General features: G+C 70.5%; 48 protein-coding genes and 1 pseudogene (2 of these 49 only partly in view). 33 read left to right on the top strand and 16 right to left on the bottom strand.

Annotation, left to right across the window (positions count from 1 at the left end; genetic code table 11):
* Positions 1-865, bottom strand: partial view of an MFS transporter gene (locus ABH935_RS08330; RefSeq protein WP_370377206.1) — the 5' portion only. 500 nt of this gene lie to the left of the window's left edge; the window shows 865 of its 1365 coding nt (coding positions 1-865); it begins with the start codon at positions 863-865; its stop codon lies off the left edge, out of view.
* A gap of 114 nt (positions 866-979) precedes the next feature.
* On the opposite strand from ABH935_RS08330, the gene ABH935_RS08325 reads away from it, so the two are divergent.
* Together ABH935_RS08325 and ABH935_RS08320 are read left to right on the top strand one after the other, a co-directional pair.
* Positions 980-1408, top strand: a complete 429-nt coding sequence (locus tag ABH935_RS08325; protein WP_370377205.1) for a MerR family transcriptional regulator — start codon at positions 980-982, stop codon at positions 1406-1408.
* 57 nt (positions 1409-1465) lie between these two features.
* The gene (locus ABH935_RS08320) at positions 1466-2365 is read left to right on the top strand and encodes an alpha/beta fold hydrolase (protein ID WP_370377204.1); all 900 of its coding nucleotides are present in this window, start codon (positions 1466-1468) and stop codon (positions 2363-2365) included.
* 19 nt (positions 2366-2384) lie between these two features.
* Here ABH935_RS08320 and ABH935_RS08315 read toward each other — a convergent pair whose 3' ends face one another.
* A complete protein-coding gene (locus ABH935_RS08315) occupies positions 2385-3146 on the bottom strand; it encodes a methyltransferase domain-containing protein (RefSeq protein ID WP_370377203.1) in 762 nt (253 codons plus the stop codon).
* A 181-nt stretch (positions 3147-3327) separates the two neighbouring features.
* Between ABH935_RS08315 and ABH935_RS08310 the strand changes: the two genes are divergently transcribed.
* The gene (locus ABH935_RS08310) at positions 3328-4002 is read left to right on the top strand and encodes a dihydrofolate reductase family protein (protein WP_370377202.1); all 675 of its coding nucleotides are present in this window, start codon (positions 3328-3330) and stop codon (positions 4000-4002) included.
* A gap of 135 nt (positions 4003-4137) precedes the next feature.
* Positions 4138-6459 carry an MMPL family transporter gene (locus tag ABH935_RS08305; RefSeq protein WP_370377201.1) on the top strand — a complete coding sequence of 774 codons (2322 nt, stop codon included), beginning with the start codon at positions 4138-4140 and terminating at the stop codon, positions 6457-6459.
* A gap of 88 nt (positions 6460-6547) precedes the next feature.
* Here the strand turns inward: ABH935_RS08305 and ABH935_RS08300 are convergent, their stop codons facing one another.
* Positions 6548-7225 (bottom strand): TNT domain-containing protein, encoded by a 678-nt coding sequence (locus ABH935_RS08300; RefSeq protein ID WP_370377200.1) that lies wholly within the window; start codon positions 7223-7225, stop codon positions 6548-6550.
* Between the two features lie 188 nt (positions 7226-7413).
* Here ABH935_RS08300 and ABH935_RS08295 point away from each other — a divergent pair, with 188 nt between their 5' ends.
* Positions 7414-7776, top strand: coding sequence for a hypothetical protein (locus ABH935_RS08295; RefSeq protein WP_370377199.1), 363 nt, complete (start codon positions 7414-7416; stop codon positions 7774-7776).
* Between the two features lie 903 nt (positions 7777-8679).
* On the opposite strand, the gene ABH935_RS08290 is transcribed toward ABH935_RS08295, so the two are convergent.
* Positions 8680-12618 carry a kelch repeat-containing protein gene (locus ABH935_RS08290; RefSeq protein ID WP_370377198.1) on the bottom strand — a complete coding sequence of 1313 codons (3939 nt, stop codon included), beginning with the start codon at positions 12616-12618 and terminating at the stop codon, positions 8680-8682.
* 230 nt (positions 12619-12848) lie between these two features.
* Here ABH935_RS08290 and ABH935_RS08285 point away from each other — a divergent pair, with 230 nt between their 5' ends.
* On the top strand, positions 12849-14600 hold the full coding sequence (locus ABH935_RS08285; RefSeq protein WP_370377197.1) for a hypothetical protein: 1752 nt from the start codon (positions 12849-12851) through the stop codon (positions 14598-14600).
* Here ABH935_RS08285 and ABH935_RS08280 read toward each other — a convergent pair.
* The gene (locus ABH935_RS08280; protein ID WP_370377196.1) at positions 14533-16755 is read right to left on the bottom strand and encodes a hypothetical protein; all 2223 of its coding nucleotides are present in this window, start codon (positions 16753-16755) and stop codon (positions 14533-14535) included. The genes ABH935_RS08285 and ABH935_RS08280 overlap by 68 nt on opposite strands.
* Before the next feature lie 227 nt (positions 16756-16982).
* Here ABH935_RS08280 and ABH935_RS08275 point away from each other — a divergent pair, with 227 nt between their 5' ends.
* Positions 16983-17330, top strand: coding sequence for a hypothetical protein (locus ABH935_RS08275; RefSeq protein ID WP_370377195.1), 348 nt, complete (start codon positions 16983-16985; stop codon positions 17328-17330).
* A gap of 75 nt (positions 17331-17405) precedes the next feature.
* On the opposite strand, the gene ABH935_RS08270 is transcribed toward ABH935_RS08275, so the two are convergent.
* Entirely contained in the window at positions 17406-18179 is a 774-nt protein-coding gene (locus ABH935_RS08270) for an aminotransferase class IV (RefSeq protein ID WP_370377194.1), read from the bottom strand.
* Positions 18180-18378: 199 nt separating this feature from the next.
* Here ABH935_RS08270 and ABH935_RS08265 point away from each other — a divergent pair, with 199 nt between their 5' ends.
* Positions 18379-19329, top strand: a complete 951-nt coding sequence (locus ABH935_RS08265; RefSeq protein ID WP_370377193.1) for an ABC transporter ATP-binding protein — start codon at positions 18379-18381, stop codon at positions 19327-19329.
* Between the two features lie 3 nt (positions 19330-19332).
* Complete coding sequence (locus tag ABH935_RS08260) at positions 19333-20226, top strand: hypothetical protein (RefSeq protein ID WP_370377192.1); 894 nt, start codon at positions 19333-19335, stop codon at positions 20224-20226.
* Here the strand turns inward: ABH935_RS08260 and ABH935_RS08255 are convergent.
* Both ABH935_RS08255 and ABH935_RS08250 read right to left on the bottom strand, forming a co-directional pair.
* On the bottom strand, positions 20186-21298 hold the full coding sequence (locus ABH935_RS08255; protein WP_370377191.1) for a bile acid:sodium symporter family protein: 1113 nt from the start codon (positions 21296-21298) through the stop codon (positions 20186-20188). The genes ABH935_RS08260 and ABH935_RS08255 overlap by 41 nt on opposite strands.
* Complete coding sequence (locus ABH935_RS08250) at positions 21295-23754, bottom strand: CoA transferase (protein ID WP_370377190.1); 2460 nt, start codon at positions 23752-23754, stop codon at positions 21295-21297. Before ABH935_RS08250 ends, ABH935_RS08255 begins: the two co-directional genes overlap by 4 nt.
* Before the next feature lie 153 nt (positions 23755-23907).
* Between ABH935_RS08250 and ABH935_RS08245 the strand changes: the two genes are divergently transcribed.
* The gene (locus ABH935_RS08245; protein WP_370377280.1) at positions 23908-24660 is read left to right on the top strand and encodes a response regulator transcription factor; all 753 of its coding nucleotides are present in this window, start codon (positions 23908-23910) and stop codon (positions 24658-24660) included.
* Here ABH935_RS08245 and ABH935_RS08240 read toward each other — a convergent pair.
* Entirely contained in the window at positions 24591-26135 is a 1545-nt protein-coding gene (locus tag ABH935_RS08240) for a sensor histidine kinase (RefSeq protein ID WP_370377189.1), read from the bottom strand. The two genes, ABH935_RS08245 and ABH935_RS08240, sit on opposite strands and share 70 nt — an antisense overlap.
* A 178-nt stretch (positions 26136-26313) precedes the next feature.
* Here ABH935_RS08240 and ABH935_RS08235 point away from each other — a divergent pair, with 178 nt between their 5' ends.
* Together ABH935_RS08235 and ABH935_RS08230 are read left to right on the top strand one after the other, a co-directional pair.
* Positions 26314-27564, top strand: a complete 1251-nt coding sequence (locus ABH935_RS08235; protein WP_370377188.1) for a serine hydrolase domain-containing protein — start codon at positions 26314-26316, stop codon at positions 27562-27564.
* 34 nt (positions 27565-27598) lie between these two features.
* The gene (locus ABH935_RS08230) at positions 27599-28897 is read left to right on the top strand and encodes an SIS domain-containing protein (RefSeq protein ID WP_370377187.1); all 1299 of its coding nucleotides are present in this window, start codon (positions 27599-27601) and stop codon (positions 28895-28897) included.
* Positions 28898-28904: 7 nt separating this feature from the next.
* Here the strand turns inward: ABH935_RS08230 and hypF are convergent, their stop codons facing one another.
* Entirely contained in the window at positions 28905-31232 is a 2328-nt protein-coding gene (gene hypF, locus ABH935_RS08225; RefSeq protein ID WP_370377186.1) for a carbamoyltransferase HypF, read from the bottom strand.
* Positions 31233-31331: 99 nt separating this feature from the next.
* Here hypF and ABH935_RS08220 point away from each other — a divergent pair, with 99 nt between their 5' ends.
* The 12 genes from ABH935_RS08220 to hypE all read left to right on the top strand — a co-directional run bounded on the left by ABH935_RS08220 (position 31332) and on the right by hypE (position 41325).
* Positions 31332-32387: a hydrogenase expression protein HypE gene (locus tag ABH935_RS08220; protein ID WP_370352636.1), complete on the top strand. Its 1056-nt coding sequence runs from the start codon at positions 31332-31334 to the stop codon at positions 32385-32387.
* 106 nt (positions 32388-32493) lie between these two features.
* Positions 32494-34278, top strand: coding sequence for a nickel-dependent hydrogenase large subunit (locus ABH935_RS08215; protein WP_370377185.1), 1785 nt, complete (start codon positions 32494-32496; stop codon positions 34276-34278).
* Positions 34275-34838 (top strand): NifU family protein, encoded by a 564-nt coding sequence (locus ABH935_RS08210; protein ID WP_370377184.1) that lies wholly within the window; start codon positions 34275-34277, stop codon positions 34836-34838. The genes ABH935_RS08215 and ABH935_RS08210 overlap by 4 nt, the downstream gene beginning before the upstream one ends.
* The gene (locus tag ABH935_RS08205; RefSeq protein WP_370377183.1) at positions 34835-35479 is read left to right on the top strand and encodes a DUF5947 family protein; all 645 of its coding nucleotides are present in this window, start codon (positions 34835-34837) and stop codon (positions 35477-35479) included. Before ABH935_RS08210 ends, ABH935_RS08205 begins: the two co-directional genes overlap by 4 nt.
* Positions 35480-35481: 2 nt before the next feature.
* The gene (locus ABH935_RS08200) at positions 35482-36126 is read left to right on the top strand and encodes a DUF6084 family protein (protein WP_370377182.1); all 645 of its coding nucleotides are present in this window, start codon (positions 35482-35484) and stop codon (positions 36124-36126) included.
* Entirely contained in the window at positions 36123-37526 is a 1404-nt protein-coding gene (locus tag ABH935_RS08195) for a hypothetical protein (RefSeq protein WP_370377181.1), read from the top strand. The genes ABH935_RS08200 and ABH935_RS08195 overlap by 4 nt, the downstream gene beginning before the upstream one ends.
* Positions 37523-38017 carry a hydrogenase maturation protease gene (locus ABH935_RS08190; RefSeq protein WP_370377180.1) on the top strand — a complete coding sequence of 165 codons (495 nt, stop codon included), beginning with the start codon at positions 37523-37525 and terminating at the stop codon, positions 38015-38017. The genes ABH935_RS08195 and ABH935_RS08190 overlap by 4 nt, the downstream gene beginning before the upstream one ends.
* Positions 38018-38139: 122 nt before the next feature.
* Entirely contained in the window at positions 38140-38481 is a 342-nt protein-coding gene (locus ABH935_RS08185) for a hydrogenase maturation nickel metallochaperone HypA (RefSeq protein WP_370377179.1), read from the top strand.
* 3 nt (positions 38482-38484) lie between these two features.
* Positions 38485-38760 carry a HypC/HybG/HupF family hydrogenase formation chaperone gene (locus ABH935_RS08180; RefSeq protein ID WP_370377178.1) on the top strand — a complete coding sequence of 92 codons (276 nt, stop codon included), beginning with the start codon at positions 38485-38487 and terminating at the stop codon, positions 38758-38760.
* On the top strand, positions 38757-39056 hold the full coding sequence (locus ABH935_RS08175; protein WP_370377177.1) for a HypC/HybG/HupF family hydrogenase formation chaperone: 300 nt from the start codon (positions 38757-38759) through the stop codon (positions 39054-39056). The genes ABH935_RS08180 and ABH935_RS08175 overlap by 4 nt, the downstream gene beginning before the upstream one ends.
* 18 nt (positions 39057-39074) lie before the next feature.
* Complete coding sequence (hypD, locus tag ABH935_RS08170) at positions 39075-40199, top strand: hydrogenase formation protein HypD (RefSeq protein WP_370377176.1); 1125 nt, start codon at positions 39075-39077, stop codon at positions 40197-40199.
* A 43-nt stretch (positions 40200-40242) separates the two neighbouring features.
* Positions 40243-41325, top strand: coding sequence for a hydrogenase expression/formation protein HypE (hypE, locus tag ABH935_RS08165; RefSeq protein WP_370377175.1), 1083 nt, complete (start codon positions 40243-40245; stop codon positions 41323-41325).
* A 175-nt stretch (positions 41326-41500) separates the two neighbouring features.
* Here hypE and ABH935_RS08160 read toward each other — a convergent pair whose 3' ends face one another.
* The 3 genes from ABH935_RS08160 to ABH935_RS08150 all read right to left on the bottom strand — a co-directional run bounded on the left by ABH935_RS08160 (position 41501) and on the right by ABH935_RS08150 (position 43403).
* Complete coding sequence (locus tag ABH935_RS08160; RefSeq protein WP_370377174.1) at positions 41501-41797, bottom strand: CsbD family protein; 297 nt, start codon at positions 41795-41797, stop codon at positions 41501-41503.
* 93 nt (positions 41798-41890) lie between these two features.
* The gene (locus tag ABH935_RS08155; RefSeq protein ID WP_370377173.1) at positions 41891-42163 is read right to left on the bottom strand and encodes a hypothetical protein; all 273 of its coding nucleotides are present in this window, start codon (positions 42161-42163) and stop codon (positions 41891-41893) included.
* On the bottom strand, positions 42147-43403 hold the full coding sequence (locus tag ABH935_RS08150; RefSeq protein ID WP_370377172.1) for a protein kinase: 1257 nt from the start codon (positions 43401-43403) through the stop codon (positions 42147-42149). The genes ABH935_RS08155 and ABH935_RS08150 overlap by 17 nt, the downstream gene beginning before the upstream one ends.
* Positions 43404-43542: 139 nt before the next feature.
* Here ABH935_RS08150 and ABH935_RS08145 point away from each other — a divergent pair, with 139 nt between their 5' ends.
* Positions 43543-45702: an FUSC family protein gene (locus ABH935_RS08145; protein WP_370377171.1), complete on the top strand. Its 2160-nt coding sequence runs from the start codon at positions 43543-43545 to the stop codon at positions 45700-45702.
* A gap of 24 nt (positions 45703-45726) precedes the next feature.
* On the opposite strand, the gene ABH935_RS08140 is transcribed toward ABH935_RS08145, so the two are convergent.
* Positions 45727-46416 (bottom strand): TetR family transcriptional regulator, encoded by a 690-nt coding sequence (locus tag ABH935_RS08140; protein WP_370377170.1) that lies wholly within the window; start codon positions 46414-46416, stop codon positions 45727-45729.
* 107 nt (positions 46417-46523) lie between these two features.
* Here ABH935_RS08140 and ABH935_RS08135 point away from each other — a divergent pair, with 107 nt between their 5' ends.
* Together ABH935_RS08135 and ABH935_RS08130 are read left to right on the top strand one after the other, a co-directional pair.
* Entirely contained in the window at positions 46524-47396 is an 873-nt protein-coding gene (locus ABH935_RS08135) for an SDR family NAD(P)-dependent oxidoreductase (RefSeq protein WP_370377169.1), read from the top strand.
* A gap of 35 nt (positions 47397-47431) precedes the next feature.
* Positions 47432-48181 (top strand): SDR family NAD(P)-dependent oxidoreductase, encoded by a 750-nt coding sequence (locus ABH935_RS08130; RefSeq protein ID WP_370377168.1) that lies wholly within the window; start codon positions 47432-47434, stop codon positions 48179-48181.
* 1 nt (position 48182) lies between these two features.
* Here ABH935_RS08130 and ABH935_RS08125 read toward each other — a convergent pair whose 3' ends face one another.
* Positions 48183-48872: a TetR/AcrR family transcriptional regulator gene (locus tag ABH935_RS08125; protein WP_370377167.1), complete on the bottom strand. Its 690-nt coding sequence runs from the start codon at positions 48870-48872 to the stop codon at positions 48183-48185.
* Positions 48873-49033: 161 nt separating this feature from the next.
* On the opposite strand from ABH935_RS08125, the gene ABH935_RS08120 reads away from it, so the two are divergent.
* Entirely contained in the window at positions 49034-50029 is a 996-nt protein-coding gene (locus ABH935_RS08120; protein ID WP_370377279.1) for an NAD(P)-dependent alcohol dehydrogenase, read from the top strand.
* A gap of 244 nt (positions 50030-50273) precedes the next feature.
* Entirely contained in the window at positions 50274-51062 is a 789-nt protein-coding gene (locus ABH935_RS08115; protein WP_370377166.1) for a sirohydrochlorin chelatase, read from the top strand.
* A 505-nt stretch (positions 51063-51567) separates the two neighbouring features.
* Here the strand turns inward: ABH935_RS08115 and ABH935_RS08110 are convergent.
* Entirely contained in the window at positions 51568-52800 is a 1233-nt protein-coding gene (locus ABH935_RS08110; RefSeq protein WP_370377278.1) for an aromatic acid exporter family protein, read from the bottom strand.
* A 186-nt stretch (positions 52801-52986) separates the two neighbouring features.
* On the opposite strand from ABH935_RS08110, the gene ABH935_RS08105 reads away from it, so the two are divergent.
* The 4 genes and pseudogenes from ABH935_RS08105 to otsB form a co-directional block, all read left to right on the top strand.
* The gene (locus tag ABH935_RS08105; RefSeq protein WP_370377165.1) at positions 52987-53751 is read left to right on the top strand and encodes an HAD family hydrolase; all 765 of its coding nucleotides are present in this window, start codon (positions 52987-52989) and stop codon (positions 53749-53751) included.
* Entirely contained in the window at positions 53748-56102 is a 2355-nt protein-coding gene (locus tag ABH935_RS08100) for a glycoside hydrolase family 65 protein (RefSeq protein ID WP_370377164.1), read from the top strand. Before ABH935_RS08105 ends, ABH935_RS08100 begins: the two co-directional genes overlap by 4 nt.
* Positions 56103-56200: 98 nt before the next feature.
* The gene (locus ABH935_RS08095; protein WP_370377163.1) at positions 56201-57664 is read left to right on the top strand and encodes a trehalose-6-phosphate synthase; all 1464 of its coding nucleotides are present in this window, start codon (positions 56201-56203) and stop codon (positions 57662-57664) included.
* A pseudogene (gene otsB / locus ABH935_RS08090) lies at positions 57661-57671 on the top strand (trehalose-phosphatase); its annotated part runs 751 nt beyond the window's last position; the annotation flags it as partial. The gene ABH935_RS08095 and the pseudogene otsB, both read left to right, overlap by 4 nt.

Genomic DNA, 57671 nt, shown 5'->3' with positions numbered 1-57671 from the left:
GGGCCGTCGCGGCGACCATGAGGCGGGCCGGTCCTCCGACGGCTTTGGCGAGGCGCGGCGCGACCAGCGGGGCCAGGACGGTCGGGACCGTCATCGGCAGCATGATGACCCCCGCCTGGTCGGCGGCGATGTCTTTGACGGCGGACAGCGCCACCGGAAGGTAGGTCAGCAGGGCGACGTAGCCGAACGCCCCGGCGACCGGGATCAGGGCGAAGCCGAGGAACCGGCGGTTGCGCAGGACGACCAGGAATCCGTCTCGCTCGGCGCCGGCGGAGGTCACCTCGTCGGGGGTCTTCAGGAGCATGCTCGCGATCCCCGACGCGGCCGTCACCACCGCGATGGTGACGAACACCGCCCGCCACCCGCCGATCGTCACGAGCAGGCCGCAGACGGCCGGCCCGAACGCCAGACCGCAGCCGAGGACGACGCCGAGCGCTGTGAACGCCCGGGCACGGTCGGCGCCGCTGAGGCTCGCGGACAGCAGGGACGTCGTGCCGACGAAGACCGCGGCGCAGCCCGCCCCGGCCACGAGGCGCGCGAGATCGAGCGTGAGGAGCGATACGGCCGAGGCCGCGCCGAGGCTCCCGATGACGACGAGAAGTATCCCACCGAGGAGGACGCGGCGCCGTCCGAGGCGGTCGGCCAGCGGGCCGCAGGCGAGGGTGGCCGTCGCGAATGCGAAGTTGAACGCGTCGACGACTCCTTGCAGGCCGGCCGGGTCGGTTCCCAGCGTGGCCCCGATTCGTGGCAGCGTGATCGCCGCGCCCGCGATCGACACCGGCGTCGCCAGCAGGGCGACCAGGGCCGCGACGATCCAGCCCCACTCGCGCCGGGCCGCCGGCTTGCCGAATTTCTGTCCTGTCACGCTCTCACCTCACGTTCGCTTGGTTACGTGAAGGACCCTAGAAACTAGAGCTTGCTCTAGGTCAATATCGGGCTGGGGCACCAACGCTCTGGATCGCTATCGAGAGGGCTCGTCATGACACCGCCCGCAGCCGGACTCACCATCGGGCAGGTCGCCTCGGCGACCGGCCTGAGCGTGCACACCCTGCGCTTCTACGAACGCGAAGGCCTGTTCCTGCACGCACCCACCCGCACCGCCGGCGGCCACCGCGTCTACAGCCCCGACGACCTCCAGTGGCTCCAGCTGTGCAACCGCCTGCGCGACACCGGCATGCCGCTGGCCCAGATCAAGGAGTTCGCCGACCTCATCCGCACGCGCCCCGACGACTACAGCGGCCGGCTCCAGATGCTGCGGGAGCACGAGGCGGCGGTGATCGCCAAGCAGCTGGCGCTCGCGGAGAACCTCGAAGCCATCCGCCACAAGATCGCCATCTACGAGGAGCACCAGCGGACCGGCGCCACCGCGGGGATCTACACCGACGGTCGACAAGGTGGGGTAGCTTGAGTCCCGGTAACGCAGGACTCTGATAAAGATCCCTTCACCCACCGAGGAGACAGAACCGTGACGCTGAACCCCGCTGCCGTCGGCGACGACGCCGAGCTGGCCGGTTCCCTGGGGGCCGGGTTCACCAGCGAATACGTCACCGTCGACGGCCTACGCCTGCACTACGTGGCCGGCGGGGAGGGGGCGCCGCTGATCCTGCTGCCGGGCTGGCCGGAAACGTGGTGGGAGTATCACAAGGTGATGCCGGCGCTGGCCGCGGCCGGGCGCCGGGTGATAGCCCTGGATCTGCGGGGCATGGGTGGTTCGGACAAGCCGACTGGGGGCTACGACAAGAAGACGATGGCCGGCGACGTGCACGGCTTCATCAGGGCCCTGGGCTACGAGCAGGCGGACGTCGCGGGCCACGACATCGGCTCGATGGTGGCCTTCGCCTTCGCCGTCAACCACCCGGAGGCCGCGCGGCGGGTGGCGATGCTCGACGTCGTGCACCCGAACCCGGGCTACTACCAGATCCCGATGCTGCCGCAGGCCGGCGCGCCGTTCCATCCCTGGTGGTTCGCGTTCAACCAGGTGGCCGGGCTGCCCGAGGAACTGGTGGCGGGCCGTGCGCGGTACATCGTGGACTGGATGTTCGACAACCTGCTACTGAATCAGGACGCGGTCACGCCCCTGGACCGCGCCATCTACGCGCACGCCTACAACGCCCCGGACGGCATCCGCGGCGGCAACGGCTGGTACCAGACCTTCGAGCAGGACATCGCCGACCTGGCCGGCTACGGCAAGGTGACGGTGCCGCTGCTGGGGATGGTCAACCCCGCCTTCGCCCCGCAGATGCAGGCGACGCTGCCGACGCAGGGGACTGATGTGGAGGTCGTGGTGGTGCCGGACACCGGTCACTACTTCGTCGAGGAGCAGCCGCAGGCGGTCATCGACCAGTTCACCGAGTTCTTCGTGTGATCGATGGCGTGAACCTGGCTCACTCCCCCACGCTCGCGGTCGCGAGCACCCGGCGGGTCAGGTCGAAAGTGGGCAGCACGCGGACCGCTTCGTCGTGGAGCGACCGCAGCGCGGGGTCGTCGCCCGGGTCGAGGCTCTCAGCCTCCTCCCACAGCGCCCGCTCGGTCGAACACCACTCCGGACGGTCGCGGACCTCGACGTCGACGAACCCGGCCTGCTTCAGTGCCGACTCGGTGTCGACCACGCGGATCAGCTTCATGACACGCTCATCGGTGCGGTCGAGAGCCTCCCACGTCGTGAGCGCGACGCGGCCGCCCGGGGCGAGCACCCGGTGGATCTCCTGGAACGAGGCGACGTCCGGCTTGAACTGGATGGAGTCGACGCACGCGACGGCCTCGACCGAAGCGGCCGGCAGGCCGGTGTCCGCGAGATCGCCGACCCGGAACTCGGCGTCGATGCCGCGCTGCCGCGCGAGCCCCTCGGCCTGGGTGATCGCCTCACGGGAGAAGTCGACACCGGTCAGCGTCGCGCCGGTCCGCGCGGCGATCTCCAGGCCGTATCCGCCGCGTCCGCACGCGAGGTCCAGCAGCCGATCCCCGGGCCGCAGACGCAACGCCTCGACCACCTCGGCCAGGCCGTCCCACGCCAGCAGGCTCGACGACAGGACGTGCGCGGGCAGCCCCAGGAACCGCCGCTTGACCTCGTCCCCCGACGACGTGACGGCCATGTTCGCGTACCACTGATCGAAGTCCTCAGCCGAAGGTGGCCGTCGCTCACTCATCTCAACGTACCTCCATACCTCAGGCCGGCTACGCGAGCAGCCTACGAGGCGGGTGCCGACTGGGCGACCTCGGAACCGCCGCAGGCGATTTCCGACCGGCGCGGCGCGCCAAACCCCTTTTTGACCCGGGTCTCACTAGAGTCGGCGAGGTTGCACCCCAGCACAGCAAGGAGCCACCGCGATGCCCCTGGTCCGCGTCCACAACTTCTCGATCTCCCTGGACGGCTTCGGAACCGGTGAGGACCTGACCTTCGAGGCCCCGTTCGGCACCGCCGGCCAGCGGCTGACCAAGTGGTTCCTCGCCACCAGCACCTTCCGTGCCATGTTCGGTCCGGCCGGGGGCGGCGTCGGCGTCGACAACGCCTTCGCCGCCAGGTGGAACGAAGGAGTCGGCGCCGAGATCATGGGCCGCGCCAAGTTCGGACCGCAGACCGGCCCGTGGAAGGACGACGACGACTGGAAGGGCTGGTGGGGCGCCGAGCCGCCGTTCCACACCCCGTGCTTCGTCCTGTCCCACCACCCGCACCCCCCGCTCACGATGGAGGGCGGCACCACCTTCCACTTCCTCGACGCGACGCCCGAGGAGGCGCTGCGGGTGGCGCAGGAGGCGGCCGGCGATCTGGACGTCCGCATCGGCGGGGGGCCGACCACCGTGCGGGAGTTCCTGGCCGCCGACCTGATCGACGTGATGCACCTGGTGGTCGTGCCGATCGTGCTGGGGCGCGGCGTCCGGCTCTGGGACGGGCTCGAAGGGGTCGAGGAGCGATTCGACATCGAGACGGTGGCGAGCCCGAGCGGAGTCGTGCACCTGACGTTCCAGCGACGCCCCAGGGACCGGGACGCGCACGGGGCCTAACAGGCCTCTTAGAGGTGTACCTAGTTACACCGTCAAGACACCACCTAGCCCTATGTCTCGCTGACCTGGTCTTTTCTACCTTTGAGGACGTACCGGTGACCCGCACCGGTGGTCCCGGAGGGGGTAGGAGAGACGATGGCTCGCGAACGCAGCGTCGCCGCCGCGCTAGGCGGCTGGAGCGCAAGGCATCGGAAGACGGCCGTGTTCGGCTGGCTCCTGTTCGTGGTTCTGGCGACGGTGGTCGGTGGGGCCGTCGGGCAGCAGGGGCTGACCGACGCGCAGAACGGCGTCGGCTCCTCGGCCCAGGCGCTGCAGATCCTGCAGAACGCAGGACTGTCGGACCCGGCCTCGGAGATGGTGCTGGTACACAGTGCCTCGCAGACCGCTGACACGCCGTCCTTCCGGACGGCCGTGAACGCGGTGGTCTCCGGGGTGCAGAGCACCGGGCAGAGCGCGCCGATTCAGAGCCCTTACAACGCCGGCCTGATCTCCAAGGACGGGCACTACGCGCTGGTCGTCTTCGACGTCGTCGGGGCCCCCGACAAGGCGTCCGACCACGCGCAGCCGATCCTGGACGCGGTCGCGAAGGTCCGGGCACAGAACCCTGACATGAAGTTCGACGAGTTCGGCGACGCCTCGGGCCAGAAGTGGCTGAACGACTCGCTGGGCAAGGACTTCAAGCGCGCCGAGTGGACCGCGGTGCCGCTGGCCTTCGGCATCCTGCTGGTCGCCTTCGGTGCGCTGATCGCCGCCGTGCTCCCGGTACTGCTGGCGGTGACCGCGTTCGTCGCCGCGCTCGGGCTCCTCGACCTCGTCTCGCACGCGATCCCGGTGGCCTCGACCTCGACCTCGGTGATGCTGCTGATGGGCCTGGCGGTCGGCGTCGACTACTGCCTGTTCTACCTGCGCCGCGAGCGCCAGGAGCGCGCGGCCGGACGGAGCCCGCAGGAGGCGCTGAACGTCGCCGCGGCCACATCAGGGCACTCGGTACTGGTCTCCGGCATCACCGTGATGGTCGCGATGGCCGGGATGTTCCTGACCGGCATGCACATCTTCGACGGCTTCGCGCTCGCGTCCATCCTGGTGGTGGCCATCGCGATGCTCGGCTCGGTCACCGTGCTCCCGGCGCTGTTGTCGATGCTCGGCGACCGGATCGACTGGGGACGGCGCAAGAACCGGCGGCACCGGTCGGGGCGCCAGACTGGAGCGGCCGGCCCGGCTTACGCTGCCGGCCAGGCTTACCCGGGCAGCCCGGCTCACCCGGCCGGCCTGGCACAGCCGGTCAGCCTGGCCCAGCCGACCGCCGCGAAGCCCGGTCGCATCTGGAACGCGACCATGGCCAAGGTCCTCAACCACCCCAAGTCCTTCGCCGCCCTCGCCACCGGCGCCCTGGTCGTCCTCGCGATCCCCGCACTCGGCATGAAGACGCAGTCGCTGGGCGTCAACCAACTCCTGCCGTCCAGCAGCCCGCTGGTCCAGACCTACAACGAGATCAGCGCCGAGTTCCCGGCCAGTCCGTCGCCGGGCATGATCGTGGTGCAGACCCCTGACGTGGCCGCCCCCGCCGTCACCCAGGCTGTCGAGGCGTTCAAGACCCAGGCCGCCGCAGTCGGCGCGCTCGGCTCCGGGCCGGTCCAGGTGACGCCGTACCCCGCGCAGCACGTCCTCAAGATCCTGTTCCCGGTCGCCGGCCGAGACGCGGACGCCCAGGCCGTCTCGGCGATCAGGGAGATCAGCGACACCATCGTCCCGCACACCTTCGGCGCCATCCCGCACACCACCGCGGCCACCGGCGGCTCGCTGGCCCTGAGCACCGACTTCAACCGCCAGCTGGACCGCAGTCTGCTGCCGGTGTTCGTGTTCGTGGTCTCCGTGACCTTCCTGCTGATGCTCTTCGCCTTCCGGAGCTGGGTGATCGCGGCCACCGCGATCGTGCTGAACCTGCTGTCCACGGCGGCGGCCTACGGAGTGATGGTCGCGGTCTTCCAGCACGGCTGGGGCGCGGGGCTGGTCGGCACGAAGCCCGTCGGCGCACTGGAGTCGTGGATCCCACTGTTCGTGTTCGTGGTCCTGTTCGGCCTGAGCATGGACTACCACGTGTTCGTGGTCTCCAGGATCCGCGAGGCCCGCGACCGCGGACTGAGCACCAAGGACGCGGTCGCGCACGGCCTGCGTGCCACCGCCGGCGCCATCACCAGCGCCGCGGCGATCATGGTGGCGGTGTTCGCGGTCTTCGGCACCCTCGACATGCAGGACTTCAAGCAGCTCGGCGTGGGACTCGCCGTCGCGATCCTGCTGGACGCCACGGTAATCCGAGTGGTGCTGCTACCGACGGTGATGATCCTGCTCGGCGAGCGCAACTGGCGGCGCGGCCGACGAGCTGTGACCCCGGGAGCGGCGCTCCGACCGGAGGCTGTCGGCGGCCCGGTGCGGATCGAAGCCGGCCAACAGCGGTAGCCGACCGGAGTAATACAAAGGGCTCGGCTGGGATGACCCAGCCGAGCCCTTCTCGCAGTTTCTTGCGACGGCGTATCGCTCCGACCGCTCAGCCGATCCGGCCCAGATAGCCGTTGTTGACCAGCCACATCACGTTCAGCTGGGAAGGCGCACCGGGAACGAGCTTGCTGTCCAGCTGGTACTGGAGACCGCCGCCGGGCTGCGCGAACCACGCCGCGATCGGGCCGGCGTCCACAGTGAAGGGCTTCAGCACCTGGTAGTCGTGGTAGTTGCAGGCGGCGGCCGGGTTGCTGTCAAGGCTCTGCGGCGGAATGGAGCGCGCGGCGTAGGGAAGGCCCGCCGGCGCCAGGAAGGACCCGTACTCGCTACCGAACCGGTCCATGTCCGTACCGGCCGGCACCGTCAGCTGGAACTCCACCGGCTGGCCGTCGGGCGCTATCACGTAGCCGTTGTCCGGCGGGTAGATCCACCCTCCCGAGCCGCCATTGGCCGCCGGGTTGTAGTAGGTCGCGAGGAACTGCGACGCCGCCAGGCCACCAGTGCGCCGGTAGCCGAACAGTTCGAAGCCGACGGGCCCCCATTCGGGCAGCGTGTTCGGCCCCAGCCGCGGATCACCGTCGAAGAAGTCCGAGGAGCAGCTCTCGGCCAGGCTCGCCGCCGACGCGACGGAGGTACTACCCGCGGTGGACACGGCGGCGGACGCGGGCACAGCGGCGGCGACCAAGCCCGCGGCCGCCAGAACGAGTGCCAGAAGGGTTCTACGCATGCGGATCACAGAAGCCTGATACAGCCCGGCCGTCAATGCCCAACCCGGCCAACGTCACTCGAAAGACGTCATCGCAACGCACGCCGACTCGGGGAAAACCCCGACGACACCCCTTGCCACCCGGGCACCCCCGATGCAGCATCACCAGTGAAACAGAGCCCTGACCCACACCCCCCCGGGAGGCCACCATGCCCGCAGCACGCCGCAGGACGCGCCGCGCCACCGTCCCGCTCGCCGCACTCCTCACCGCCACCGCGTTCACCGTCGCCACGCCAGCACACGCCACCGCCCTGGACGCCACAGCGTCCTGCTCCAGCAGCGGAGGCGGCCATTTCGTATGCGTCGCCACAGTTTCCGGCGGAACAGCACCCTATGCATACTCCTGGACCCCCATCTACAACGCGGTCATCAGGAACGGAGCCAACAGCCAGGTCATGATCGGCCTATGCGACGTCAACCGCCAGTCGGCAGTGGACCTCACCGTGACCGACAGCACCGGCGCCAGCTGGGACACCACCGGCGGCCTCGACTGCTCCGGGATAGCTCCGTAAGGCCCGCGCCCGAGCCGGCGGCGCGGTTCGTCGTGTCCGACCGGACCATGCGGGGTGTTGGTTCTGGGTCCCTCGCCGCGTCGGCGGGCGAAGCCAACCTGGCCGGTTTGGTGGTGTCCAGCCGGACGAAGCCGGACCACAGCAGGTGTGATGCGGCTTGACGCCACCAAACCGGGCTGGTTCCGTAAGGCGACGACGTGGCGAGGGGCACAGAACCTCGGCGACCACAAGCAACACCGCCACCAACCAGCGCAACGCAGGCAACAGCGGATAGAAAGCCGACCAGTCGCGGGCCGCCGCCAAACCGCCGGACGCACGGGTCGCCCCCTCGCTGTAGAGCGCCCGCCGGAGGCCTCAAGGTGCCCACCACGCCCGACGATTGCCGCCTACGCAACGTGTGCGCAGTGACTCGGACCTGTGCGCGATCGTGAACACGAAAACCGGCAGCCGCCGACGCAGCCAGGTGTGCGAGTCGGGCGTGGCGGCATTTTGTTAGGGAATTATCGCCCCTTACATATAGGTATAGCACGCGCCACCCCACACAGAGCAGGAACGCCGAAAGACCAGACCGCCCCGCTCAGCCCGCCCCAGACCAACGCGGCCGCAGCACCGAGCGCCGCAAACCGTGCGGTCCACCCGAACCGCATGCGTGACGCCGAGCGAATCGTGTCCACTCGGACTCCTTTCCATGGCAAGGGGACGACGGACTCGCGGCATGCCACGAGCCTTCCGTCCTGGAATAGGGAATCGGCGGCCGGCCAACAGATGAGACCGGCCGCCCCGCTGTGCCGCAACGTAATCCCCGCCACAGGTCTAGACAACGTGCCCGAGCCCTGACTCAGTCCTTGACTTGACCTGGCTCCGGCACGCCGCCGACGATGTCGAACCCTTGCCCGAGCCCCCTTAACCCTTGTCCGCGACCGTCAAAGTCACCGCGACGGACGGGATGGCATAAGGGGTACTGCTCCCGAAAACGAGCCCGGCCGTGTAGGTCCCCGGCTCAGTGCTCTGCGACGCGCTCGCGTCCAAAGTGACAGTGACGGTCCTCCGCTCGTGGGGTTGCAGGGTCAACCGCGTGGCGCTCTCGGTCAGCCAGGGAACGGTCGCGCTCGGGTCCACCGCGTACCCCGGCAGGTGTTCCACGTCCGTGGTCGGCGAGATACCGGTGGAGGAACCGCCGAGCTTGTAGAAGCCCAGAGCTCCGGCGCCGCGGTACGTGGCCGTGGTGGCGTTCGGCAGGGCCCGCCACGTGTCGGTGCTCGGGTCGAAGGCTTCACCCTGGTTGGTCAGGACGCTCCCGGTGGTGACGCCGCTTGAGACGACCAGCATCCCGTCGGCTCCCGCGTACGCCGCGCCCCACAGTGGGGTCGGCATGTCGGGCAGCGCGGACCAACTGTCGGTGGCCGGGTCGTAGACGTAGGTGTGGGCGATGTTCGCGCCGCCGGCGTTGGTGCCGCCGGCGCAGTAGAGCCTGCCGCTGATGGCGGCGCAGGAGGTCCAGGCGATCGCTTCGGGGTACGGAGCGGTATGGCTCCAGGTGTTGGTCGCCGGGTCGTAGGCGGAGACGTCCGTGGTTCCGCACGTAGTGCTCGCACAGCCGCCGACGAGATAGAGCTTGCCGTCGAGGACGGCACTGCCAGCTCCGGCGTACGGCGTGGGCTCCGACGCGCCGGTGGTCCAGGTGTTGCCGGCGATGTCGTAGATCTCCAGCTTCGTATCCACGGTCCCCGTGGCGGTCCAGCCGCCGGAGACGTAGAGCTTGCCGCCGATGACGCCGTGCCCGGGCGCTTGGCGGCCATCAGCGGCCGAGGCGAGCTGAGTCCAAGTGTTGGCTGTCGGGTTGAGAGCATAGAGGTTGCCACTGGTGTCGTCGCCGAAGGACAGCCCGGCGTCTCCGAAGCCCGCGTAGACCTGACCGTTGTAGGCATCTGCAACGTCGTCCATCACGACGCCGGGGAACGACTGTGCGTTCTGCCACGCGTCGGGCTGGGACGGCGCCGTGTGGTTGGTGCCAGGAGCCTGAGCTTGAGCTTGAGGTGCTCCCGCAATGTGCCCCATCGCATAGCTCCCCAGAATGCGCTGGAGCGGAGCACTCTGAGCCGTATTCGGTGCGATAGCCGACGCTGAGGCAGTGTCAGCCTGCTGCCCAATCAACAGCGTCGCCGGCGCACTCCCCGTATTGGTGACCGTCAGCGTTCTGCGCGTGTGCCCACCCGGCTCCACCGACGCCGAAATCGAACCGGGACGGACCTCCAACTGCCCGGCCTTGAGCCAGTAGTTCGCCGCGACGGCACTGTTCGCGCGCACGTTCACGGTCTGCGCAGCGCTGACATAGTTGACCTTCGCAGCAGTCAGCACATGCTTTCCCAGCCCTGGGACGAACAACGAGAACGACCCAGCCGGAAGGTAAGGATCGTTCGGGTTGGCGACGGTCTGCGTCCGCACCGACGGATCGTCCTGGTCGGCGACAGCAGCGTCGACGGCCCCCTGCCCGGAGTTGGCATCGCGCGCCGTCCCGACGACCACACCGCCGGCGATCGGCGTGAAGTCGCGCTGGCCGACGAAGACGTCGTCGATCCCCCAGTACTTGCCATAGCGCGTGGTGATGTACTGGAAGCGCAGCTGCACCGACGACTTGCCGGCATAGGCGGTGAGCGGAACGTCGATGTGGGTGTTGGTGACGATGTACTCGCCGGCATTGATCTCAGAGTCCGGAGTCCACACGGTGCTCCACGTGGCACCGCCGTCGGCGCTGGCCTGCACGTCGATCTGTTGGTAGTACGGGTTGTCCCACCACATGGTGTCGAACGCGATTTCCGGACGCGTGTCGTGGCTGAAGTCGTAGACCGGGGTGACCAGCGCGGTGTTGAAGCTGCTCAAGAAATTCTGGTTGGTGTCGGCGACCGCGAATCCGCCGCTGCCGCCGGTCTGGTTGCCTTGCTGGCCGGGATCGTCGAACTGCCAGCCGGCGGGAGTGCCGGCGGCGGTTACCACGCTCCAGCCGGCGGGTGCGGACGTGGTGGAGTCGAAGGTCTCGGTGGATCCGGTCAGGGTGAGCTTGTAGCCGGGCGCGGTGGCCTGCCAAGGGTCGGCGGTCGCTGCCACGTTCACCGACTGCGGAGATCGGGCGACATGCACGGTCTTGGTGACCGCGTCATAGCCAGGCGTCGCCGGTGCGAAGTTAAGGGTGTAGTCGCTGTTCTGGGGCAAGGTCAGCGTGTAGCGGCCAGTTCGCGGATCCGTCCAGACGGGATTGGGGTCGCCGTTGACGCTGACCTCCGCGTACAGCGGCCAGCCCTGGCCGGAACCGTCGGTGACAGTCCCTGAGACGGTCTCGCTGGGAACCTGCGTCAGCGCGACGTTCTTCGTAGCGGTGGTTCCCGCCTCGACGTTCAAGGTGGCGCTGCCGGTCTTGTATCCGTACGCGGTGACGGTGAGGTCGCGACGTCCGGCGGGCAGAGCGAGCGAGTAATGGCCCTGAGAGTCGGTGCGAGTCACGTCGGTCCCGTCGCTCACCTCGGCGCCGACGATCGGTCGGTCTGCGCGGCGGTCCTTGACGGTGCCGGTCAGTGTGCCGTGCGGGCCGGTGCGGAACGCCTGGAGCCCATCAGGGGAGCCCAGGCCGGTCGGACCGTCGTAGCCGGACGTGGCGTTGCACAGATAGGCGACCGTGCAACCGCCGTTGGTGCCGATGGCGACGTCGTTGAGGCCCGTACCCGCGGTGTACGGATAGGAGTTGGGGTTGGTTCCGGCGGCCGGAGTGCCCGCGTCGGCGTAGACGCCGGCGATGATCGGAGTGGCCACGCTGGTGCCGCCGAAGACGCTCCAGACGCCGCTCTGGTAGACGGCCACGCCGGTGCTCGGGTCCGCGACGGCGGAGACGTCGGCAACCGCCCGCTGCGCGCAGCCGGCGTCGTGCTGGAAGGCCGGCTTGGGCTCGTAGAGCGAGCAGCCGGATCCGGCGCCGGACCACGCCGACTCCTGCCAGCCGCGAGTCGTGCCCGGGGCGCGGGTCAGGTTCGTGCCGCCGACGGAGGTGACGTAGGGCGAGGCTGCGGGGTACGCCACGCCGTAGCTGGAGTCGCCGGAGGAGGCGATGACGGCGACGCCGGGATGGTCGTAGTACGGGTCCAGTTGGCTCGGGTCGGACGGGTCCTCCCCGGAGCCGGGGACGGAGGTGTATTCCGAGCCGTAGGAGTTCGAGACGAACTTGGCGCCGAGTGCCACTGCCTCGTCCACGGACACACCGAGGTTGGTGCTGCTGGGGTCGGTGGCCTCCACGAGCAGGATGTGGGCGTTCGGCGCGATGGCGGAGACCATGTCGAGGTCCAGGGATATCTCCCCGGCCCAGCCGCCGTTCGGCGGCGGGTACTGGGTGCCGCCGGTCTGGTCGACCTTGCGGAAGCAGCCGCCGGCGCTGGTGCAGGCGGGCAGGCCGAACTGCTGGCGGTAGGTGGCCAGATCGGCCTCGGCGGTCGGGTCGTCGTAGGCGTCCACGATGGCTATGGTCTGGCCTGATCCGCCGTCGGACGGCAGGGAATACGCGCTTCGCAGATCGGCCGGGCCGTAGCCGGCCGGGGCTGCGGTGCCGGTCTGCGCGTGGGTGGACTGCTTGACGTCGGTGCGGCGCAACGCGAAGCACGAGAACGTCCCCGGCTTCGGGACGCCGCAGACGGACTGGTAGGTCGGAGTGCCGGCGGCGGAATCCCCGGTGGTCTTCGGGGCCGCGCCGGCGGTCGCGGCGGGCGCCGACATGCCCACCGCCAACGCGGCGGCGGACAGCACCGCGACGAAACCACCTCGCCGTGGCGCGCGACGCCCTGATGGAACCATGCGGAACATGAATCTCCCTGCTGTTTCCTGGCCGGGTCGTCACCGAAGCGCCGATGATTCCGCGCGATCCACGGCTGCATGACAGTGCCCGCCTTGACAGGATCCTGACGGGCATACGGAGAACATGCATCCCAATACCCTGATGGCGCAAGCGATTGGCGTGACCGATGGCGGCGCCAGCGCGAATCGGGGCGCGACGAGGTACGCGCCGCGTCCGCAGGGCGACTAGGGTAGAATGCATGATCTTTCGGACACCGGACACCGGACACCGGACACCGGACACCGGACACCGGACACCGGACATGAGGCCGGCGTTTGAGGCCGTGCCGCGTCCGACCCTGACCGTGGACCGGCGAGTCCTGGCCGTGGCGCGCACCGTGCCGGCCACGCGCCGGGTTCTGGATCTGCTCGCGGTCCTCGACGGCGACCGCCGGGTCAGTGTGACCTTCGCCTACGACGCGGGGTCCGCCTTCGGCACCCAGGTGCCCGACCAGCTCGCGGCCTCCGGCGTGACCGCCCTCCCCTTCGACCGCGCCGCCGACGAGCCGTGGGACCTGGCCCTCGCCGCCAGCGCGAACGGTCCGCTGCACCGCCTGTCCGCCCCGGTCTTCGTGGTCCCGCACGGCGTCGGCCACAGCAGACGTCTGACACCCGACGGCACGGCGCCGGTGCTGGGCATGGCGCCGGACCAACTGCTGCACGACGGCCGCGTCGTTCCGGCCGCGATCGGCCTGCCGCATCCGGACGACGCGCGCCGGTTGGCCGAGCAGTGCCCGCCGGCGTTGCCGCGCGCCGAGATCATCGGCGACCCGTGCTGGGACCGGCTTCTGGCCAGCAGGCATCGCCGCGCGCAGTACCGCGCCGCCTTCGGCCTGGGACCTGAACGCCTGCTCGTCGTGAGCTCGACCTGGGGTCCGGCATCACTGTTCGCGCGGCATCCCGACCTGGTCGAGCGGCTCACCGCCGATCTGCCCTGGGACGACTACCGCGTGGCCCTGGTCCTGCACCCGGCGGTGCGGGCCTGGCACTCCGAACAGCAGGTCCGGCGCTGGCTGCGGCCGGCCCTGGACCGCGGGCTGATGCTGCTGTCACCGGACGACGAGTGGCGGGCCGCTGTCGTCGCCGCCGACGCGGTGATCGGCGACCACGGATCGGTGACGCTCTACGCGGCGGCACTGGGCCGACCGACCGCATTGGCCTGCTTCAGCTGGGAGGAGATCGCCCCCGACACGCCGATGGCCGCGCTGACCGGGACGACCGCCGGGTTCGCCGCCGAGAAGCCGGTCTGGCCGCAGGTCGAGGCGCTGATCGAGGCCGCCGGCCGAAGCGCGGGTCCGGTGGCCGAGCAGGCCGAGGCTTTGGCCGCACGCTCGTTCGACCACCAGGGCCGGTCGCTCGATCGGATCACGACGGTCGCCTACCGCCTGATGGACCTGCCCGCACCGGAGCGGAGCCGGATGTCGGCGGCGGTGCCTGTGCCGTCGCGTCCGGACTCGGCGCCGACGTCCTGGTACTTCCAAGCCGAGATCGACGCGGACGAGGTGGCGATTCTCCGATGGCCCGCGCCGTGGTCGCCGCCGGACGCCGGCTCGGGGAAGGCCCGGCTGCTGGCGGACGTCTTCGACCCGAACCCTCGGCTGGTCCGTGCGGCGACGGTGCTGATTCAGCATGCTGACACCACGGCCGGCAGCGAGGCCGGAGCCGCCTTCGAGGCGGAGATCGACCTGGCCGACTACCCTGCCGCCTACGTGCGAGCGGTCGTGCATCCCGGCCGCGTAGTCCTCACGGTGCGCGGCCAGGGGACGTTCGAAGCCGTCACCGACCGCCTGCCACCCGGCTTCGACCCGCGCGTCATCGCGGCCGCGGCCCACGCGATCGTGTTCCAGGCGCGTCGGCCCCTCGGGCCGGAGCTGCGGATCTCGGTCAGTCGCCGGACAGCGACAGTCCCCGTGCGTGCAGCATCTTCGCCGTCTCCATGTCCTGCGACATGAGCTGATCTCGGAGGAAGGGCATGGCGTTCTCGGCTGTCTGTGCGGCGCCCGCGCCGTCGCCGACGTCGAGCTGCGCCTCAGCGAGGTCGAGCCAGAGCCGACCGTGCAGGCGGTCGTCCTTCGCGCCGACCCGCCGCAGGGCCTCTTGCAGGATCGGGACGGCTTGACCGGACTTTCCGGATCGGGTGAGCGCTCGGCCCATCAGCTGCGACATGAGCACGACGCCGCGGTCGTTGCCGATCTGCTCGTGTCCGCGCCGTGCTTGTCCGAACAGGTCGTAGGCCGCCTCCGACTCGCCCTTGTCCAACGCGACGAGTCCGACGAACTCCGTCACCGAGGCCTTCAGCTTCGCGTCGCTGGAGGTGTCGGCGGGTCCTGCGACGAGCGCAGCGGCGGCGTCCACTTGTTCCTGAGCTTCGTCGAGCCGACCGGCTTCGCGGAGCGGGCGCGAGAGCAGGCACCGCATCCTGGCCTCGTATCGCTTGTCGCCGAGGCGCTGAGCGGCGGTGGTCGCGAGCTGGTACACATCGAAGAACGCCATGCCGGGGCGGCGGTTGACGAAGTAGGTCTGCATGGCCTCGGCCATCCGGACCACGAGGTTGTACTCCTCTTCGAGGAACGCCTCGTTCATGAGGCCGACCAGCCGGTCCTCGTGCTGCCCGACCCACGTCAGGGCCTGCGCCGACGAGGCGAACGGATTCGCGGCGGCGTCCAGGGGCACTCTGGCCAAGCGGAGGGGATCGTTGCGGGAAGTGGCCGTGTCAGCGTACTGAAGCGTGGTCGCGTACCAGTCACGAAGGGCCACGCGCGCCTCCTCGTGCCCGGCGGTCGAATACTCCCCGGCCTGCTGGAGGAGTTCCCGTGCGTGCATCCGGATCACGTGGTTGGCCGACAGGTCCGGGCCGGTCAGAGCCGCGTCGACCAGGTACCGAGCCCTGAGTTCCAGGAGCGCGCGCCGCGTCGTGGGTCCCAGTCCGGAGACTTCCCCGAGCCAGGCGGCTCCGAACGCCGATCCCTGGTCCGGCAGCAGGCCGAGCGTGCGGTAGGCCTGCTGGGCGTCCGGGGAAAGGCGCGCGTAGGACTCGTCGAATACTCGCATCGCGCCCGCGCCGACGGAGCGCAGTTCGTCGATCTCCGCTGCACCGTCGGCCAGGCGGCGGGCGAGGCCGCTCATGGTGCTCCCGGGTTCGCTCACCAGGATCCCGGCGGCGATCCACAGCACCGCGGGGATGCCGGCGCAGGCGCGCACCACCTGTTCCAGGGCGTCGTCGTCATCGAGCTGGCCGGGCGCCAGGACCTGCTGGAAGTACTCGGCCGCGGCCTCCGGCCCGAAGCCGCGCAGCTCGTGGTGCACGGTCCGGGCGCCGAGCAGCTCGGCGATCTTCTGGTCGGCGACCACGACCGCCATGCTCGTCGCCGAGGCCGGAAGCAGCGGCTCGACCTCGCCGGGCTGCGTGACGTGGTCGAAGACCACGCACAGGCTGCGGCCCCGAGTGAGCCGCCGCCACCACTCGACGGCGCGGCCCGGCTCCAGCGGGATCAGCGAGGGCACCAGCCCGATCTGGAAGAGGAGCCGCGCGGCGACCGCGCCGGGGTCCGCGGGGCCGCCGGCTCTCAGGGCCTTGAGGTCGACGTAGTAGATGCCGTCCGCGAAGTGCTGCGTCTCCGGATGGTGCACCCAGTGCCGGACCAGCTCGGTCTTGCCGATGTTCGGCTGCCCCGCGAGGTAGAACAGCGTGGCGATGTCACCCCCGGCGTGGGCGGCGTTGACGATCGCGGCCCGCTCGGCCTCGCGGTCGGCGAAGATCCGGGGGTCCGGCGGGTACTCGGGCTCGGCGCGGCGCGGCTGGAACTCCGGGCCGATGAGCTCGGCGTCGATGAGGTTCGCCAGCCAGTCGCGCAGCAGGCCGGCGAAGTCCGGGGCGGAGTCGACCTGGCGCAGCACCAGCAGCGCGAGGTCCCGGGCGTCGGAGTCGCTGAGGGCTTTCTTACGCTTCAGCAGCTTGGCGGCCGTCGCGTTGTGCGCGCTGATCCAGTCGACCATCGCCTCTCCGGCGGGTTTGCCGACGCCCTCGCCGACCCGCTTGGCGACCGCGCCGCCCGCCGCGCTCAGCGCCTTGAATCCGGCGGCCACCAGAAACGTCGTCGGTTCCACCGCGGACCGCCTCTCCCCGTCGCCGAGCGATGCGAGTGTCTGATCAGAGTTCTGATCCTAGTCGGCACGCGCCGCCGGACCGCAAGGCCGCGCCGAGCCGTCCGCCCGAACCGTCCACCATAACCATCCACCAACGATCCACGACCGTACGGTGGACAGCAGCCCGCCGCTGTGCGAACGTCGAGTCGTCCTCGACACGCACGAGTGGAGCCGACGAGGGAGGCACCGTGTCCGTCGGGTGGGAATCGACGACGCTGTTGCGCGTGGCGGATCGGGCGCACGTCAGATCCGCACCGTCCGGCGACGGCCGGGAGATGCAGGGCCTGATCGAGTGTCCGCGCTGCCATCGGGTCACCGACTGGCTGATCGCCGCGACGGGGACGCATGTCGATGTGGCCTGTCGCTGCGGGAACCGATGGCGGATCCAGGCGAGTTTGAAGCAGGTGGTCGGCCTCGCCGAGAGCCCGCCGATCGACCCGCGGTGGACCTGCTTGGACGACGCCCGGCGCGCGCTGGGGTTCGCGCGGCACGTCGGCGCGCCGCGGGTTTTGCGGCGGCGGGGGCATCGGGCGTAGGTGGTTCGGGCCAGGTCACGTCGGGTCGGGTTATGTCGGGTCGGGTCATGTCGGGTCGGGTCTGCTTCGGCGATGTCAGACGATGTCCCAGGGCGCTGATTCGTAGACCTGGTAGAGCGTCGTCATGAGGTCGTCGTCGACGGCCAGCGGCGTCCCGTCGATCGCCGAGACCGGCGCGACGCCCTGCGAGTTCGTCACGAACGCCGCGCGGTAGGTCGCGACGTCGTCGAGCGTCACTCGCGCCGTCTTCGAAGGCAGCCCCGCGCGCGGGCCGTGGCGCTCCAGGAGTTGCTTGGTGATGCCGTCGAGCGCCGGGGCGTCCGGCCAGGTGATCGCCGTACCGTCGAAGAACCCGATGTTGGCGATGGAGGTTTCGGAAACAGTGCCGTCATCGGCGGTCAGGAGCGCGTCGGCGTAGCCGTCGTCCTCGGCGGCACGGCCGTGGTAGATCTGGCCGAAGCTGCCGCCGACCTGCTTGATGTGGGCCAACGGCCGCTGGTAGCGCACGCTGCGCAGGCTCCACGGGACGCGCGGCGGGTCGACCGGCGGTCGGGCGATGACCACAATCGTCGGATCGGTGGGGTTCAGCCGCAGGACCTGGATGCGCACGTCGCTGTCGGCGTACTCCTCGGTGAGGGCGTGCCGCACCCGGCGCCGGACGAGGTCGGTGTCCAGATCGACGCCGAAGAGCTCGGCGGTCGCCGCCGCCAACCGGGCCAGATGCAGGTCGAGGCCGCGGACGCGGTGATCGCGGACCTGCATCGCGGTGAAGTGGCCGTATTGGCTGACCAGCGCGGCGGTCAGGAGGTCGGCGTCGGGCGTTCGGCCGTCGATCTCGATGTGGAGCACCCGCTCAGAGTAGCCACCGACGCCGGACGGCAGCGGCGGTGAGCCGTCAGCGGTACATCGGAGGATGACGCCCCTCATCCTCACGGAGTACGACCCTCTCCCCTCCCAGTCGGACGCTCGCCGCCGCTCGACGGCGCTACGGTCAGCCCCGGGCCCGGCGCGACGCCGTGGTCCGCCCGCCGAACGGGAGGCGACTGTCATGATCGAGGCTACGGGCCTCACCAAGCGATACGGCGACAAACTCGCCGTCGACGATCTGTCCTTCAGCGTCCGGCCCGGTCAGGTGACCGGTTTCCTGGGGCCGAACGGGGCGGGGAAGTCGACCACCATGCGGATGATCCTGGGACTGGACGCGCCGACGTCCGGGACGGTGACGGTGAACGGCAAGCCGTTCAGCGCCGTGGATCATCCGATGCGGGAGGTCGGGGCGCTGCTGGATGCCAAGGCCATCCACGGCGGCCGCTCCGCCTACAACCATCTGCTGTGCCTGGCCCAGACCAACGACCTGCCCGCGCGGCGGGTCGGGGAGGTGCTGGAGATGGTCGGTCTGACGGAGGTGGCGCGCAAGCGGTCCAAGGGGTTCTCCCTGGGCATGGGGCAACGCCTGGGCATCGCTGCGGCGCTGCTCGGTGACCCGCGGGTGCTGATGTTCGACGAGCCGGTCAACGGACTGGACCCGGAGGGCATCCTGTGGATCAGGAACCTGATGAAGGCGCTCGCCGCCGGCGGACGGACCGTGTTCGTCTCCAGCCACCTGATGTCCGAGATGGAGCACACCGCCGACCACCTGCTGGTGATCGGGCGCGGCCGGCTGATCGCCGACTGCACCGTCGCGGAGTTCATCGAGCGCAACTCCGAGCAGCAGGTCAAGGTGCGCAGCCCGCACGCCGACAAGCTCGCCGAACTCGTCTCGGCGGCCGGCGGCCGGGTCACCGCCGACGGCGGCACCCTGCACGTGGCGAACCTGCCGCTGGAGCGGGTCGGCGACCTGGCCTTCGACAACGGGATCCGGCTGCACGAGCTGACCTCGGTCCAGGCCTCCCTGGAGGAGGCGTTCATGGAACTCACCAAGGACAGCGTCGAGTACCACGCCGCCGTCCCCGCCGCTCAACGCGCCGAATCCGGCGCCGAGCAGAAGGCCGAGGCCTGACGGATGACCACTCTGACCGCCGTCGGCCTGCCGCCCGCCAAGGGCCGCGCCGGCTTCCCCGGCGCCCTGCGCTCGGAATGGACCAAGATCCGCTCGGTCCGCTCCACCACCTACACCCTGCTGGCGACCGCCATCGTCACCATCGGCATCAGCACCCTGTTCGCCTGGGGCCAGTCCGGCCACCTGGGCCAAGGCGACCTGCCGAACTTCGACCCGGTACGCAACTCGATGTTCGGGATCGTGTTCGGCCAGCTGGTGATCGTCGTGATCGGCGCGATGACCCTGTCCGGCGAGTACACCACCGGCATGATCCGCACCTCGCTGTCGGCGATGCCCCGCCGCGGCGTGGTGTTCGGCGCCAAGCTGACCGTCTTCACACTCGTGGCGCTGGTCACCGGGCTGTTCTGCAGCTTCACCTCATTCTTCATCGGCCAGACGTTCTTCAACGACGTCACACTTCAGGACTTCGGACCGGTCAAGCCGGGCTCCCCGGACCTACCGGTGCCCTCGGCCCCGGTCCACGTGCACCTGTCGACCACCCTCGGCGCCCCGCACGTACTGCAGGCGGTGATCGGCGGCGGGCTCTACCTGGCGGTGAGCAGCCTGCTCGCTTTCGGGCTGGCCGCCTTGCTGCGGCACACCGCCGGGGCCATCACCGCGGCGATCGCGCTGCTGTTCGTGACCTTCATCATGACGCAGTTCCTGCCGCACGACTGGGCGGTGCATGTGGACAAGTGGATCCCGTTCCTGGCCGGGAGCCAGATCTGGGGCACTCACAAGCTCGGCGGGGACGCGGTGCCGATGCTGTCGGCGTGGGCTGGGTTCGCGGTGTTCACCGGTTACGCGGCGATCGCGATTATCGGTGGGGCGGCGTTGTTTCGTAAGCGGGACGCTTAGTGGGCGCCGGGTCCGGGTCCGGCTCCGCGACCGGCGCCGGTGTTGGTGCCGGCGCCGGTCGCGGTGGCGGTGGCGGTGGCGGTGGCGGGGCGTGCGACCAGTGTCTGGCGATGACGGAGCAGACGAGCAGCTGCGTCTGATGGAAGATCATGATCGGGAGGACGACGGAGCCGGCGTCCGACCCGAACAGCACCGCCGCCATCGGCATGCCGTTGACGAGGCTCTTCTTCGAGCCCGCAAAGACCAGGGTGATCCGGTCCGCGGGTTCGAAGACGTGCAGCCGCCCCACCGCTGACGTCGCGCCCAGCACCACGGCCAGCAGGCCGACGTCGACGGCCAGCAACGTGAGCAGGCGCGCGGGGGTGAGGCTGTTCCACAGCCCGTCGGCGGCCCCCTGACTGAACGCGGTGTAGACGACGAGCAGGATCGAGCCCCGATCGATGTAGCCGAGCAGCCGCCGCCAGCTGGCAAGGGCGGCACCAATCCAGCGGCGAACGGCCTGCCCGGCGACAAACGGCAACAGAATGCTGCCGGCGAGGTCGCCCAGCCGCGCGGCGTCGAACCGCACCGCAGTGCCGAGCAGCCCGGCGGCAAGCAACGGGGTGAGGACCATGCCGAGCAGGCTGGAACAGGTGCCGGCACACACGGCCGCGGGCACGTTGCCGCGTGCGACCGAGGTGAACGCGATCGAGGACTGGATCGTGGACGGCAACAGGCACAGGAACAGCACCCCGGTCGCCAGCCGCGCTCCGACCAGGCCACTCAGCACCGGGGACAGGACGAGCCCGAGCACGGGGAACAGCACGAAGGTGCTGCCGGCGATGGCGGTCTGCAGCCGCCAGTGGCGCAGCCCGGCGAACGTCTCCTGAGCGGACAGGCGGGCGCCGTAGAGGAAGAACAGCAGGGCGACGGCGGTATCAGCGGCGTGGGTCACCGCGTAGCGCGCCGCCCCGGTGGCGGGGAAGGCCGCGGCCAGGGCGACACAGGCCAGCAGCGCGAGGATGTACGGATCCACCGCCTTCGACGCGCGGCTCGGCGGACCGCAGGGGGCGGATACGGGCTGGGCGGTCATGGGGCCGCGCTCGCTGGGTGTGGTGCGGGCAGGTCTGGGGCGGGCAGGCCTGGTGCGGGCGAGTGCGCGACGGCTGGTTGTTCGGCCGGCGGGTGCGCGGCGGCCAAGTGCCCAGCGGCCGAGCGCGCGACGGCTGGCTGTTCAGCCGCCGGGTGTGCGACCGGCTGTTCGGCTGGCGGGTGCGCAACGGCCGAGTGCGCAGCGGCCAGCTGTTCGGCGGCGAGGCTCACGATGGCCAAATGCGCGGCATCCGAGTGTGCAGCAGCTGGCAGGGGCGGGTCGATAGAGGCCCGAGCGTGCCCTGCGACGCTGGTGTCCGAGTGCTCAACTGCCGGAGATGCGGCGACCAGCTGCGCGGCAACGGCTGGCTGTTCCGCAGTCTGGTGCGCGGAGGCTGGCAGGAGCGGCATGGCAGGTGTCTGTGTGCGCGCAGAAGCGTCGGCGTGCAGTTGTGCGGCCACTGGCAGAAGCGATGCGGCAAGTGCCCGCGTGCGGGTAGCAGCGCCGGGATGCGCAGCTGTCGGATATGCAGCGGGTAGGTACGCGGCGGCCAAGTATTCGGCAGAGGGCTGTGCGGCGGACAGGTGTGCGGCGTCCGGGCGCCCGGGTGCTGGCTGAGGCGCCGCCGCGGCAGTGAGCGCGTGCGCTGCGGCCAGATGTTCGGCAACGAGGTGTGCGGCAGCCGGATGCGCGGTGGTCGGCTGTTCAGCGGTTGGGTGCGCGGCAGCCGACAGAAGCGGGGCAGCAGGTGCCTGCGCGTAGGTTGCAACGCTGGCTGCCAGGTGTGCGGCAGCCGGCGAGAGCGGCGCGGCGGTTGTGGGCGCGTGCGCTACGGCGCTGACAGTCGGGTGTGCCGCAGCCGGGTGCGCGCTGGTCGGCTGTTCAGCAGTTAGGTGCGCAGCGGCTGGCGAGAGCGGCGTGGCAGGTGTCTGCGCGTGGGTTTCAGCGCTGGCTGCCGGATGTGCGGCGGTCGGGGGTACGGCAGCTGGCGAGAGCGGCGCGGCAGCTGTCTGTGCGTGGGTTGCAGCGCTGGTTGCGGGATGTGCGATGGTCGGGGGTGCGGCAGCCGGCGAGAGCGGCGTGGCGGTTGTCGGCGCGTGCGCTATGGCGCTGGCAGCCGGATGCGCGGTGGCTGGCGGGGGCGGCGCTGCGGTTGGGGGCGCAGTGGCCGACGGGGGCGGTGCAGTTGGCTGCGCGTGCGCGGCGGCGTCGGCGGGCGAGTGGGTGGCAGCCGGATGCTCGGCGGTGGGGGCTGCGGGTTGGGGCGCGAGGTGTTCGTCGAGGGTGCTGAGCCAGGCTCGGATGGGGGTGTTGTGCTGGCCCAGGGTTGGTGGGGGTGTGTGGTGGGTGGGGGGCTGGTTGTCGAAGTGCCAGGGTGGGGCGGGGAGGGTGATGGGGCCGAGGGTGGGGTGGTTGACGGTGGTGGTCAGGTTTTGGTGGCGGGTCTGGTCCCAGGTGTAGACCTCGGCGAGGGTGCGGATGCGGCCGGCGGGGATGCCGGCTTTTGAGAGGCGGTCTAGCCAGTGGTCGGCTTTTTGTTGGGCTAGGCGGGTTTGTAGGGCGGCTTGGAGTTGGGTGCGGTGGCGGACTCGGTCGGCGTTGGTGGCGTAGTGGGGGTCGTCGGGGTTGATGCCTACGGTGGTTGCCAGGGCTCGCCATAGGGGCTGGCTGCCGGCGGCGATTTGGATGTCGGCGTCGGCGCAGTGGAAGAGGCCGTAGGGGGCGATCGCGGGGTGCTGGTTGCCGGTTGCTTCGGGGGTCTGGCCGGCTACGGTCCAGCGGGTGCCTTGGAAGCTGTGGATGCCGACGATCGCGGACAGCAGGGAGGTGCGTACGGTGCGGCCGCTGCCTGTCTTCTGGCGGTCGATGAGGGCGGCGAGGGTGGCGCAGACGCCGAAGATGCCCGCTAGGAGGTCTGCGATCGGCACGCCGGTCTTGGTCGGGGTGCCGGGTTCGCCGGTCAGGCTCATCAGGCCGGCTTCGCCTTGGGCGATCTGGTCGTAGCCGGGGCGGCCGCCTTGGGGGCCGTCGTGGCCGAAGCCGCTGATGGACAGCACGATCAGGGTTGGGTTCAGCTCGCGCAGTCGCTCGGGACCGAGGTGCAGGCGGTCCAGGACGCCGGGGCGGAAGTTCTCGACCAGCACGTCCGCGCGTCGGATCAGGCGCTCGACGAGGTCTCGGCCGTGGTCGGTCTTCAGGTCGGCGGTGATGGATTCCTTGTTGCGGTTGCAGGACAGGAAGTAGGTCGACTCCGGTGACGCGGCCGGGTCGGGCGGGCGGGCGAAGGGGGGTCCCCAGCCGCGGGTCTCGTCGCCGCCGGGTGGCTCGACCTTGATGACGCGGGCGCCGAGGTCGCCGAGCATCATCGCGGCGTGGGGGCCGGCCAGTGCGTGCGAGAGGTCCAGGACCAGCAGGCCGGCGAGCGGGCCGGTCGGGGTTGTGGTCTGCGTGTTCATGGGGTCTCCCGGGGGTTTCAGGGGGCTTTGATGGGGCTTTTTCTCCACGGTACGGAGGGGGTTGCGAGGGGATTCTCAGCGGAAGGTTAAAGATCCCTAACTCTGCGCGCGCGTGGAATTGTGGCGCTTGGCGGTGTAATAGACGGTATGACGATGACGAGCGCTGATCTGCTGGTGGTCGAGGACGACGTGGACATCGCCGAGGAGTTGCTCCAGGCGCTCACCGGCCACGGCTACCACGCGGACCTGGTCACTGACGGGGCCGGGGCGATCGCCCACGTCCGCGACCGCCAGCCGGACCTGGTGCTGCTCGACCTGGGCCTGCCGGACGTCGACGGCGTGGCGCTGTGCCGCCGCCTGCGGGCCACGCTGCCGGTGGAGAGCGTCATCGTCGTGCTGACCGCGCGGACTCAGGAGTTCGAGGTGGTCGTCGCGCTGGACGCGGGTGCCGACGACTACCTGACCAAGCCGTTCCGCTTCACCGAGCTCCTGGCCCGGATCCGCGCGCACCTGCGACGGCGCCAGGCGACGTCCGGGCTGCCGGTCATCCAGCTCGGCCGGGTCCGGATCGACACCCGCGCCCGGCGCGTCCACGTCGCAGGCCACGAAGTGACGCTGCGCCCGAAGGAGTTCGACCTCTTGCTGATCCTCGCCGAGCAGGCCGGGGCGGTGGTGAGCCGGACGGAGCTGATGGCGCAGGTGTGGGACGAGCACTGGTTCGGGTCCACGAAGACGCTCGATGTGCACGTCTCGGCCCTGCGCCGGAAGCTCTCCGACGCCACGCCGGACCCGGACGCGGAGCCGATCATCACGACTGTGCGCGGGCGCGGGTACCGCTACGAGTTCCCGTCGGCGGGTAAGCCCGCAGAGGAAGCCACGCTGGTCATGTCGGGGGTGGCTCGGTGAAGCGGCAGCAGGAGGCTGAACACCGGTCGGGGGCCGGCGCGACGCACGACCAGGCGCCCGCCTTCGGCTTCGGCCAGCGAGCGGGCCAGTGGCAGGCCGATCCCGCGGCGCACGGCGGGAGAGTGAGCAGCGAGAGTTTTAGCGGCGGGAGTTTTAACGGCAGGAGCGTTAGCGGTGGGAGAGCTATCAGTAGAGGCAGGCGAGCCCTCGTCGGCGCCTGCGCGCGAGGCCGGCGCGTCGTGACCGCCGCCGCGCGAGCCAGGAATGTCATAGTCACCGGCGCGCGAAGCCTGCGCAGCGTCATCGCCGCCGCACAAACCCGGCCCGTCGTCGCCGACCTCCACCGCCACGCCGGCGCCGACATCCACGACGCTGACCCGGATCTCGCCGCGGCCGTGGACGAGTGCGTTGTCCAGCAGGGCGCCCATGATCTGCGCGATCGCCGCCTCCGCGACGCGCACCGGCTCAAGCCCCCGCTCACACCGCACCACCAGCGGCCGTCCGGCCTCCGCCGCGGCGGCGCGGTAGCGCTCCGCCACGCGTTCGGCTACGTGGGCCGCGTCTACGGCGACGTCGCCTCCGTGGGTCTCGCGGGCCAGGCGCAGCAGCTCCTCCACCGTCTCGGCCAGGTGCTCGGCACGCCGCAACGCCGTCGCGACCGCCTCGCGCCGGACGTCCTCCCCCACCGTCTGCGCCGACTCCAGGCCGAGCACCAGGGCCGTCAGCGGAGTGCGCAGCTGGTGCGACACCGCGGTGGTGAACCGCCGCTCGCGCTCCAGCACCTCGCCGAGCCTGCGCGCCGTCGCCGCGAGCGCCTGGCCGGCGACGTCGGCCTCGCGGATCCCGGTGCGAGGAGCCTGGATGGTGAAGTCGCCGTCGCCGAGGGCGCGGGCGACCGTGGTCAGGCGCTCCAACGGAATCGCCACCCGGCGCGCCAGGTGCCAGGCCAGCAGCGCCGACAACGTGACCACCACCGAACCCAGCCCCGCCAGCAGCAGGCAGGCCCGCCGCCAGCGGTCGGTCACGACGTGCCACGGCATCCACACCCGCACCGCCGCCTCGACCCGGCCGCCGCGCGTGACCGGCGCTGCGACCACTAGATGACCAGCCTCAACACCCTGATGGAACCCGCCCCGGCGGACCATCGCGGCGACCCGCGAGACCGCAGGCCCCTCCCCGGCGATCCGGTGGCCGTCCGGCGCGTAGAGGGCGACGTCGACGTCGTGGGAGAGCTCGTCGAGACCCGCCAGGGCCCCGGCGCCGGAGGCCGGCCGCGCGCCGACCTCCGCGGCGACCCAGACGGCGTCGCGTTGGAGCATCACCACCGCACCGGACCGGTAGACCTCCGCCAGCGCCCAAGCCAGCGGGAGCGTGAACAGCAGAACGCCGCACGCCGTCACCGCCACCATCGACACCAGCACCCGGCTGCGCAGCCGGGTGCTCCGAGGCCGCCACCAGGTTTTCTCGTCCGACACACCGCAATCCTGCCTTGGCAAATCCCGTATGTCGCAGAAGCCTGCGCGTGTCGGGGCGGCGAGGAATTCGGTACGTAGGTACACCCGCAGGAGGGTGTCTGGCCCCACTGTTTCGCGGGCCCGTGAACGACACGCTGGACCTGTCTGAGAACTCGTCTTCTCGAAGGGATCCATCGCCATGTCCGAGTACTTGCGGACCGTCAAGCACCGTCGCCGCGCCGCCTCGGTCCTCATCCTGGCCGCCGCCGCAACCGTGACGACCGCCACGACCGGGACCGCCGCATTCGGCGCGGCAACCCCCACCCCGGCCGGCACAAAGCAGCTCACGAAACTGGCCCAGCAGGTCGTGGACGACGGCGCGCCCGGAATCGTCGTGCGCCTCGGCGGCACCGGAGCGCGGCCGGTGGAGATCGCCCGGCAGGCGCCCTTCACGCGCGCCGACGGCCGACTCGACGCCGACGACAGGGTCCGCATGGGCTCCAACACCAAGACCATGGTCGCGACCCTCGTCCTCCAGCAGGTCGCGCAGCACCGCATCGCATTGACCGACCCGGTGGAGAAGTGGCTGCCGGGGCAGGTGCCGAACGGCTCGGCCATCACCGTCAGGATGCTGCTGAACCACACCAGCGGCCTGTACAACTACCTGGACGACCCCGCCGTCCTGGCCTCGTTCATCGGCCAGAACCCGCATGACTGGACCCCACAGGAGTTGCTGGCCGCCGGGGTCGCGCACCCCGCGCTGTTCGCACCTGGCGCGCAGTTCTCCTACAGCAACACCAACTACATAGCGCTCGGCCTGATCCTCCAGAAGGCCACCGGCCGCAGCCTGCCCGACCTGCTCCAGGACGACATAGCGCGGCCGTTGGGCCTGCACGACACCTACCTCGCCAGCGCACACCACAACGACCCCGGCCTGGCGCACGGCTACGAGCCCGACGCCGCCGACCTGGCCCCGTACCTGCCGCCAACCGTACCGGCCGGGACCTCCTTCGCCGGGCCGGCCCGCGGCGACTTCGTCGACGTCACCGCGATCAACCCCAGCGATCTGTGGGCGGCGGGCGGCATCGTGTCCACAGCCGAGGACTGGGCCCGGTTCGACAGCGCCCTGATGTCCGGCCGGCTGCTGCCGAAGGCCGAGCTCCAGGAAATGCGCACCACCGTCCCCGAAGACCCGGCCGAGCCCGACGGCGACGGCTACGGCCTGGGCCTGCGCAAAGTCGTCTTCCCCTGCGGCACCGTCTGGGGCCACGACGGCCAGGCCCCCGGCTACTTCAGCCAGACGTACACCGACGCGACCGGGAAGCACACCGTCTCGATCATCACGACCACGATCTTCGGCGTCGCCAACCCGAAGACCACCGCGGCCTACCAGAAGCTCACGGACGCAGCAGTGTGCAGCATGCTCGGCAAGCCGGTCCCCGCGTCCTGAGACAAGCAGGTCGATCCCGCTATGGTCGATGTTCATGGTGACCGATTCGCCGGATAAGACAGATAAGTTCATCTCCGAAGCCTTCGCGCGTCGCGCCGAGCCGATCGCCGGGCTCTCCGGCTCGGCCGACGCCGTCGCCGAGACGTGCCTGGCCATGGCGCGAGCCTTCCGGGGCGGCGGTCGGCTGCTCGTGTTCGGTACCGGCACCGCGGCCACCGACGCCCAGCACGTCTCGGTCGAGTTCGTGCACCCGGTGATCGTGGGCAAGCGCGCGCTGCCGGCGTTCTCGCTGGCAGCGGACTCGGCGACGGTGACCGGGCTGGCCAGCTCCGTGGGCCTCGAAGAGGTCTTCGCACACCAGCTGCGGGTGCTCGGGCGGCCGGCTGACATCGCTTTGGGGATCTCAGGGGACGGCGAGTGCCCTGCGATGGCTCGCGCGCTGGTTGCCGCGCGCGAGCTCGGCATGACCACGGTCGCGTTGGTGGGTGGAAGCACCGAGAGCGGCGAACCCGGCGGAGCGATCGCCAAGCACGCACTGGCAGACCACTGCCTCACCGTGCAATCCAACGACCCCCGCGTAGTCAAGGAAGGACACGTCACCCTCTACCACCTGCTGTGGGAGCTGACGCACGCCTTCCTGGAGCAGCCGCACGCCGCCGATCCCGCACAAAACCCCGAACCAGCCAGCGACGGCATCACAGGGCTCTACCCCTTCCTCTACGCCGGCGAAGCGTCCGTCCCCGACCTGACCGCCGAGGTCGCCGCCTCGGCCCGAGCGAAGATCGCCGAGATCGTCGACCTCCGACGCGCGATCGGAGTGGCGGAGGCGCAGAACCTCGCGGCCTGCGCGAAGGCGCTGGCACGCGGCTTCGCCGACGGCGCCACGCTCCTGGCGTTCGGCAACGGCGGCAGCAGCTCCGACGCGCAGGACGTCGTCCACACCTTCCTCGACCCGGGCCCCAGCGCGACGGCCCGGCCCGCACTGTGCCTGACCAACGACACCGCCGTGCTCACGGCACTGTCCAACGACATCGGCTTCGACGTGGTCTTCGCCCGCCAGCTCCAGGCCGTCGGCCGCCCCGGCGACGTCGTTGTCGCGGTCTCCACCAGCGGCGGCTCGGCCAACGTGCTGGCCGCGCTGGCCGCCGCCCGCAAGAGCGGGATGACGACCGTCGGCTTCGCCGGCTACGACGGCGGCCGGATGGCCGAACCGGGCCTGGTCGACCACCTGTTCGCGGTCCCCTCCGCCTCGGTCCACCGAATCCAGGAAATCCAGACCACGCTGTACCACGTGCTGTGGGAGCTGGTGCAGGCCGAGCTGGCTCACCCATAGTCACAGATCACGCGCAGCCCAGCCGGTCCCGAGCCCCGCACACCGCAGCCTGGCCGAGGCTGATCCCGCCATCGTTCGGCGGAACCCGGCGATGGGTCAGAACCCTGAACCCGGCGGTCTCCAGCCCCGCGACACACCGCTCGACCAGCAGCACGTTCTGGAACACGCCACCGGACAACGCGACCGTGGCCAGCCCGGTGTCGCCCCGCAGCCGTTCGCAGACCTCGACGACCACCGCCGCCAGACCGTTGTGGAACCGCGCCGCGACGACCGGCACCGCGACCCCGGCGTCGAGGTCGGCCAACGCGGCGGCGACCAGGTCCGAACCGTGGACCAGCACACCGCTCGCCGACTCGATCCGGGCAACGTAACGACCGGTCTCGGAGCGGTCGGCGAGTTGCTCGAACTCGATCGCCGCCTGGCCCTCGTACGAAACCGAGTCCCGCACCCCGGCCAGCGCCGCGACCGCATCGAACAGCCGTCCCGCGCTCGATGTCAGAGGCGAGTTCACACCGGCGCGCGCCATGCTCAGCACCTGGTCGAGCCGGGTGTCGTGCCGGGCACGGAACGCTTTCAGGGTCGGCGTGTCGGGCCATTGCAGCCCGAAGGCAGCATCGAGATACGCGGCGGCCATCCGCCAAGGCTCGCGCACGGCGCGCGCGCCGCCCGGCATCGCCACCGGCGCCAGATGCGCGGCGCGCGTGAACCCGGCCAGGTCCGCGACCAGGAACTCGCCGCCCCACAACGTGCCGTCCGTACCCATGCCGAGCCCGTCGAAGGCGACCCCGATGACCGGGCCGGCGACCTCGTTGTCCGCCAGGCACGAGGCGATGTGGGCGTGGTGGTGCTGGACGCCCAACAGCTCGACGTCGCATTCGAGCGCGTACTTGGTCGACAGGTACTCAGGGTGCAGATCGTGGACCACGATTTCCGGTGCGACGGAGAAAAGCCGCCGGAAGTGTTCGATCCCTTCGGTGAACGACTGAAGCGTCTCGTGGTTCTCCAGGTCGCCGATGTGATGCGAAACGAAAGCGTGCCGGTCGCGCGCCAGGCAGAAAGTGTTCTTCAGCTCCGGACCGCAGGCCAGGACATGGCGCGGGAACTCCCAGGGCAGCGTCAGCGGCGCCGGTGCGAACCCCCGGGAGCGCCTGATCGGCAGCGGTCCTCCCCGGCTGGCGCGCAGCACGGAGTCGTCGACGCGGGTGTGGATGGCGCGATCGTGGACCAGGAACGCGTCAGCGATGCCCGCGAGGCGGTTCAGCGCGTCGTCGTCGCGGTACGCGATGGGCTCGCTGGACACATTTCCGCTGGTCATCACCAGTGGCTCGGGGTGGGCCGCGGCGAGCAGGTGGTGCAGCGGCGAGTAGGGCAGCAGCACGCCGAGGCCACGTTGGCCGGGTGCCACGGAGGCGGCGATGCGGGCGTCGGGACGGCGTTCCAACAGCACGATCGGCCTGGCGATGTCGAGCAGCAGCGCCTCCTCGACGTCGTCGATCACGCACAGTCGCCGGGCGGCCTCGACGTCGGACACCATGAGCGCCAGCGGCCGTTCCTCGCGGTGCTTGCGGCTCCGCAGGGTGCTGACGGCGTGCTCGTTCGAGGCGGCGACCGCGAGGTGGTAGCCGCCCAGCCCTTTGATCGCGACGATCGCCCCCCGCGTCAGCAGATCGGCGGCGCGGGTCACGGGCTCGCCGGTCAGCGGTGCGCCGTCGGCGGAGAGCAGCCGAAGTCGCGGGCCGCAGTCGGGGCAGCAGACGGGCTGCGCGTGGAAGCGCCGGTCCAGCGGGTCCTGATACTCGCGCTCGCACGGCTCGCACAGCGTGAACGCCGCCATCGTCGTCCCCCGCCGGTCATAGGGCAGCTCGCGGACGATGGTGTAGCGGGGTCCGCAGTTGGTGCAGTTGGTGAACGCGTAGGCGTGGCGGCGGTCTGCGGGATCGGCCATCTCGGACAGGCAGTCGGCGCAGGTGGCGGTGTCCGGGGCCACCAGCACGGTCCGTGACCCGGACGGGTCGCTGGCGGAGATCGTGAACCCGGCCTGGCCGGTGACGGCGGCCGACTCGACGGTCACGCGCTCGACCTCCACGCGCTCGACCCGAGCCAGCGGCGGTGCCTGCGTGGACAGCGCGTCCACCAAACAGTCCAGCGCCGCGGCCGCGCCCTCCGCCTCGATCACCACGCCCCGGCCGTCGTTGCCGACGAACCCGGTCAGGCCCAGGCGGGAGGCCACGCCGTACACGAACGGCCGGAACCCGACGCCCTGCACGACCCCTTCGACCCGGACGCGGATCCGCGTCATTTCCGGTTTTCCGACCCCGCCGGCGGTGATCCTCATGGTCTATCAATAGCGGGCGAACCACCCCGAACCTTCGTAGCTTGGACCTCGCGTCGGTCCGTGCCGGGCACGGACCGTCTTTGCGAACCGGAGGCGATCATGCCGACAGCCGAAGCAGTCCTCGCCGAGGACACCCTGGTCCACGTGCTCTGGATCAACGCCGGACTCAGCTGCGACGGGGACTCGGTCGCCCTGACGGCGGCCACCCAGCCGAGCATCGAGGAGATCGCGCTCGGGGCGCTTCCCGGGCTGCCGAAGGTGGCCGTGCACTGGCCGCTGATCGACTACGAGTGCGGCCCGACCGGCGGCGCGGACGACTTCCTGGAGTGGTTCTGGAAGGCCGACCGCGGCGAGTTGGAGCCGTTCGTGCTGGTGGTCGAGGGCTCGATCCCGAACGAGGCGATCAAGGACGAGGGCTACTGGGCCGCGTTCGGCACCGACCCGCGGACCGGACAGCCGATCACCACCGCCGAATGGGTGACCCGGCTGGCCCCGAAGGCGACCGTGGTGCTCGCGGTCGGGACGTGCGCGACCTACGGCGGCATCCACGCGATGTCCGGCAACCCGACCGGGGCGATGGGCGTCCCGGACTTCCTGGGCTGGGACTGGAAGTCCAAGGCGGACATCCCGATCGTGTGCGTGCCGGGCTGCCCGATCCAGCCGGACAACCTGAGCGAGACCATCACCTACCTGCTGTACCAGGCCACCGGCCAGGCGCCGATGATCCCGCTGGACGACAAGCTGCGTCCGCAGTGGCTGTTCGGCGCGACCGTGCACGAGGGCTGCGACCGCGGCGGCTACTACGAGCAGGGCCAGTTCGCCAGCGAGTACGGCACCCCGACCTGCCTGGTGAAGCTGGGCTGCTGGGGGCCGGTCGTGCACTGCAACGTGCCCAAGCGCGGCTGGATCAACGGCGTCGGCGGCTGCCCGAACGTCGGCGGGATCTGCATCGGCTGCACGATGCCCGGCTTCCCCGACAAGTTCATGCCGTTCATGGACGAGCCGCCCGGCGCGACCGTGTCCACCCTGGCCTCCGGCGCCTACGGGAAGGTGATCCGCAAGCTGCGCCACTTCACCGAGGACAGCGCCGACCACGAGCCGAAGTGGCGGCACACCGGCGAGAAGCTGACCACCGGCGCGAAGCGCACCTGGTAGGCGGTCGGCAAGAGTTCCGCAACGACTCCATCCCGAAGATCACGAAGATCCCGAAGATCCCGACTCCATCCCGAAGACCCGGACCACCCCCGAGGGGACGAACCGCATGACCGCCACCACGAACAAGCGCGCCAAAGCCTCCGCCGACGGCCTCGTGGAAATGGCCTGGGACCCCATCACCCGGATCGTCGGGAGCCTGGGCATCTACACGAAGATCGACTTCAAGAACATGACGGTGCCGGAATGCCACAGCACCTCGTCGATCTTCCGCGGCTACAGCCTGTTCATGAAGGGCAAGGACCCGCGCGACGCGCACTTCATCACCAGCCGCATCTGCGGCATCTGCGGCGACAACCACGCCACCTGCTCCTGCTACGCGCAGAACATGGCCTACGGCGTGAAGCCGCCGCACCTCGGCGAGTGGATCGTGAACCTCGGCGAGGCCGCGGAGTACATGTTCGACCACAACATCTTCCAGGAGAACCTGGTCGGCGTGGACTACTGCGAGCGGATGGTCAAGGAGACCAACCCCTCGGTCCTGGCCAAGGCGGAGAACACCCCGGCGCCGCACGCCGACGCGCACGGCTACAAGACCATCGCGGACATCATGCGCGCCCTGAACCCGTTCAGCGGCGAGTTCTACCGCGAGGCGCTGCAGGTCAGCCGGTCGACGCGGGAGATGTTCTGCCTGATGGAGGGCCGGCACGTCCACCCCTCGACGCTGTACGCCGGCGGCGTGGGCACGGTCGCGACCATCCAGCTCATGACGGACTACATGTCCCGCCTGATGCGCTACGTGGAGTTCATGAAGGCGGTCGTGCCGATGCACGACGACCTGTTCGACTTCTTCTACCAGGCGCTGCCCGGGTACGAGAACGTCGGCCTGCGCCGGACGCTGCTGGGCTGCTGGGGCTCGTTCCAGGACCCGGAGTACTGCAACTTCTCCTACGCGGACATGAGCGACTGGGGTCGCAAGATGTTCGTCACGCCGGGCGTCGTGGTCGACGGCAAGCTGGTCACCAACGACCTGGTGGACATCAACCTCGGTATCCGGATCCTGCTGGGCAGCTCGTACTACGAGGACTGGAAGGACCAGGAGGTCTTCGTCACCCACGACCCGCTGGGCAACCCGGTGGATCCGCGGCATCCGTGGAACCAGCACACGAACCCGCGGCCGGCCAAGCGGGACCTGGAGGACAAGTACAGCTGGGTGATGTCGCCGCGCTGGTACGACGGCAAGGACTACCTGGCGCTGGACACCGGCGGCGGGCCGATCGCGCGGCTGTGGTCCACGGCGCTGTCCGGGCTCGTCGACATCGGGTACGTCAAGGCCACCGGTCACAGCGTCCTGATCGAGCTGCCCAAGACCGCGCTCAAGCCGCCGGTCACGTTCGAGTGGAAGATCCCGAAGTGGAGCAACACTCTCGAACGCAACCGGGCCCGCACGTACTTCCAGGCCTACGCGGCCGCCTGCGCGCTGCACTTCGCCGAGAAGGCGCTGGAGGAGATCCGCGCCGGACGCACCAAGACCTGGGAGAAGTTCGAGGTGCCGGACGAGGCGATCAGCTGCGGCTTCACCGAGGCGGTGCGCGGCGTGCTGTCGCACCACATGGTCATCCGGGACGGGAAGATCGCGAACTACCACCCCTACCCGCCGACGCCGTGGAACGCCAGCCCGCGTGACTCCTACGGGACGCCCGGACCGTATGAGGACGCGGTGCAGGACCAGCCGTTGTTCGAGGAGAACAAGGGGGACGCGTTCAAGGGCATCGACATCATGCGCACCGTGCGCAGCTTCGACCCGTGTCTGCCGTGCGGGGTGCACATGTACCTCGGCGGCGGGAAGACGCTGCAGAAGCTGCACACGCCGACGATGGCGTCGCCGGAGTGACGGCGCGGGAGGACGGCGCGGCGGGTGCGGCGCCGGACCGGCTGGTCGAGGTCGGCGAGCGGTTGGAGCGGGTGCTGGAGGGTGGCGCGCCGGAAAGTCCGGTGGCCCGGGAGGACGCGCGGGAACTGGTGCGTCTGCTCACGGACCTCTACGGCGAGGTGTTGGAGCGGGTGCTCAGCCTCGCCGACGACGCCGGCTCGCTGACCGACGACCTGCTCGCACGGCTCGCGGATGATCGGCTGGTAGGCAGCCTGCTGCTGGTGCATGGGTTGCATCCGTACAGCGTTCAGGAGCGAGTGGAGCGCGCGCTCGCGTCGCTGCGGCTCGAACGGCACAGCGCCGAGGCCGCGGTGATGGTGTCGGACGACGGGGCGGTCCGGGTGAGCGTCGCCGCGTCGGGTTGCGGGTCGGCGGCGGTTGTCGACCTGGTGCGCGCGGCTGTCGAGGAGGCGGCGCCGGACGCCGACGTCCACGTCGAAGCCGAAGCTGCTCGGTCCGGCGCACCGGCCTTCATCCCGCTCGAAACATTGATGCCGAACCGCGCGACGGTTCGCACATGAGCCGCGCCACTGCCGAGCCGCTGGCCGTGCTGCGCCGTATCCGTGCGGCTGGATCCGCGCCAGAGCAGACCAGTAATGCGGCTAATGCGGCGCCGACAGTCCCCGAACGCTGCGAGTTGTGCGCGACGCCGGTGCCGCCCGAGCATCGCCACGTCGTGAACCTGGACAGCCGCGCGCTCCTGTGCGCGTGCCGTCCGTGCTCGCTGCTGTTCGAGTATCCAGACGCCGCGCTGGCCTACCGCACCGTGCCCGAGCGCTACGCCGCGCTCCCTGCGTTGTCGCGTACCGAGTGGGACAGCCTCGAAGTGCCGGTCGGCCTGGCGTTCGTCTTCCGCAACTCGCGGCAGGACCGCGCCGTCGTCTGCTATCCCGGGCCGGCCGGCGTCACGGAGGCGGACCTCTCGGTCGAGGTGTCGGAGGCGTTCGCCGGGGCCGCGCCGGATGTGGAGGCGGTGCTGATCCGGGCGCAGGACGGCGGCTTCGAGCGCTTCGTCGTCCCGATCGACGTGTGCTACGCGCTGGTGGGGCAGATGCGGACGCTGTGGCGCGGGTTCGACGGCGGTCCCGAGGCTCATGCCCGTGTCGCGGAATTCTTCGCTGATGTCGAGGGCAAGACTGTCGAACGCAAGGCGGTGTGGTAGCAGTGTCCGAACTCGCTTTCACTGTCCTGGACATCAAGCCCGAGCCGTACGCCGCCGCGCCGAACCTGGCCGTGCGCCTGCGCATCACCAAGGCCACCGGCGCACGCATTCACGCGATCGCGCTCCGCTGCCAGGTCCGGATCGAGCCGCAGCGCCGCGCCTACGAGCCGGTGGAGAAGACCGACCTGGCGGACCTGTTCGGTGTCGCGTCCCGGTGGGGCGAGACTCTCAAGCCCCTGTTGTGGACGCAGACCTCTGTGATGGTGCCGGGGTTCACGGAGGCGGTCGATGTCGATCTGCCTCTGCCGTGCACGTACGACTTCGAGGTGGCCGCGGCCAAGTACCTCCAGGCGCTCGGCGACGGCGACGTCCCGCTGAGCCTGCAGTTCAGCGGCACGGTCTTCACGCGCGGCGAGTCCGGCTTCGGCGTGGAGCAGATCCCCTGGCATCTGGAGGCCGGACACCGCATGCCGATCCGCGTGTGGCGCGAGCTGATGGACGCCCATTTCCCGAACAGCGGCTGGATCCGCCTGGACCGCGAGACGTTGCGGCGGCTCGGCAGGTACCGGACCGAGCGTGGCTTGATCGGCTGGGACCGGGTGTTCGCCGAGCTGCTGCCGGCCGAGGAACTGGAGGCTTCGCGATGACCGGCCACACCCCCACGGCCGCCCCGCCCCGGGACGAACCGCGCCTGGCCGACGCGCGCCGCGTGGCCGACGCGATCCTGTTCGAGGGCTACATCCTGTATCCGTACCGGTCGACGTCGGCGAAGAACCAGCTCCGCTGGCAGTTCGGGATGCTCGGGCCGGTCGGCGCGGTCGAGGCGGGGGTCGGCGAGGAATCGGGCGCGCGGACCTCGCTGCTGGTCGCGCCGGAGGTGCAGCCCGGGGCGGAGTTCGGGATCGACCTGACATTGCGCTTCCTGCACCCGCAGTTCCGGGCCGTCGAGCGGGCGACCGGATCAGGGTTCGAACCGGTCCATGCCCTGCACATCCACGACGCGCAGTGGGTGCCCTGGCACGAGGCGATCGTCCGCGAGGTGCCGATCGCCGGTATCACGGACGACGCGGTGTTCCCCATCGCGATCGCGGGCGGGGAGGAGACCGAGCTGCTGTACGACGCCGGCCGACTCGCCGGACGTCTGGTGCGCACGCGCGAGCCGCTGAGCGCGCAGGTGCGCGTCACGGTGCGGAGCATCGACGCGGAGCAGCCGCTCGTGGCGGTCGACATCGAGGTAGAGAACCTGGGGCGCTGGGACCCCGCCTCGGCCGCCGAGGCAGGCCAGGCAGGCCAGGCCCCCCGCACCGCCGCCCGGGATATCGCCGCGCGCGCCTCCTTCGCCGGGGCTCACCTCGTGGTCCGCGCCCATGGCGGCCGGTTCCTGTCGCCGACCGATGCCCCGCCGTGGGCCGCCGACGCTTCGGCGGCGTGTGAGCAGTACCGCTGGTGGCCGGTGCTGCTCGGGGCCGAAGGCGGCCCGGACGACATGGCGCTGGTGTCGCCGATCATCCTGTCCGACCGGCCCAGCGTCGCGCCGGAGAGCGCCGGGGACTTCTTCGACGCCACGGAGATCGACGAGATGCTGGCGCTGCGCGTGCGGACCCTGACCGACGACGAGAAGGCCCAGGCCCGGGGCACCGATCCGCGGGCCGCCGAGATCATCGACCGCTGCGACACCATGTCCGACGAGGCGCTCGCCGGACTGCACGGGACGGTGCGCGACTCCGCGGACGCCACCATCAGCACCGACACCCCCTGGTGGGACCCGGCCGCCGACGCCTCGGTAGCCCCCGAGCACGACACCGTCCTCGTCGCCGGCGTCACCGTGCGCAAAGGCAGCAGCGTGCGCCTGCGCCCCATGCGCCGCGCCGACGCCCAGGACATGTTCCTCGAAGGACAGAACGCCACCGTGACCGCCGTCCTGCACGACGTCGACGGCGGCACACACGTCGCGGTCACCCTCGACGCCGACCCCGGCAACGACCTGCACGCCTGGTACGGCCGCTACCACTACTTCGCCCCCGACGAACTGGAACCCCTGCGATGAGCCCGCGCGTCCTGGTGGCCGGTATCGGCAACGTCTTCCTCGGCGACGACGGCTTCGGCTCCGAGGCCGCCCGGCGGCTGGCCGCTGAGCCGCTGCCCGAGGGCGTGACCGTGGTCGACTACGGCATCCGCGGCATGCACCTGGCCTTCGACCTCCTCGACGGCTACGACGCCCTGGTGCTCGTCGACGCGCTGCCGCACGGCGGCGCGCCCGGGGACGTCACCGTCCTGGAAGTCGGCGAGGCCGACCTCGGCGACGGCGAGTTCGACGCGCACGGCATGAACCCGGTCTCGGTCCTGGCCAGCCTCGGCACGCTCGGCGGCCGGCTGCCGCCGCGTACGCACGTGGTCGGCTGCGAACCGCGCGACGTCGACGAGGGCATCGGGCTGAGCCCGGAGGTCGCCGCGGCCGTGGACACCGCGCTGTCTGCCATCCGGGTGCTTATCTCCGCCAAACCGGTACAACAGCCGAGCACCGCGAAAGGTGTGTGACATGAAGCTACTCGGTGTGCTGAGCGCGACAGCTCTGACCGCGATCGGCGTGGCCGCCTCGGTTCTGGCGGTGCGCTCGCTCCCGGACGTCATGCGCTACCTGAAGATGCGGAGCATGTGACATGCACGAGATCGGTTACTGCACCGGCGTTCTGGAGGCCGTGGAACGCCGCGCCGAGGGACGGCCGGTAGCCCGGATCGGCGTGCTGGTCGGGACCCTGCACCGGATCTCCCCCGCCGCGTTCGAGCAGTCCTTCCAGCTGGTGGCCGACGGCGGGGTCGCGGCCGAGGCGCAGACCGAGGTGCAGATCTCGCCGGTGCGCGCCACGTGCGCGGCGTGCCCGGCCTCGTTCGAGGCCGCCGAGGCCGCGCCGACCTGCCCGGACTGCCACAGCACGGACGTCGCCACCGAGGGCGGCGACGAGCTGGTGCTGCAGTGGGTCGAGTTCCGAAAGGACCGTTGAGCCGTGTGCCTGGCCATCCCCGGGCAGGTCGCCGAGATCCTGCCGGACACCGATGAGCAGCTGGCCGTGATCGACGTGGTCGGCGTCAAGCGGAAGATCAACATCGGGCTGCTGGACCGGGGCGCGCTGGCCCCCGGCGACTGGGTGCTGATCCATGTCGGCTTCGCGATGTCCAAGGTGGACGAGCGGGAGGCGGCCGAGGCGCTGGCCGTGCTGGAGATGATGGGCCAGGCCTTCGACGAGGAGTTGCAGGCCGTGGCGGAATCGGATCCGGTGTGAGCGCGGGGCGGGTCGACGACGGTGCTGCCGATCTCACGGCGTGCTCCACCGACGGCGAGTGCATCACCTGCGGCGATGTCGCGGTGCCGCTGACTGTCGTCTCCGTCGCCGGGAGCGACGCGCGCTGCCGCGACAAAGACGGCCGCGAGGAGAGCGTCGCGTTGGAGTTCGTCGGCCCGGTCGACGTCGGCGACCGCGTGCTGGTGCACGCCGGGGTCGCCATCGAGCTGCTGCCGGCCGCGCCCGCAGAATTCGCCGAACCTGCCGAACCCGCCGAGCCCGTGTCCGAAGTCTGACAAGACAGGAGTGGCGCGATGCGCTTCGTCGACGAATACCGCGACCCCGATCTGGCCCGGGCGCTGTCCGCGCAGATCGCCGCCCTCACCGAGCCGGGACGGCACTACAAGTTCATGGAGGTGTGCGGCGGCCACACGCACGCCATCTACCGCTACGGCGTCCACGACTTGCTGCCGGAGAACATCGAACTCGTGCACGGCCCCGGCTGCCCGGTCTGCGTGATCCCGATGGGCCGCGTGGACGACGGCATCGCGATCGCCGAACAGCCCGGCGTGATCCTCACCTGCTTCGGCGACATGATGCGCGTCCCCGGCGGCCGCGGCTCGTTCCTGGAGGCCAACGCCCGCGGCACCGACATCCGCATGGTGTACTCGCCGCTGGACGCGCTGCGCATCGCGCGGGAGAACCCGGACCGGCAGGTCGTGTTCTACGCCATCGGCTTCGAGACCACGGCGCCGTCGACCGCGCTGACCGTGCTGCGCGCCGAGCAGGAGGGCGTCGAGAACTTCTCGGTGATGTGCAGCCACGTCACGATCATCCCGGCGATCAAGGCCATCCTGGACTCGCCCGACCTGCGGCTGGACGCCTTCATCGGCCCCGGGCACGTCTCGACGGTCATCGGCTGCCGGCCCTACGAGTTCATCGCGCGCGAGCACGGCAAGCCGGTGGTGTGCGCGGGGTTCGAACCGCTGGACGTGCTGCAGTCCGTGCACATGATCATGAAGCAGCTCGCCGAGGGCCGCAGCGAGGTCGAGAACCAGTACGGCCGCGTGGTCCGCTGGGACGGCAACGAGTTGGCGCTCCAGGCGTTGAGCCGGGTCTTCGAGCTGCGGCCGTTCTTCGAGTGGCGCGGGCTCGGCTCGATCCCGCAGTCGGCGCTGCGCTTCACCCCGGCCTACGCGCGCTTCGACGCCGAGCAGCGGTACGCGTTGCCCGGGGTGCGCGTCGCGGACCCGAAGGCTTGTCAGTGCGGCGAGGTGCTCAAGGGGGTGCTCAAGCCGTGGGAGTGCAAGGTGTTCGGGACGGCGTGCACGCCGGAGACGCCGATCGGCACCTGCATGGTCTCCTCCGAAGGCGCGTGCGCGGCCTACTACAACTTCGGGCAGTACTCGCGCGAACGCCTCGATCTGCAAGTTCTCTGAGATACCCGCATACGTGGTTCACGGTTCTTCGACGGGAGTAGCGATGGCGAAGGTCCTCACCGAGGAGGAAGTCGGCGAGCGGATCGAGGCCATGCGGCGCCGGCCGCAGCGCTTCCGCGACGACCGGATCACCATGGCGCACGGCGCGGGCGGCAAGGCCAGCCGGGCGCTGATCGAGGGCCTGGTCGTGCCGCTGCTCGGGGTGAGCGCGCCGGCCTCGCTCAGCGACGCGGCACCGCTGGCGATCGACGGCGCACGGCTGGCTTTCACCACGGACGCGTTCGTGGTCCGGCCGCTGAGCTTCCCCGGCGGCACCATCGGCGACCTGGCCGTCAACGGCACGGTCAACGACCTCGCGGTCAGCGGCGCGCGGCCCCTGGAGCTGGCGCTGGCGATGATCCTGGAGGAGGGGCTGCCGGCCGAGGTGCTTCAGGAGCAGGTCAGCGCGATCGCCGCCGCGGCCACGCAGGCCGGCGTGCGGGTGGCGACCGGCGACACCAAGGTGGTCGAACGCGGCAAGTGCGACGGCATGTACCTCACGACCACCGGAATCGGCGTGCTGCACGAGGACGCACGCCTGGACCCGGCGCGCGTCCGGCCCGGCGACAAGGTCCTGGTCTCGGGCTCGATCGGCGATCATGGCGTAGCCATCATGCTCGCACGCGGTGGCCTGGACCTGGAGGCCGAAGTACGCAGCGACACCCGCAGCCTGTGGCCGGTGGCCCGGGCGATGCTGGACGCCTGCGGCCCGGACATCCGCTGCCTGCGCGACGCCACGCGCGGCGGCGTGGCGACGGTCCTGAACGAGATCGCGGTGGCCGCCGAGGTCGGCGTCCTGATCGCGGAGGATCGCGTGCCGGTGCGCCCCGAGGTCACGGGGGCGTGCGAGATCCTGGGCATCGACCCGTTGTACGTCGCGAACGAGGGCAAGCTCGTGGCCTTCGTCGCCCCGGAGGCCGCGGACGCGGCGCTGGAGGCGATGCGCCGCACCGAAGGGGGCGCGGATGCGGCGCTGGTCGGCGAGGTGCGCGCCGAGCCGCCGGGGCGGGTGCTCGGGCGGACGGGGTTCGGGGGGCATCGGATCATCGATGTGCTGGTGGGGGATCCGCTGCCGCGGATTTGCTGAGGGCTGACTTGCTTTGCTGAGGGCTGATTTGCGCGGCGGACGATCTGCTGGCGGCCAAATTGCCGGCGGCCGAATTGCGGGCAGCCGATCAGCTGGCTCCGCTCTGGTAGTCCGACAGACCCGAGCCGGCCGGCCCCAGGCGAACGCCCGGAGCCGGCCGATCCAGCTCAGCCCGTTACTTGTTGAGATGCTGCTTGGCCCGCGCGCTCAGCTGCTCGACCTTGCCCTTGGCCTCCATGCCGTCGTCGTCGGTGACCGCCCCGGCCACTTCCTTGGCCTTGCCCTTGACCCCCTGGCCGACGTTCTTCGCGGTGTCCTTGGCCTTGTCGGCCGCGTGCTCGGCCCGGGCTTCGTCCTGGTCGGCCTGGCCCTCGGCCTGCATGCGCTCGTTCCCGGCGGCCTTGCCGGCGGCTTCCTTGATCTTTCCCTTGGCGTCCTTGGCAGCGTGCTTGGCCTTGTTTCCGACGCTCATGGCGGTTCCTTTCTGCGGATATCTCGATCACGTGAGGCGTCCTCGTAACCGGCGCGCAGCGGATGAAACGGTCGACATGACATGAATCACCTGTCAACGGCTGCCTTGCACGTCGACCGGGGGGAACTGCTCGAATTCTTCGAGCGTGCAGCGCAGCCGCAGGCCGTCCGGCCCCACCTCGGCCGGTGCCACCTCCAGCGCCGTCATCGGTATCAGGCGCGCGATCCCGCCCTCGTGCCGTGGCCGCAGAGCCACCTGCACAGCAAAGGTACCCGTGGGGTCCAGGTCGATCCGCTCCACCTCGCCGACGAAGCCCTCGTCGCCCTTCACCGCCATGCCTATGACAATCTCAATGGTGTTTCCCATGTGGTGACTTCCTTTTCGACGGTGGCGCTGACGTTGACGTTGACGTGGGCGCTGACACTGACACGGACGCCGGCGTCGGTGCCGATTCCGACGACGCACGCGCCACGATGCCCGCCCCGGAAGGCCGAACCGGAGTACTACCGGGATGGACCGCAGCGGTTCCCGGAGTCGGTGCGGTGGTCGGCGACGAGCCGGCCGCTCCGGCACCGGGAATCATCGGCCCCGGGATGCGGATGTGGCCCGAGGCACCGGGCGTCAACCGGGCGGCGCCCAGGCCGACGACAGCGACAGCAGCACACGCCGCCACGCCGACGGCAGCCAGACGCCGGCGAGTCGTCGCGGCTGAGACGACAGGCTCCGAACCGCCGGAGACAGAGCCGGAGCCGACGCCGGAAGCCCAGGCATCGACGACGGGAAGCCGCATCGTGTGGTCGCTCGCCATGACCGCGGGCAGCTCGTCCTCAGCGTCCGCCATCAGGGCACTGACCTCACCCGCCTTCGGCCGAACAGCCGGGTCCTTCGCCGTGAGCGTCCGCAGCACCCGCATCCACCCCGGCCCGAGCCGCGCGGGGATCCGCGGCGGCCGCAGCGCGTTGGCCGTCGCCCGCTCCATCGGCGTGCCCTGATACGCGCGCTCGCCGGTCAGCGCCTCCAGCAGCACCAGCCCCAGCGCGTAGACGTCCGTCGCGGGCGTCACCGAAAGCCCCTGCGCCTGCTCGGGCGCGAGGTAGCCGGCGGTGCCGACGACGCAGTCGGTGCTCGTGAGCGCCGGACTGTCGGCGGCGTGCGCGTAGCCGAAGTCCGCGAGGTAGGGCGTCCCGTCGTCGGCGAGCAGCACGTTGCTGGGCTTGACGTCGCGGTGCACGATGCCGCCTGCGTGGATGTGCGACAGGGCGTCGGCCAGCGCCACCCCGATCCGTTTCACCTCCCGCGGCTCGACCGGGCCCCGGGCCGCGAGCCTGGCCAGCGTGGTGCCGCGAACGAGCGGCATCACGATGAAACGGTGGTCGTCGGCGCCGAGGCCCGAGTCGTAGACCGGCAGCAGATGCGGATGGGTCAGGGACGCCAGGATCCTGGTTTCCTCGTCGACCCGCTCCGAACGGGTGTCCCCGATGTCCGTGTAGCGGAAGACCTTCACGGCCACCTCGCGCCGCAGCACGGTGTCCTCGGCCTCGTAAACGCACGCCGTCGCCCCCTCTCCGATGAGGGGACCCAGAACGTAACGCCGCTCCACGTCCATCACCTGCTCCTCTCTGCTCCGCCGCACTCCGCCGCGCGCCATCGCGCTTCGTCGCCCAGACACCGCGCTGTACCCAAAGCGCCGGACACCAATCACCCCGACTCGCCCGAACCCGCCGCGTCCCGGGACACTGGTGGATGTGGCACGGTCGACGCAGGCGGATTCCGGGATCGCAGGTGTGAGCGGCCTCGGCGCGGCCTGGTACCGCTCGATCAAGACCGCCTCCCGCTCCGGCATGCGCGTCGAGCGGGCGTTCAACGACCCCTGGGCCGCGCTGCGCTCCGGCTGCGGCGTGGCGATCGCCGTGTTCGGCGCGCTGGCCCTGCTCGGTCCGTCCCACGCGGTGCTGCCCGCGCTCGGCGCGCAGCTGACCGGGATGACCAGCGTCCTGCCCGGCTACCGGCGCGGACCGGGGCTGATCGCCTCGACCGCGCTCGGCCTGTTCGCCAGCGCGTTCGTGGGCAACGCGGTGGCGCCCTGGCCCGCACTGTTCGTGCTCGTGCTCGCGCTGTGGGCGTTCGGGGCGGCGATGTTCTGGGCGCTGGGTGCCGCACCCGGCATCGCCGCGTCGATGACCGTGCCGGTCATGCTCACGATCGTGCGGCCGCCGCGCGACTTCGCTGATGCCGTCCAGTTCGCGCTGCTCATCGGCGCGGGCGGGGCGGTTCAAGTGGTCCTGGCGCTGGCCTGGCCCGACCGCTCGTGGAACGCGCAGCGCGGCGCGCTGGCCGACGCCTGCGTCTCGGTGGCCGACTACGCGCGCCGTCTGAGCCGGGACCGGGACGCGGTCTTCGACCCCAACGCGCTGGCCCAGGCACGGGCCGCCGCGACGCTCACGCCGCGCCAGGCGCGCCGCCGACCGACCGAACTCTCGGGTATCCGTGTGCTGATGGACGAAGTCCGCGCCGTGCTGGCCGTGCTCGCCAAACCGCCCGGCCGGATCCCCGCCACCGAACGCGCGCAGATCCGCGCCCTGCTCCTGGCCGCAGCCAACGTGCTGGACACCGCCGCCGGCTCGATCCGCACCGGATCGGTCGTGCCGCCTTCGACCGCGCTGCTCACGGCGATGGAGGAGGCGGCACGGGACAGCATCGCGGGAGAAGCGGCGCAGAACGCGGCCGAGAAGCTGATCGACCTGCTCACGCAGATCGACGCGGTCCTGCGGCAGACCGACGAAGGCGAGAGCGGGGAGGACGGCGGCGCCGGACATCACGGCTTCCTGCGTCGGCCGGGAACGCGCCAGCGTCTGGACCAGGCATGGCGCACCGTACGGCGCGAACTGCGCCGCGACTCGCCGATCCTGCGGCACGCGCTGCGCGTGGCCGTGGTGGTGGCGGTGACCGACGGGATCTGCAAGCTGCTGAACGTGCAGCACGGCTACTGGGCCGCGCTGACCGTCGTCATGGTGATGCGCCCGGACTTCTCCCAGACCTTCGGCCGAGGCGTCGCACGCTTCGTCGGCACGCTGGTAGGCGTCGCCATCGCCTCGACTGTCGTGTTGCTCTTCCACCCCGACCCCTGGGTGGCGGCGGTGCTGGCGGTCGCCTGCACCGGAGCGCTGTACCTGGTGATGCAGTCCGGCTACCTGGTCGCCAGCACCCTGATCACCGCCTACATCGTCTTCCTGCTCTCCATGGACGGGCTCGCGCTGGCCAGCACCGTGCGCGAGCGCGTCGCGCTGACGCTGCTCGGCGGGCTGATCATCTTCACCTCCTACGCGCTGTGGCCGTCCTGGCAGACCGTCACGCTCGCCGGCCGGCTGGCCGACCTGATCGAGACCACCGGGACGTACGCCGCGTCGGCGATCGACGCGGTCGCGGAGCCCGGGCCGGGCAGCCGCAGACGGGCCCGCGAAGCCCTGCTCGACTCGCGCGACGCCTACCTCGCACTGGAGTCGGCGGCGCTGGCCGCCGCGCAGGAGCCGGTGCGCGACCGGGGACCCAGCCGCGAAGGGCTCACGCGCGCGCATCACGCCCTGGCCCGGTTGTTCGAGGCGGCGGTCGTCCTGCAGACGCACCTGCCCTCTGACGACGAGCCGACGCGGCCGGCCGCCTCAGCGTTCGCCCGCACGGTGCGCTACGCGCTACTGGCCACCGCCGGGCAGGTCCGCGACGGGGAGACGGTCAGCTCGACGGACTTGGAAGGCGCTCTGACGACATGGCGCGCGGCGCAGGACGGCACGCCGGCGACGATCCTGCTGGACGCCGCCCGCCTCGCCGCCGAGGCCAACCGGCTGCAGGGGCTGCTGACCACGCTCGACACCGCTCCCCCGGCGGGCCCGTCCATCGCGAACGACTGAGCCTCGGTTCGGTGTCGGCCGGGTCTAGCGTGCGGCGTAGCCGGTGATCAGGGCGCTGATGATGTCGGTGAGGGACGGTTCGACGTCGACGATCGCGTGGGCGAGTTCGGGTTCGGATTCGTAGAAAGCGCGCAGATTCGTGCCCGGTGCGGCCATCTGCCACATCGCTCCGGCCATGGAGGTGGTGGTGGCGACGACGCTGCGGGCCTGGTCCAGGCGCAGCGGGGTGGCCGTGCAGAGGGCGGCGGCGACGTCGGCCACGGCGGCGACGGCTCGGATCTTGAACGCTTTGACCTTCTCGAATGAGACGTTGCGTTCCAGGTTCAGCGGCGTGTGCGCGAGCAGGTCGCAGAACAGCGGACGGGACACCAGGGAGTGCGCGAGGACGGCAGCGGCGGCGTGCGCGGCCTCGTCCTGTTCGTGACGTCCGGCAGCAGCGGCAGGCCGGGCGGCGAGGGCTTCGAGTTCGGCGCGCACGGCCGTCGACCACTCGCCCCAGGCGTCGGCCGCCAGCTGCAGGAAGATGTCCTCGCGGGTCTCGAAGTAGCGCAGCATCGCCGACTTGTGCATGCCGACCTCGTCGGCGACAGCGCTGGCGGTCACCTCGCGGACGCCGTCGGCCGTGGCGAGCCGGGCAGCCGCCGCCAGGATGGCCTGCTGCCGAGCGCGCTTGGCTTCGGGGGTTCGGGCACGTTCGAAGTCAACTCCGGTCACCCGTTCAGGGTACCACGCTATCGAAACCTAGTTGCAGTAGGTACCGCCTTCCTGGAATCTACCGCAACTGAGTTGCGGTAATAGTGAAACCGTGTTGCACTAGAGCCATGAGCACACACCCTGAAACCTGGTTCATCACCGGCTCCTCCCGCGGCTTCGGCCGCTCCCTGGCCGTCGCGGCGCTGAAGGCCGGCGACAACGTCGTGGCCACCGCGCGGCGGCCCGAACAACTCGCCGACCTGGCCGCCGAGTACGGCGAACGGGTGCTCCCGGTGGCGCTGGACGTGACCGACGCCGCCGCGGCCGAGGCCGCGCTGGCCGCCGGGGCCGCGAAGTACGGGCGGATCGACGTGGTGGTCAACAACGCCGGCTACGCCAACGTCTCCCCGGTCGAGACCACCGACGAGGCCGACTTCCGGCGGCAGTTCGACACCAACTTCTGGGGCGTCTACAACGTCTCGCGCGCCGCGCTGCCGCTGCTGAAGAAGCAGGGCGCGGGCGTCGTGATCCAGTTCTCCTCGGTCGGCGGGCGCGTCGGCCACACCCCCGGCCTCGGCTCCTACCAGGCGGCGAAGTTCGCCGTCGACGGGTTCACGCGCGTCCTCGCGACCGAGACCGCGCCGTTCGGGATCCGGTACGTCGTGGTCGAGCCGGGCGGGTTCGCCACCGACTGGGCCGGCTCGTCGATGCGGATCGAGGACATCCCCGAGGACTACCGGCAGACCGTCGGCGCCATGGGTGAGCGGCTGCGCAGCGGCGGCGCCGTCGTGCAGGGCGACCCCGACCGGGCCGCGGAGATCCTGGTGCGGATCGTGCACGCCGACAATCTGCCGAGCCACCTTCTGCTCGGCGCCGGGGCGGTCGGGATGGCGCTGGACTACTCCCGCAGCCAGATCGCCGAGGCGGGCGCTTGGCAGGCCGTCTCCGCTTCCGCCGACACCGGGGCCGACTACCCGGTCGAGCTGCCGACAGCCCGCTAGATCCGCCGCTGGTAACTGGTAAGAGGGAGCAGGTCATGCAAGAGAACGAATTCGCCGGCAAGGTCGCGCTCGTCACCGGCGCAGGGTCCGGCATGGGCCGCGCCACCGCGGTCCTGCTCGCCAAGCGGGGCGCGGCAGTCACCGTCGTCGGGCGGCGGGAGAACAAGCTCGCTGAGACCGTGGCCGAGATCGCCGCTGCGGGAGGGAAGGCCCTGGCCGTCCCGGGGGACGTCAGCCGACCGGAGGAGGTCGAGCGTGCGGTCGCGCGGACCGTCGAGCAGTTCGGCGCGCTGCACTGCGCGGTGAACAACGCCGGGGTCTCCGGCACCTTCGTCCCCCTGCCCGAGATGACTCCCGAGCAGTGGCGGCGCACCATCGACATCGACCTCAGCAGCCTGTTCTACGGGCTCAAATACGAGATCCCGGCGATCCTGGAGGCCGGCGGCGGCGCGATCGTCAACGTCTCCAGCGTGTTCGCCGACCGCGGCGGCCCGACACCGGAGTACTCCAGCGCCAAACACGGAATCCGCGGCCTCACGCGCAGCGCCGCGATCGAGTTCGGCGGCCGCGGGGTGCGCGTGAACGAGCTCCAGCCCGGTGTCATCGACACCGAGATGACGCAGGGCAACGCCGAGGGGACGCGGGAAGTCGTCGAGCACGGCATTCCGATGCGGCGCGTGGGGACCGGCGAGGAGATCGCGACTGCGGTGTCGTTCCTGCTCTCCGACGACGCTTCGTACATCAACGGCGCGCACCTGGCCGTCGACGGCGGATTCCTGGCCTGAGTCAGCCGCGCTGGAGCAGCCGCTCCAGGCCGTCGAGGAGGAAGTCGAGCGCGAACGCGAACTCTGCGTCGTCGTCGCAGGGCCCGAGGACGCCGGTGTGGGCGACCGCGAGCGCCATTTCGGCGACGTGCGGGAACGTGGGGGCGAGCTGGTCGGCGATGGCGGCGGCGGCCTCGGGGTCGCCGTCTCCGGAGTCGTCGAAGAGCATCTGCGTGAATCCGAGCAGGCGGCTGCCGAGGATGTGCAGGGCGTGATGGGCCTGGGCGACGGTGAAGCCACCTTCGCGGAGAACGCCGAGGACGGCGTTGATGTATCGCAGAGCGGCGGGGCCCGGTGCGGTTCGGGTCTCGATCGGCTGCGGGGCCCAGGGGTGGGCCAGGACGACGGCGCGTGCGGCGAGTGACATCTGGCGCAGCGACGACTTCCAGTCGGCGCTGTCGGCGCTGTCGGCCGCAGTCGTCGGGATCTCGCCGATCACCGCGTCGACCATGCCGTCGAGCAGGTCGTCCTTGGTGCGGACGTGGGTGTAGAGGGACATCGCCTCGACGCCGAGTTCCTGCGCGACCCTGCGCATGCTGATCGACTCGATGCCGTCCCGGTCGGCCAGACCGATGCCGGCCGCCACCACCCGATCCCTGGTCAGCGGAGTGCGGCGTTCGGCAGCTGTCTTGCTCGGTCCGGCGATCTTCATGGGGCCATCCTCCCGAAGCCGACTCCTGTCGTTCAAGGAGACCTGTGAGCAGACCTCCCCTTGACGCCCTTACGCTGTAAGGCCTAACCTTACAGCGTAAGTTACACCCTTACAGTGTAAGGCCGAAAAGGGGCAGGCCCATGACCACCGATCCATCCACGATGAAGGCCATCGTTCAGCGCGGATACGGAGCGCCTGAGCGCGTTCTCCAGCTCGACGAGAGCGCCGCCCGACCCGTGCCCGGCGACAGCGACGTCCTCGTCCGCGTCCGAGCCACGAGCGTCAACACCCCGGACTCGGCCACCGTCGCAGGGGTGCCCTACATCCTCCGTGCGCAGGCCGGGCTGCGGCGGCCGAAGCAGCCGGTCCGGGGCAGCGACGTCGCCGGCACCGTGGCGGCGGTGGGGCGGGAAGTCGCCGATCTCCAGCCCGGCGACGAGGTGTTCGGGTCGCTGTGGGGCAGCGCCAACAGGTCGAAGACTGGGACGTTCGCGCAGTACACCGTCGTGCCGGCGTCCCAGCTCGTGAAGAAGCCGGCCGGACTCAGCTTCGAGGAGGCCGCCGCGTCCGTCATGACCGGGCTGACCTCGCTGCTCGCGATGCGCGACGCGGGCCACGTCGGGCCCGGTACGCGGGTGCTCGTCAACGGAGCCTCGGGCGGCGTCGGGACGATGGCGGTCCAGATCGCCAAGTCACTCGGCGCCGAGGTGACGGGAGTGTGCAGCGCCCGCAACGCCGAGTTGGTCCGGTCGCTCGGCGCGGACCACGTGATCGACTACGCGGAGCAGGACTTCACCAAGAGCGAGTCGCGGTATGACGTCATCCTCGACAACGTGGCGAACCATCCGCCGAAGGCCGTCGCACGGCTGCTGGCACCCAAGGGAGTGTTCATTCCGAACAGCCTCGGGATCACCGGAGGGCTGCTGGCCGGCCTGCCGCGGATGGCGCGGGCGGCGCTGATGGGCAAGGGCTCCACCGACGTCAAGTTCGTCACGCTCGCGGTGAACCACGAGAACCTGAACGAGCTTGCCCGGCTTCTCGAAAGCGGCGAAGCCAAAGCAGTCATCGAACAAACTTTTCCACTCGACGAGGCCGCCGGTGCTATCACCCGCGTGCTGGGACATCACGCCAGCGGCAAGGTCGTCATCACCGTTTAGGCGAGGCGGCCGCCCGGAATAGCCGAGGACGCGCGCGGCCTTTTATGTCACCGGGGAATACGTCCTCTGATTTTCTCCATATTGCCGCCGCGAATCTCATCCCGGCGGGGAATGGAGGTGCGAATTGACCCGTTCGTGTCGCCGACCGGGTGCGATGGCTGGACGTGCGCTAGAAATGACCTGTGGCAACTCAGCGCAACGACGAGGGTGACGCTACTGCCCGCGCGGATCGCGGGGCGCGGCGGTGACCGTCCCGGAGCCGGATGCGGCGCGGGCTGCCGTGGTCATGGTCGGCGGTCATGAGGGTGGCGCCGAGGTCGCGGTGGAGCCTTTGGCCGAGCAGGGACCGTTGCTGCGGGCCTCGTCGGCGGGCGAGCTGCTGGAGAACGCGGTACGGCAGGCGCTTGACGGTACTGATCTGCCGGTGTGCGTGGTGCCGATGACGTTGGGGCGCGATCCGCAGCTGGTGGCCGACACCGCTCGGACCCTGACGTGGCTGACGCGCGGCCCGATGGCCGGTCGCGTGATGCTGGCCGAGCCGTTCGGGAACGCGACGCTTCTGACCGGCTGGCTGCGAGTGGCGGTGGCGCGGGTCGTCGACCCTGCCGACACGCCGGACCTGGCAGTGTTGCTGACGGCCAAGGCAGCCAATCCGTTCGACGACGCCGAGCTGTTCCGCATCGCGCACCTGGTCAAGACGCGGGACGACCTGCCGTGGGTGGAGGTGGCTCTCCGCGGCGGCGAGCCCGACGTCGCCGAGGGAGTCAAACGTTGCCGGCAGCTCGGGGCGCGCCAGGTCGTCGTGGTTCCCGCGGACTTCGGGCCCGCCACTGACGCCCCGATCGCGGAGGTAGTCGACGGCGGACCGCTCTTGATGCCCGCGGAGGTCTCCGGCATGCTCGCCACGCGCATCGCCGCAGCCCTACTCAAGCTCAGCCGGGGCGACGACGGGATCGCCGCCGGGCTCGATGCCGACCACCAGCACGGACACGGTGGGACCGCTTGGCGCGAGTCCGACTACGACGAGGACTGATCGACGGTCAGCTTCAGGCTTTGCGCCGAGCCGGCCGCCAGCCCCGCGCAAGCCGCATAAGCCCGGCCCGCCGCGCCGACCACTCGTGACGCGCCGCCGCAGCCAGCTCGGTCCTCCCGCCGAGCCGGCCGACCGAACCGCCCCACCCGCCCCACCCGCGAGAGCCGCCTGAGCCGGGTCAACCGCACCAACCACCGCTTGTGGCGGGCCGCCGCAGCCGGTTCAGCCCTCCCGCCGAGCCGCGCGCCCCGACCCGCCCGAGCAAGCCGCATAAGCCCGGCCGGCCGCGCCGACCGCTCATGGCAGGCGGACTCAGCAAGGTCAGCCCTCGCGCCGAGCCGGCCGCCAGCCCCGACCCGCCCGCGCCGCCTGCGCCCAGAAGGCCGCGCCGACCGCTCATGGCGGGCCGGCTCAGCCCTCCCGCCGAGCCGGCCGCCAGCCCCGCGCAAGCCGCATAAGCCCGCCCGGCCGCGCCGAGCGCTTGTGACGCGCCGCCGCAGCAAGGTCAGCCCTCGCGCCGAGCCGGCCGCCAGCCCCGCCCCACCCGCGCAAGCCTCTTGAGCCCCGCCAGCCGCGCCGACCGCTCGTGGCGGGCCGCCGCAGCCCGGTCGAGTTCCTCCATCAGCCGGCTTGTGCGGTGTTCCAGGTCCATCTCGTCCAGGATGCGGTCGATCTCGGCCAGCAGGGAGCCGTGCAGCTGCCAGGCGTACGGGTGTTGCTGGACGCCGCGGAGCAGCATGTCGGCGACGGTCTCGCGGTGGTCCCAGGCGGCTGACAGCTCGGCCGCCAGGCGGTTCTCTGCCTGCTCGGCGTTGTCGCTCACGGGCGTCGTCACCAGCACCGCGTAGCTGACCATCGCCGCGCCGACGTCGGCGAGTAGTTCCTGGAGCGCCTGGGCTGTGTCGGCGGGGAAGAGGGGCTCGTCTTCTTTGCGGCGTTTGGCCAGGTCGGTCATCGAGCGGGCTAGGACCCGCACCACGACCACGCAGATCTCCAGGGTGTCCAGGCCGGTGCGGAGTACCAGGCGGGCGAGGAGGCCCTCGCTGATCCTCGGGTTGAGGCGGAGGCTGTCCTCGGCTTGGCGCAGGGCGGCGTCTACGTCGGCGACGGCCTGGTCCAGGCGGCGCGCCTCGTACAGGCGGCCCGCGGCTCGCTCGACCGGGACCGGGCCGTCCAGTTCCTCGCCGAGGCCCAGCAGCAGGTTCCGGGTGCGGCGGGCCAGGCCGACGATCGACTCGGCGGCCGGGTCCACCCAGACCGGCGGGGCGAGCACGACGTTGAACAGCAGTCCGACGCCGGCCCCGATCAGGGTCTCCAGGACCCGGTCCCACGCCTGGGAGGCCAGCTGGGTCACGCCCAGGACCAGCATGGCGCTGATCGCGACCTCGTTGACGAACTCGCCGACCCGGATGAACTGCCCGACGGTGAGCGCGGCCAGGATGATCAGGCCCAGGCTCCACCAGGACAGGCCGACCACGGCGCTGAAGCCGACCGCGATCAGCACCCCGGCGACCACGGAGATCACCCGCCGGACGCCGGTGGTGAGCGTCGCGTACAGGGTGACCTGCACGACCAGCAGCGCGGTCAGCGGAGCCGTCAGCGGGGCCGGCTCGGAGCTGAGCCGCACCGCGACCGCATAGGACAGCACCGCGGCGGCGGTCGCGCGGATCGTCCACATCACGACAGGGTCGTTGCGATAACGCAGCAGCGACGCCGCCCGGGCCGTGAACCGCGGCATCTGCTCCAACCCTCCCCTGGCGGCGACGACGATGAACGAAAGATGCCCGCCGGGCGGGATCCGAACCGGCACGATCATCGAATTGCCCCGCCGGCGCCGGCCACGTCCCGCTCATGGAGCAGGCGCGGCGGCCTCGCCGAGTCAAGACGCCCCGGTTGTGGGCGAATAGATCACATGGACGATGGAGTGGACGATGGACCTGCATCCACGACGACCGGTCTTCCGGAGCGGATCCGAGCGTGTCTGTTCGACCTGGACGGTGTGCTCACCGAGACGGCGACGGTGCATGCTGCCGCGTGGAAGGAGATGTTCGACGCCTTCCTGCGCTCCCGTCCCGGGCCTTTCGTGCCCTTCGATCCGGTAGGGGACTACGACACCTACGTCGACGGCAAGACCCGGGCCGACGGGACCAGGTCGTTTCTGGCCTCGCGGCACATCGACCTGCCGGACGGCGCCCCCGATGACCCTCCGGGTACCGAGACGGTCAACGGCCTGGGCAACGCCAAGAACGAGATCGTCCTGCGGCTGTTGGACTCCGATGGTGTGCACGTCTACGCAGGGTCGGTCCGGTATCTGAAGGCTGTGCGTGCGGCGGGGTTGCATCGGGCCGTGGTGTCCTCCAGTGCCAACTGCGAAAGCGCGCTCAAGGCGGCGGGGATCGCCGACATGTTCGAGGTGCGGGTCGATGGAGTGACCATCGCAAAGGAGCATCTGCCTGGTAAGCCAGCTCCGGACACCTACCTGGCTGCGGCCAAGGCGTTGGGCGTGGACCCGGATCAGGCAGCGGTGTTCGAGGACGCCATCGCCGGCGTGCAGGCCGGGCGGGCCGGCAAGTTCGGGTTCGTGGTCGGCGTCGACCGGGTCGGACAGGCCGACGCCCTGCACGCGGCCGGTGCCGACACGGTCGTCACCGACCTGGCCGACCTCCTCGGCAAGGCAGACCAGTCATGATTCAGCATCCGTCGTATGCGGTGGAGCCGTGGAGTCTGCGGGAGACAGAGCTGGGCCTGGAGGTGCTGGGCCAGAGCGAGTCGGTGTTCGCGTTGGGCAACGGCCATATCGGCTGGCGCGGCAACCTCGATGAGGGCGAGCCGCATGGTCTGCCCGGCTCCTATCTCAACGGCGTCTATGAGTCCCGGCCGCTGCCGTACGCCGAGGCCGGGTATGGGGATCCGGAGGCGGGCCAGACGGTCATCAACGTCACCAACGGCAAGGTGATCCGGCTCACGGTCGAGGACTCGCCGTTCGACCTGCGCTATGGACGCTGCCTGGGGCATGAGCGGGTTCTGGATTTCCGCACCGGTCTGCTGGAGCGTCAGGTGGAGTGGGAGTCGCCGGCCGGCAAGCAGGTGAAGGTGCGTTCGACCCGCCTGGTGTCGCTGGTGCAGCGTTCGGTCGCGGCGATCGCCTATGAGGTGGAGGCCGTCGATTCCGAGCTGTGGGTGGTCATCCAGTCCGAGCTGGTCGCCAACGAAGAGCTTCCCCAGGCCGCTGATGATCCCCGGGTGGCGGCGGTGTTGGAGGCGCCGCTGCGGCCCGAGGAGCACAGCAGCCGCCCCGCTGGTGCGGTGTTGGTGCATCGCACCGCCGTGTCCGGGCTTCGGGTCGCCGCCGCGATGGACCACCAGGTGCAGGCGCCGCCGTCGCTCAACGAGACCGTGGAGTGCTTCGAGGACCTGGCCCGATACACCGTCACGGCCATTCTGAAGCCCGGTGAGCGGCTGCGGCTGATCAAATACGTCACCTACGGCTGGTCCCAGCAGCGTTCCGAGCCGGCGGTGAGAGCGCAGGTGGAAGCCGCGCTGGCGGCCGCGTCCCGCACCGGCTGGGAAGGCCTGGCAGCCGAGCAGCGCGCCTACCTGGATGATTTCTGGGCCCGCGCCGATGTCGAGGTGGAGGGCGACGCCGAGATCCAGCAGGCGGTGCGGTTCGGGTTGTTCCACGTGTTGCAGGCCGGCGTCAGAGCCGAGGGCCGGGCCATCCCGGCCAAGGGACTGACCGGGACCGGATACGACGGCCACGCCTTCTGGGACACCGAGAGCTTCGTCCTGCCGGTGCTGACATACACCGTCCCGCACGCCGCCGCCGACGCCCTGCGCTGGCGCTGCGGCACCCTCCCACAGGCCCTGGAGCGCGCCGGGCAGCTCGGTTTGAAAGGTGCCGCGTTCCCCTGGCGCACCATCACCGGGGCCGAATGCTCCGGGTATTGGCCGGCCGGCACGGCCGCGTTTCATGTCAATGCTGATATCGCTGATGCCGTGATCCGCTACATCACCGCTACCGGCGATGTCGAGTTCGAGAAGACCACCGGCCTGGAGTTGCTGATCCACACCGCCCGGCTGTGGCGGTCGCTGGGGCATCACGATCCGCAGGGCCGGTTCCGCATCGACGGAGTCACCGGACCGGACGAGTACTCGGCCATCGCCGACAACAACGTGTATACGAACCTGATGGCGCAACACAACCTGACCTGCGCCGCCATGGTCGCCGAACGCTACCCCGACCGGGCCCTGGAACACGGCGTCGACGCCGAGGAAGCAGCATCCTGGCGTGACGCGGCCGCGGCCGTGTATGTGCCCTATGACGACGCGCTCGGCGTCCACCCGCAGGCCGACGGCTTCACCACCCACGAATACTGGGACTTCGCCGGCACGAGCCCGGAGCAGTATCCACTGCTGCTGCACTTCCCCTACTTCGACCTGTACCGCAAACAAGTCGTCAAACAAGCCGACCTGGTCATGGCCATGCATCGACGCCCGGCGGCCTTCACCGACGAGCAGAAAGCCCGCAACTTCGACTACTACGAAGCCCTCACCGTGCGGGACTCTTCCCTGTCGGCCTGCACGCAGGCGGTGTTGGCAGCCGAGGTCGGACACCTCCAGTTGGCCGCCGACTACCTCGCCGAAGCCGCCCTGATGGACCTCGACGACCTGGAACACAACACCCGCGACGGACTCCACATGGCCTCGCTCGCCGGAACCTGGATCGCGCTGGTCGCCGGACTCGCCGGGATGCGCGAACACGAAGACACCCTCTGCTTCAAACCCCGCCTGCCCTCAGGCATCACCCGGCTGGCCGTCAACCTCTCCCTGCACACCAGCAGGATCCGGGTCGAGATCACCGCCGACACCGTCACCTACCGGCTGCTGGACGGACCCACCCTGCGGATCCTGCACCACGACCAACCCGTCGAGGTCGCCGAAGACGCCCCGGTCACCAAAACGATCACCCGGATACCGTTCACCACCCCACCCCACCAACCACCCGGCCGCGCACCACTGCGCCGGGAGCCGCCGACATGACCGGAGCGGCCACCGAACGGCCGAATCGGCGACGGCCGCAGACCGCGATCCCGGGTGCAGCGGATGCGCGGCAGGCGGCGGTTGCGGAGAATCGCCCTGTGGGAGCCACGACGGGGCGCGACGCGGATTTCCTGGTGGTCGCCAACCGGCTGCCGGTCGATCTGGAGCAGCTCGACGACGGGACCGAGCGGTGGCGTCCGAGTCCCGGCGGTCTGGTCAGCGCGCTGGAGCCGTTCCTGCGCCGCCGCAACGGCGCCTGGATCGGCTGGTCCGGCCGGGCGGATCTGGACGTGGCGTCCTTCGACGACGACGGCCTGCTGATGCATCCGGTCAGGCTGTCCTCCGACGAGGTCCGGGACTACTACGAGGGCTTCTCCAATGCGACGCTGTGGCCGCTGTACCACGACGTCATCGTCCCGCCGGTGTTCGAACGGTCCTGGTGGGACAGCTATGTCACGGTCAACCAGCGATTCGCCGACGCCGCCGCAGCAGCTGCGGCGAAGGGCGCGACGGTGTGGGTGCAGGACTACCAACTCCAACTCGTCCCGGCCATGCTGCGCGAGAAGCGCCCCGATCTGAGCATCGGCTTCTTCCTGCACATCCCGTTTCCGCCGGTCGAGCTCTTCAAGCAACTGCCTTGGCGTACCGAAGTGGTGCGCGGGCTGCTCGGAGCCGACGTGGTCGGATTCCAGATGCCCGGCGGAGCCCAGAACTTCCTGTGGCTGACCCGGCAACTGCTCGGCCTGGAACCGACGAGAGCGGCCGTCAGGGTCCGCAGCCGTCCCGGATCGGTGCCGTTCGACGGCCGCCACGTCCGGGTCGGAGCGTTCCCCATCTCCATCGACGCCGCAGGCTTCCACAAGCTGTCGCGGAAGGCCCAGACCGCCGAGCGCGCCCGGAAAATACGCTCGGACATGGGAGCTCCCCACCGCCTGCTGCTGGGAGTCGACCGGCTGGACTACACCAAGGGCATCGACATACGGCTGCGGGCCCTGCGCGAGCTCCTGGTCTCGGGGCGCGTGGATCCCGAATCGGTGGCCATGATCCAGGTCGCCACTCCCAGCCGAGAACGTGTGGGTCAGTACAAGGCGATGCGACGCAGCATCGAGGAACAGGTCGGACGGCTCAACGGCGAATTCGGCCGCGTCGGCCGCCCGATCGTGCACTACCTGCACCAACCGATGGACCGCGACGAGCTCGTCGCGCTGTACTGCGCCGCCGACGTCATGGTGGTCACACCGCTGCGCGACGGGATGAACCTGGTCTGCAAGGAGTACGTCGCCAGCCGACACGACCTCGACGGAGTGCTGGTGCTGTCCGAGTTCGCCGGAGCTGCGGCCGAACTGACCGAGGCCCTGCTGGTCAACCCGCATGACCTCGACAGCGTCGCGCAGGCTCTGGAGCGAGCCGTGACCATGGATCCGGCCGAGGAGAAGGCAAGGATGCGGTCCCTGCACCGGCAGGTGATGACCCACGACGTGGGTCGATGGGCCCGGTCGTTCCTCGATTTCCTGGACCCCGACTCGGCCACGCACGCCGGTGGGGAGGCAGTACACCAGTGACCGCCGA

Source organism: Catenulispora sp. GAS73, assembly GCF_041262085.1.
Classification (GTDB): domain Bacteria; phylum Actinomycetota; class Actinomycetes; order Streptomycetales; family Catenulisporaceae; genus Catenulispora.
Note: the sequence above shows the minus strand (reverse complement) of the source record. Positions and strands in the feature narration are given on the sequence as shown.

Coding starts and splice junctions, on each gene's coding strand:
- ABH935_RS08215 (WP_370377185.1), top strand. CDS start 32,494: ATGACCGCCACCACGAACAAGCGCGCCAAAGCCTCCGCCGACGGCCTC.
- ABH935_RS08295 (WP_370377199.1), top strand. CDS start 7,414: ATGCCCGCAGCACGCCGCAGGACGCGCCGCGCCACCGTCCCGCTCGCC.
- hypF (WP_370377186.1), bottom strand. CDS start 31,232: ATGAGGATCACCGCCGGCGGGGTCGGAAAACCGGAAATGACGCGGATC.
- ABH935_RS08135 (WP_370377169.1), top strand. CDS start 46,524: ATGAGCACACACCCTGAAACCTGGTTCATCACCGGCTCCTCCCGCGGC.
- ABH935_RS08315 (WP_370377203.1), bottom strand. CDS start 3,146: ATGAGTGAGCGACGGCCACCTTCGGCTGAGGACTTCGATCAGTGGTAC.
- ABH935_RS08230 (WP_370377187.1), top strand. CDS start 27,599: ATGGTGACCGATTCGCCGGATAAGACAGATAAGTTCATCTCCGAAGCC.
- ABH935_RS08120 (WP_370377279.1), top strand. CDS start 49,034: ATGAAGGCCATCGTTCAGCGCGGATACGGAGCGCCTGAGCGCGTTCTC.
- ABH935_RS08155 (WP_370377173.1), bottom strand. CDS start 42,163: ATGGGAAACACCATTGAGATTGTCATAGGCATGGCGGTGAAGGGCGAC.
- ABH935_RS08130 (WP_370377168.1), top strand. CDS start 47,432: ATGCAAGAGAACGAATTCGCCGGCAAGGTCGCGCTCGTCACCGGCGCA.
- ABH935_RS08125 (WP_370377167.1), bottom strand. CDS start 48,872: ATGAAGATCGCCGGACCGAGCAAGACAGCTGCCGAACGCCGCACTCCG.
- ABH935_RS08310 (WP_370377202.1), top strand. CDS start 3,328: ATGCCCCTGGTCCGCGTCCACAACTTCTCGATCTCCCTGGACGGCTTC.
- ABH935_RS08185 (WP_370377179.1), top strand. CDS start 38,140: ATGCACGAGATCGGTTACTGCACCGGCGTTCTGGAGGCCGTGGAACGC.
- ABH935_RS08260 (WP_370377192.1), top strand. CDS start 19,333: ATGACCACTCTGACCGCCGTCGGCCTGCCGCCCGCCAAGGGCCGCGCC.
- ABH935_RS08235 (WP_370377188.1), top strand. CDS start 26,314: ATGTCCGAGTACTTGCGGACCGTCAAGCACCGTCGCCGCGCCGCCTCG.
- ABH935_RS08220 (WP_370352636.1), top strand. CDS start 31,332: ATGCCGACAGCCGAAGCAGTCCTCGCCGAGGACACCCTGGTCCACGTG.
- ABH935_RS08250 (WP_370377190.1), bottom strand. CDS start 23,754: ATGAACACGCAGACCACAACCCCGACCGGCCCGCTCGCCGGCCTGCTG.
- hypE (WP_370377175.1), top strand. CDS start 40,243: ATGGCGAAGGTCCTCACCGAGGAGGAAGTCGGCGAGCGGATCGAGGCC.
- ABH935_RS08290 (WP_370377198.1), bottom strand. CDS start 12,618: ATGTTCCGCATGGTTCCATCAGGGCGTCGCGCGCCACGGCGAGGTGGT.
- ABH935_RS08255 (WP_370377191.1), bottom strand. CDS start 21,298: ATGACCGCCCAGCCCGTATCCGCCCCCTGCGGTCCGCCGAGCCGCGCG.
- ABH935_RS08150 (WP_370377172.1), bottom strand. CDS start 43,403: ATGGACGTGGAGCGGCGTTACGTTCTGGGTCCCCTCATCGGAGAGGGG.
- ABH935_RS08195 (WP_370377181.1), top strand. CDS start 36,123: ATGACCGGCCACACCCCCACGGCCGCCCCGCCCCGGGACGAACCGCGC.
- ABH935_RS08300 (WP_370377200.1), bottom strand. CDS start 7,225: ATGCGTAGAACCCTTCTGGCACTCGTTCTGGCGGCCGCGGGCTTGGTC.
- hypD (WP_370377176.1), top strand. CDS start 39,075: ATGCGCTTCGTCGACGAATACCGCGACCCCGATCTGGCCCGGGCGCTG.
- ABH935_RS08285 (WP_370377197.1), top strand. CDS start 12,849: ATGATCTTTCGGACACCGGACACCGGACACCGGACACCGGACACCGGA.
- ABH935_RS08110 (WP_370377278.1), bottom strand. CDS start 52,800: ATGCCGCGGTTCACGGCCCGGGCGGCGTCGCTGCTGCGTTATCGCAAC.
- ABH935_RS08190 (WP_370377180.1), top strand. CDS start 37,523: ATGAGCCCGCGCGTCCTGGTGGCCGGTATCGGCAACGTCTTCCTCGGC.
- ABH935_RS08245 (WP_370377280.1), top strand. CDS start 23,908: ATGACGAGCGCTGATCTGCTGGTGGTCGAGGACGACGTGGACATCGCC.
- ABH935_RS08160 (WP_370377174.1), bottom strand. CDS start 41,797: ATGAGCGTCGGAAACAAGGCCAAGCACGCTGCCAAGGACGCCAAGGGA.
- ABH935_RS08100 (WP_370377164.1), top strand. CDS start 53,748: ATGATTCAGCATCCGTCGTATGCGGTGGAGCCGTGGAGTCTGCGGGAG.
- ABH935_RS08265 (WP_370377193.1), top strand. CDS start 18,379: ATGATCGAGGCTACGGGCCTCACCAAGCGATACGGCGACAAACTCGCC.
- ABH935_RS08205 (WP_370377183.1), top strand. CDS start 34,835: ATGAGCCGCGCCACTGCCGAGCCGCTGGCCGTGCTGCGCCGTATCCGT.
- ABH935_RS08325 (WP_370377205.1), top strand. CDS start 980: ATGACACCGCCCGCAGCCGGACTCACCATCGGGCAGGTCGCCTCGGCG.
- ABH935_RS08305 (WP_370377201.1), top strand. CDS start 4,138: ATGGCTCGCGAACGCAGCGTCGCCGCCGCGCTAGGCGGCTGGAGCGCA.